This window comes from Simiduia sp. 21SJ11W-1 (assembly GCF_024138675.1).
GTDB lineage: Bacteria > Pseudomonadota > Gammaproteobacteria > Pseudomonadales > Cellvibrionaceae > Simiduia.
Window position 1 is genome coordinate 1261019 of record NZ_CP090959.1, and the last position, 57671, is coordinate 1318689.

Here is a 57671-nt window from a genome sequence, read left to right on the forward strand (position 1 = left end):
GAAAATACTGGCTTTGCTGCAAGCCGATGGCCGCATGTCGAATGTGGAGCTGGCCCGGCAGGTAAATCTAAGCCCCACCCCTTGCCTGGAGCGGGTTCGGCGCCTTGAGCGCGATGGCTATATTCGCAATTATGTGGCGCTGCTGGATGCCGAGCGGCTGAATATGTCGCTGGTGGCCTATATTCAGGTAACGCTGCAAAACACGGCTACCGAACACTTGGAGCGCTTTAATAAAGAGGCAGCCCGGCTGCCCGAGGTGCAGGAGTGCCATATGGTGGCAGGCGGCTTTGACTATATGCTGAAAATCCGGGTGTCTGGCATGAATCACTACCGCAAATTTTTAGGCGAAAAGTTTTCTAATTTACCCGGTGTGCGCGAGACCCACACCTATGTGGTGATTCAGGAAGTTAAGTCAGAAACGGCGATACCTGTCCCCAAATCTTAATTAATTAGCAAAATGTTGCGTGAATTGGTGGTTGGTTAACTTTAAAGAACGGATATTGCCCATCAGCTAGGTTATCGTAGCTGTTCAATTATCGCGGAGACTGCCATGCATTTTGCGTTAACCGAAGAACAACAAATGATTGCCGATACCGCCCGCGCCTTTGCCGAGAGCGAGCTGGCACCGGTGGCTGCAGAGCTTGAGGGCCCCGAGGGGCGCAGGCTACTGCTCGCGCACTTAAAGAAGCTTTCGGAATTGGGCTTTATGGGCCTGAACATTCGTGCCGACTACGGCGGTACCGAGGCGGGAGTTACCGCTTTTAGCCTGGCTATCACCGAACTCGCCCGCGCCTGTGCCTCTACGGCGGTAACTGTATCTGTTTCGAACATGGTGGCTGAGGTGATTCAGGCCGTGGGCACTGATGCGCAAAAGCAGCACTACCTGCCCAAGTTGTGCGGTGGCGAATTTGCAGCCGGCGGCTTTTGTTTAACCGAGGCCTGTGCAGGTTCAGACCCTGCGGGCATGAAAACCCGCGCGGTAAAAGATGGCGACCACTACCTGCTCTCGGGTTCTAAAATTTACATCACCAGTGCTGAGTACGCCGGTGTATTTGTGGTGTGGGCCGTTACCGACCCCGCGGCCAAAAAGGGCAAGGGCATCAGTTGCTTTTTGGTGGATGCAGATACTCCAGGGCTCAGCATTGGCAAGGCTGAAGAAAAAATGGGGCAGAAGGCCTCAGCCACCAATGAAGTGCATTTCGATAATTGCCGGGTGCCGGCCAGCCAAATGCTCGGCGCTGAAAACGATGGTTTTCGCATTGCCGTGGCCGAGCTTGCCGGCGGGCGCATTGGCATTGCCTCGCTCGCCCTCGGGGTGGGCCAGGCGGCAATGGATTACGCGGCCCGCTACATTGCTGAGCGCAACCAGTTCAACCAGCCGCTGATAAATTTTCAGGGCCTGCAATGGATGCTCGCCGATCGCGCCACAGAACTTGAGGCGGCGCGGCTGCTCGTGATGCAGGCGGCGTGGCTCAAGGAAAATCAACAACCTTTCAGCAAGGCGGCCTCTATGGCCAAGTTGTTTGCCAGTGAAAAGGCCAACGATGCCTGCTACACGGCGCTGCAATTGCTGGGCGGTGCCGGTTACATCAAGGAATACCCCATCGAGCGCATGGCACGCGATGTGCGCATTACCACAATTTATGAAGGCACCAGCGAAGTTCAGCGCATTGTGATTGCCCGTGAACTATTAAAAGAGCTGGCCACCGCTTAACAATTAAAGGAGTTGTACCATGGATTTACACGATAAAGTTGCACTGGTTACCGGTGGTGGCTCCGGCCTTGGGCGCGCCACTTGTGAACAGTTGGCGGCCGCGGGCGCCAAGGTGTTTATTTTTGATATGAACGAGCAGGCCGCCGCTGAAACAGTTGCCACCATTGGCGCCGAAAACGCCGCCTACGCGCAGGTTAACGTGGCCGACGAGGCCTCTGTTGAGGCGGGCTTTGAGGCGCTGCAAGCGCGCTTTGGCAGCCTGCAGGTGTGCGTAAACTGCGCAGGCATAGCCACTGCCGGTAAAATTCTAGACCGCGAAAATAACCCGTTGCCACTTGGTGAGTTTGCCAAAACCATCAGCGTGAATTTGGTGGGCAGCTTCAATGTGGCGCGCATGGCGGCGGCGTTGATGGCAAAAAATGCCCCCCATGGCGAGGCAGCTGAGCGTGGATTAATTGTAAACACCGCATCGGTGGCCGCCTTTGAAGGCCAGCTTGGCCAATGCGCTTATTCTGCCAGTAAAGGTGGCATTGTGGGTATGACGCTGCCCATGGCGCGCGACCTTGCCAAGCTCGGGATTCGCGTGAACGCAATCGCCCCGGGCATTATGGGTACGCCCATGCTCTTGGCCATGCCCGATAACGTGCAAGAGGCCTTAGTGGCTAACATACAGTTTCCAAAGCGCATGGGTTTGCCCAAGGAATACGGTGACCTGGTAGTGCATTTGGCAAACAACAGTTACATCAATGGGGAAACTATTCGTCTTGATGGCGCCATTCGCATGCAGCCGCGCTAGCTTCTTAGTAGCGCGGCTTTTAAGCGCCACTGTGCGGGCAGGCCCTGCGGTGATAGGCACCAGTACACCGGCCAAGGTGTATTGGTGCAACCTTTTACAGGGCGCCTTGCGGTGGTGTGCGTTATCGCGCAGGTGTTGCGCAGATTACACTAATTTGTGATGTGAACCGCACCAGCACCTTGCTGGCTCTCCAGCACAATCATGGCCTTGTGCGCAGGAATGGGTTTGCTGAACAGGTAGCCCTGGGCTAAATCGCAATGGTTGGCCTGTAAAAACGCCAGCTGTTCTTGCGTTTCCACACCTTCTGCCACCACCTGAAAGCCCAGTTGGCGGGCCAGAAAAATAATCACCGCCGAGATGTGCATGTCGCTTTCATCGTAGGGAATATCCTTGATGAATTCGCGATCAATCTTCAACGTATCTACCGGTAGGTTTTTCAAATAACTGAGTGACGAATAACCGGTGCCGAAGTCATCTATGGCAATGCTCACGCCCAGGGATTTCACCTTCTCAATGGTGCGCAGTGCGAGTGTGATGTTGTCCATCAGCAGGGTTTCGGTGATTTCAAGTTCCAGCTGTCCCGAGCGTATGCCATAGCGGTTGATGGTTTGCTGTAAAAACGGCAAAAAGTGGGCGCTGGAAAAGTGATCGCTGGCAATATTTACCGAGACTTTTACATCAGGGTAGAGGTTTTGCCAGGTTTTCAGCTGCCGGCAGCTGGCTTCTAGCATCCAGTTGTCGAGCTGGGTCTGTAGCCCCAGGTCTGCCATCATGGGCACAAATTCCGCTGGGTTCAGCACGCCGCGATCCGGGTGATCCCAGCGGCACAGGGCTTCAAAGCCGCGTATTTTGCTGGTCATATCCACTTTGGATTGCAAGTACAGGCGGAACTCTTTTTGTTCGAGCGCCCGGTGAATTTCAGCCTCCAGCGACACTTTACTGCGCGAGATGGATTTAAATTCCGGCGTGAATTCCAGGTAGCTATTGCCGCCTTTTTGTTTGGCGCGGTACATGGCAATTTCGGCGTTGCGCAACAGTTCAACAGCGGCAGTGCTGTGCTCCAGGCGGGTGAGCCCCATGCTCGCGGTAATCATCAGCTTTTGCTGTTTGATGATCATGGGTTGGCGAATCATCTCGTTGATTTTGTTCAGCCGGATTTTTAAATCTGCAGGGTTCAGGCTGGTGATGAGCACGCCAAACACATTGCCAGACAGGCGTGCGCAAAAATCTTTGCCGCCCACCGCCGAGCGAATGCGCTCAGCCACCTTGGCCAGCAGCATGTCGCCACTTTGGTGGCCAAGGGAATCGTTAATGCGCTGAAATTTGTCTACATCAATTACTAAAATTGTGGATCTATCCAGATCAGCGCCGCTTTCCAGTAGCTGTTCAATTTCGTAAATAAACAGATTGCGATTGGGCAGGTTGGTGAGCGGATCGTAGAGCGCCAGGCGCTCCATTTCGCGGTTGCGGTGATCGGCCGAGCGGGCGGCGGCTTCCAGCTGAAAGGTGAGCTCGGTTGTCACTTCACCTAATAGATCCAGTTCATCCACCGTACGTTTGGCCTTGGTGGGCAGCCGTTGGCGCGCCGGTTCGTATTGTTGTTCTGCCAGCAGGTGCAAGGTGCCGGTGTGACGGCGCAGACGGTAAATTTGCTGGCGGCTGATCAGCCAGTTAAGGCACAGCAAGGCGATCAACGCGCACACGGCAATGATGGCTTGCAGTTTTAGTAGTTCAATGCGCTGATTCAGGGGCGCGGCTTCATCGCTGATGATCAGCCAGTTGAGATTGCGGGTGCCGGCAATGGGCAGCAATTTGTAGTGGTAGCGGTTGAGATCCCAATCTATCAGCGGTTGCTTTAATAGGCTGCGCAGCTCGGCAATGTTTTGAATATTGTAAAAGTCGCTGTTGGGGTTGAGAGACCAGCTTTGTTTCCAGTTATCTTGGCCGTCTGCTTGTACCAAAAGTACGTGAATATTGGGGTGCTCGCTAAAGTGGGTGACCAAATTCGCAAGTGGCACTTCACCCACCAGCATGCGCGTGGGGTGGCCGCTTATGCGAAATGGCACGCCCACGTATTGGGCACAGCGGCGGTCACAGGCGAGCAAGGCGTCGGCGGAGTCGCTGCGGTAGAGCGTGTTGATCCACTCGGCGTCCACAATGGCAGGCCAGCGTGTATCGTGCGACAGCAACGCCTGGCCCGTGCGTTCGAAAATTTGCAGGTTGCTGAATTGGCCAGCGGCGTGCAGCAGGCTCCAGTCGTGCATCAAACGGTTGGTAATGGGGCTTTGTGGCTCTGCAGGCAGGTGCTGTGCCCACTCTTGCAGTATGTGCACCCGTGCGCGAAAGCCTTGGTCCAGGGTGCGGTTCAGCTGCTGCGCGAGGTTCAGCTTACTTTGGGTAAGCTCTGCTTCAACCAGTTTGTTTTGCTCTTGCCAATGGAAGTAAAGCAGCACAAACAACGACAGCACCACCAGGGTACCGAGCATAAACTGTGCTTTTATCGCCAGGCTGAACAGCCGGGTTTTGGTCATACATCACCCTTTATAATAATGGGACGAGTATACAGTAAGGGCCTGAATGCAAAAGCGTTGCCCGTTCACAAAGTGTGTATTGGCTCATTCTTTAGTATGATTTTTTCGTTTATTGCGCGGCGTCGGGTGTGTGCCGGTAGCGCCACCACAGCCAGAGGGCGGCGGCAAAAAACAGCGCCGACGCACACCAGATTACCCAGCGACCGCCCAGTAGTGCAAGCAGTGCACCCACCAGCGCCATAATGACATTGGCCAGGCAAAAATTCGTGGTAAGCAGGCCCATCACCCGCCCCTGGCCATAGTGGCCGTAGTTGGCAGACATGAACGCTGGGAAAATGCCGTTTTCCAGCGCAATGGTGGCCCCCATAAGGGTGAATACAAGTAAACAGGCCCAGGTATTTAGCCAGGGTAAAAGCCCCGTTAGCAGCCCAAGCACAATTACACAGCCCAAAATCATCTGGCGCTCACTGGCCAGCTGGCTGAGCCGGGTTACAAAAAACGCGCTGGTAATAATCATGGTGAGCGAGAGGCTCACGGATAGCCAGGCGATCTCTTGTGGCCCGTGGCCAAAGGCTTCCACCAGCCACAGCGGGAAGTATTCGTAGAAGGTATTGAGTGCCAGTGAAAACAACAGGTGAAAAATAATCAGCGGGCGGATGCCCGGGTCTTTCACGAGGCCAATGGAGTTACTTTCACGCACCGCTTGCCAAAAGCCTTGGGCGTTTTGGGTGTGCGCGTCATCTGGCGCTATACCCCAAGCCACTACGGCCAGGCACACAGCCACCGTGGCTGCGGCTGCAATAAAGGCTGCATCAACGCCGAAGGGCATTAAATAGCCGCCCGCAATAGGGCCCACCAGCCAGCCTGCGTAGGTGGCTGCAAATACCAAAGACAGCGCGCGCTTGCGATCAATGGCGGGGTGCAGATCCACAGCAATGGCCCGGGCGATGGAAATGTTGCCCTCGCAAATGCCCGTGAGCAGGCGCATGGCGGCAAACCAAAGGTAGGATTCTTCACGCAGCGCCCACACAGTGCCGCCATAGCTTAACGCTGCAATGAACAGGGTGATGTTCAACACCCGCTTGCGGCCGTATAAATCTGACAGCGCACCAATGGCCGAGCCGCCAATGAGCAGCCCAAGCGGGTAAAGCGCCAACACGATGCCCAGCAAGAGCTTGGGGTGCAGGCCTGCAAATTGGGTGAGGGCGGCGCTGCTGCTCGGGTCAAGAAAATACGGGGCAAGAATGGGGTAGGGCAGGGCAATGCCCACGGTGCCAATAAAAGACACCAGCATAACCGCCAGCAGTGCTGCTCTGGGTGAGGCAAGATGGATCATAGCTCTAAAAACATCAACCTGTGCGCAATAAAAAGCCCGGCGGGTGCCGAGCTTGCAGTGTGCGCGAATTTGGCGGTTTTGGCGATTGTTACAGGCAATTAATTGCGCCGGGGTTATTGCACAACCACTGCGCCATCACGCTTGTAGATCACGCCGTTTTTCATTACAAAATCCATCTGCTGCAGGCGTGAGATGTCGGCCAGCGGGTCGCCTTTTACCGCCACAATATCGGCCCACATACCGGCACTGATGGCGCCTGTTTGCTGTTCTATGCCCAGTAGCCTGGCCGCTGAAACCGTGGCCGATTGAATGGCTTCCATTGGTGGCATGCCGGCTTCCACCATGTAGACGAACTCTTGGGCGTTCTCGCCATGGGGGAATACGCCTGCGTCGGTACCGAAGGCAATGTTCACGCCGTTTTTATAGGCGCGCCCGAAGGTGCCCTGAATCAATGGCCCGATGGCGGCGGCCTTGGGCACCACTACCGGCGGGAAGTAGCCTTCAATGGCGGCTTTTTCAGCCACAAATTTGCCGGCGCTGATGGTGGGCACAAACCAGGTATCGTGCTTTTTCATCAGCTTCATGGTTTCTTTATCCATGTAAGTGCCGTGCTCAATGGAATTGACGCCCGCGCGAATGGCCCGCTGCATGCCCTCTACCCCGTGGGCGTGTACGGCCACTGTCATGCCGTAATCTTTGGCAGTTTGTACGATGGCCTCGATTTCATCTTCAAAAAATTGCGGGTTCTGGCCATTTTTCGCAACACTCAATACACCCCCGGTGGCGGTGATTTTGATGAGGTCTGAGCCGTCTTTGTAGCGCTGGCGCACGCTTTCACGGGCATCGGCAATGCCGTTGACTACGCCCTCTTTCGGCCCTGGCTGGCCCATGGTGGCGTGGTTGTGGCCGTTGGTGGGGTCTGCATGGCCACCGGTGGTAGCAATGGATTTACCTGCCGTGTATACGCGGGGGCCCGCCACCAGGCCTTGGTTGATGGCGTTGCGCAGTGAAATGGTGACTTGGTAATTATCGCCCAGGTTGCGCACAGTGGTGAAACCGGCCAGCAGGGTTTTCTCGGCATAGGCCACCGAGCGGTAGGCGTAGTCGGCGGCGTTGAGCTGGTAGCGCTCGGAGTAGGCCTTGGGGTTCATTTCGTGATCAAGATGCACGTGCATGTCCATCAAGCCCGGCATCACCGTGTGCTGGGATAAATCAATCACCTCATCGCCCTCGGCCGGGGCCTCAAAGCCTGCACTAATGCCGGTGATTTCACCGTCGTTAATGCGAATAGTGTGCTGTTGCAGGGCTTTGCCGCGCAGCGTGTCGATCAGCTGGCCTGCGTGAATAAGGGTATCGGCGGTTGCGGTTGCGGTGAGGGTGCTTAGCAACAGCGCAAAAATCAGTGGGGGCTTTTGCATGGGGAATCCTGTGGGTTCAGTCGTTATTCTTGGGGTAGTACATTTGTGCAGCCTAGTATGGGACGAATGTGTGCCCCGGTGCCTCATAAGTGCATTCTACGGTGTGTTTGGCCAGATGTGAGGGGTGAACGGAAAAAACCATGTTTTATGGCCAGCTGGTCATTATAATAGCCGGCTGAATAAGTGCCGCCCTGGGCCAGCCCGAGGGTCAATGCACCGAATGCAACATCTGAGCACTGCTATTTAAGGCTCAGAGCCACTAAGGCCAGACAGGAAAAATGCCATGATCATAAAACCAAAGGTGCGTGGATTCATTTGTACCAACGCCCACCCACAGGGATGCGCCGCCCACGTGCGCGAGCAGATAGATTTCATCAAGGCCCGCGGCCCCATTGAGAATGGGCCTAAAAATGTACTGGTTATTGGTTGCTCCACAGGTTATGGCCTGGCATCACGCATTACCGCGGCCTTTGGTAGCCAGGCAAAAACCATCGGTGTTGCCTTCGAAAAGCCGCCCACCGAGCGTAAAACCGGTTCGGCAGGTTATTACAACACTGCAGCCTTTCATGCCGAGGCCGAGGCGGCTGGCCTGTTTGCCGCGAGCATAAATGGCGATGCCTTCAGCGATGAAATCAAAGAGAAAACCCTGGCGCTGGTGAAGGCGCACATGGGTAAAGTAGACCTTGTGGTTTACTCGCTGGCCTCGCCGCGCCGCACAGACCCAAAAACCGGCGTGCTCCACTCCTCTGTGTTGAAGCCCATTGGCGAGGGTTACACCGCCAAGAACCTCAATACCGACACCCTTAAGATTTCAGATATCACCGTTGAGCCCGCCTCGGAAGACGAGATCGCCAACACCGTAAAAGTGATGGGCGGTGAAGACTGGGAGCTATGGATCGATGCGCTGCAAAAGGCCGATTTACTGGCCGACAATGCGCGCACCGTGGCCTACACCTACCTGGGTGAAAAGCTCACCTGGCCCATCTATGGCCACGCCACCATTGGTAAAGCCAAAGAAGATCTGGATCGTGCAGCACAAGCTATTAACGAGCGTTTGGCCGGGCAAAATGGCCGCGCCAATGTGTCGGTATTGAAGGCGCTGGTAACGCAATCGTCTTCTGCCATTCCTATCATGCCTTTGTACATTTCGCTGGTGTACAAAGTTATGAAGGAAGAAGGCACCCACGAAGGCTGTATTGAGCAGCTCTACCGCCTGTTTACCGAAGGCTTGTACACCGATCAACCGCGCCTGGACGATCACAACCGCCTGCGCATGGATAACTTGGAACTCAAGCCAGAAACGCAAGCAAAAATTGAAGCCTTGTGGCCCAAGGTTACCGAGGAAAACCTGTTCGATATTACCGATTACAAGGGCTATAACGACGACTTCCTGAAACTCTTCGGTTTTGGTTTGAGTGGTGTGGATTACGAAGCCGATGTAGACCCGGTAGTGCCGGCACCCTTTGTAGACTAAGTTGCATGATTACCCGTGCTACGGGTGCATGTGTGCAGAAGGCGACGTCAAGTCGCCTTTTTTATGGCCGCTACCGGTTAATTTTGAGTGTTGCAAAGTGTGCGCGTACACTGTGCGATGTGGCTAAACTTCGGCCGCCAAGTACTTAAAAGGACATACCTTCACTATGGCATCGCTGCCTCAAACACTTGTTGAGTTCCCGCTCACCCATGAAACGGTGGTTACCATTGCGCCGGGCGTGCGCAGGCTGGTGTGTAACAACCCGGGACTCATGACCGGCCTTGGCACTAATACCTACATAGTGGGCGAGCAGGCCTTGGCGGTGATAGATCCGGGCCCGATGGATGAGCAGCACATAGCGCGCCTGTGTAGGCTTGGCGATATTCGCTGGGTGCTGGTGACCCATACCCATCGCGATCACTCGCCGGCCGCGGCATTATTGGCCGCGCGCACTGGCGCCAAACTGCTCGGTGCGCTGGGCCCGGAAGATGGCCATCAAGACACCAGCATGCGCCCCGATCAGGCGCTGACTGATGGCTACCGGCTCAATACACCGGAATTTACCCTAACGGCCATACACACGCCGGGCCACGTGCAAAATCACTTTTGTTTCTTGCACCAAAAGTCCGGTATTTTGTTTACCGGCGATCACGTCATGCAGGGCACCACGGTGGTGATTATTCCCCCCAGTGGCGACATGCAAGATTATATTGAAAGTGTTGAGCGCATGGCCGCTTTACCCGTGCAATGGCTGGCGCCGGGCCACGGCCATGTAATGGCCGATGTGGCAAACTATTTGGCGGCGCTGGTGGCACACAGATTGACCCGTGAAGAAAAAATCTGGCAAGTGCTGGCGCAAGCGCCTGAACCGCGCACCATGGCGGCGCTCACGGCCCAGGCCTACGACGATGTTGATGAGTCTTTGCACGCCTGGGCCGTCTATTCACTGTGGGCGCACTTGGTCAAGCTGGAAAAGGAAGGGCGTGCACGAATGTGTGCCGCGCCAAAAGATGCACTGGCCGATTGGCTGTGGCAGCCGGTGAAAACTGCGCACTCATTCACCTAAATTCTCAGGAGCAACCCTGTGACAATGCGATATAAAAAACTGGGTTCATCAGATCTGGAAGTGAGCCACATTTGCCTGGGCACTATGACCTATGGCGAGCAAAACACCCAGGAAGACGCCTTCGAGCAAATGGATTATGCATTGAGCCGCGGCATTAATTTTTTCGACACAGCCGAACTCTACCCCGTGCCCCCCAGGCCTGAAACCCAGGGGCAAACAGAAACCATTGTGGGCAATTGGCTGGCGGCCAGTGGCAAGCGCAAAGACATCGTATTGGCCACCAAAGTTACCGGCAGAGGCGATGCCAATTCCGGTGTGGCCCACATTCGCCAAGGCCCGCGCTTAACGGGTGATCATATCCGTGCGGCTGTAGAGCAATCGCTTGAACGGCTGCAAACCGATTACATCGACCTCTATCAAATTCACTGGCCAGAGCGGCGCACCAATTTCTTTGGCCAGTTCAGTTATCGCCACAGTGACGACGACGGCGTGGCCATTGAAGACACACTCTCGGCGCTGCAGGAGTTGGTGGAGTGGGGCATGGTCCGCCATATTGGGTTATCCAATGAAACGCCCTGGGGAGTGATGGAATATTTGCGGCTGGCGCGTGAACACGATATGCCGCGCATCGTCTCTATTCAAAACCCCTACAATTTATTGAACCGCGGTTTTGAGTTGGGGCTTGCGGAAATGGCCGTGCGCGAAAAAGTGGATTTGCTGGCCTATTCGCCCTTGGCCTTTGGCGTGTTGTCGGGCAAATACCTTAACAATGCCAAGCCTGCGGGCGCGCGCCTCACGCTTTTTGAGCGCTTTGTGCGCTACAACAACGCCGAGGCCCGTGCAGCCACCGAGGCCTACGCCGCTCTGGCCCAGCGCCACCAGCTCTCGCTTTCACAAATGGCCTTGGCCTACGTGAACCAGCAGGTGTTTTTGGGCAGCAATATTATTGGCGCAACCACCTTGGCCCAGCTTAAAGAAAATATCGACAGCGCCCAGGTGCAATTAAGCGATGAGCTACTTTCAGAAATCGATGCCATTCACAAGCGCTATACTGTACCTGCCCCGTGATTTGGCGGCGAATTACACTCATTCACACAGGATGTTCAGGTTTATGGCAAAGCGTATAAATGCCGCTTTTTTAGCGGTGGCAAGCCTTGTGGCCTCGCCGTTTGCATTGGCAGATGATCACAACCCGGCCACAGTCAAGGGAGGCTTCTATTTAGGTGTAAAAGGTATTTATACCGATCTGGCGCCCGAGGCCACAGATAACGCAGGCGGTGTGGGCCTGCTGGTGGCCGAGCATTACGCCAATGGTTTTGGCGTAGAGCTTGAAGGTACACGCAGTGAAGCCGATGTGAATTTACTCGACCTCAATGAAGACTACACCCTCGATACCCTGGGCCTTTACGGCGTTTACCGCTCACCCGGTGCATTGTATTTTAAAGTGCGTGGCGGGTTGCTCTGGAAGCAGCTCAGCGTCGGTGGTGACCGCACCGATAAAACCGCCTTTGGCGGCGGAGTGGGTGGCGGCTACGACTTCGGTAAACTATTGATTGAAGCCGAATACACCTATGTAGACAAAGACATCGCACAGGCAAGTATTGCCGTGATTGGAAAATTTTAATGCACAATTCTTACGGTGTGTGTAGGGCAGGGCAATGATTGTTTACGGCGACCGACGCTCCGGCAATTGCTACAAAGTGCAACTGGTGATGAGCCTGTTGCACATTGATCACACCTGGCGTGCGGTAGATGTTTTACAAGGCGGCACGCAGACGCCTGATTTTTTGAGTAAAAACCCGAACGCCAAAATTCCATTATTGGAATTTGAAGACGGCCGCTGCCTTTGGGAATCTAACGCCATTGTGAATTACCTGGCGCAGGGTTCTGATTTATTGCCCAGTGATGCGTTTAGCCTGGCCAAGGTACAGCAGTGGCAATTTTTTGAGCAGTACTCCCACGAGCCCTATATTGCGGTTGCGCGCTTTATCAATAAATATTTGGGTTTGCCAGAGGCCCGGCGCGCGGAGTATGAAGCCAAACAAGCGGGCGGTTACCGCGCCCTTGGCGTAATGGAACAACAATTGAAATTAACGCCATATTTGGTGGGCGATAGCCTGACCACTGCCGACATCGCGCTGTTTGGCTATACGCCTGTGGCCCATGAGGGCGGATTCGATTTAACGGAATACCCCGCAGTGCGTGCATGGATTGAGCGCGTGCAGCAAACACCGCATTTTATAGCCATGGAAAGCTAAGGCGGCTGCCGCCGCCTGAGCCTTTCGCTCACTTTTTTACCTGGATTCGTTTTCGCTTAAGGCGCGATCAAGCGCTGTGGCGCGCGCGCCGGGCATGGCTGCATGCTTGGCAAACAAATTGTAGGCCGTGGGTACAATAAACAGGGTAAACAAGGTGGCGGCCAACACGCCGTAAAACAAGGTAACGCCAATCATGGTGCGGGTTTCTGCACCGGCTCCAAAAGAGATAATTAACGGCACAGCGCCTGCCATGGTGGTGATGCTGGTCATCACAATCGGGCGCAGGCGAATAGCGGCGGCCTCGCGAATGGCTTCATTGATGGTGCGCCCTGCGCTGCGCAGTTGGTTGGCAAACTCTACAATCAAAATGCCGTTTTTCGCCGCCAGCCCAATAAGCATTAGCAGTGCAATCTGGCTGTAGATGTTGAGCGAATTACCCGTAGACCATAGCCCGAATAAACCGCCGGCCATGGCCAGTGGTACAGTGAGCATAATGATCATGGGGTGTACGAAACTTTCAAACTGGGCTGCCAATACCAGAAACACCACAATTAGACCGAGCGCGAAAATAAACGCGACAGACTGGCCGCTGCGTGTGTAGTCGAGCGAGTCGCCTTTGTAATCGATTTGTGCATACTCCGGTAATTCCTCGGCCACAATGCGCGTCAGGTAGTTGAGCGCTTCACCTAGCGATACGCCTTCCACATTGGCCTCAAGGGTAATGGCGCGAATGCGGTTGTAGCGGCTCAATGTGCCCGCATCGGCAAAGGCTTCCAGTGTTACCAGGTTTGCCAGGGGAATCAGTTGTTGGCTACGGCTTGAGCGCACGTAAATGTTTTGTAAATCCGTGGGGCTGCGTTTATCGCTGCGCTCGCCTTCAATGATGACATCGTACTCTTCGCCCTGATCAATAAAGGTGGTAACCCTGCGTGAGCCCAGTAAACTTTCCAGGGTAGTGCCTATGGTGTTTACGGTAACGCCTAGCTCGGCTGCGCGATCATAGTCAATGGCAATTTTGTATTGGGGTTTGGTTTCTTTGTAATCCCAATCAATGTCTGTGAGGCCGGGGTTATCTGCCTGAATGCGCGCGTTAAGCTGATCGCGCCAGTTGGCGAGCTCGGCATAGGTTGCACCACCCAAAACAAATTGCACGGGCTTGCTGGTGCCGCCACGAATGCCTTGGCGCATAACCGGGAAGGCGCGAATGCCGGGCAGGTCAGACAGGCGGTTGCGTACATCTGTCATTATGTCCCAGGCTGAGCGGCGCTCGCTCCAATCGCTTAGCGTGACAATCACAATGCCGCCGGAGAAATCTGTTAAATTGCCAAAGCTTCGCGGTGCCCGCACCAGCAGCCGTTGGGCTTCACCATCATCCAGCAAAAATTGCAGCCGCTGCTCTATCTCGTTCATGTAATCTACTGTGTGTGCGTAGCTTGCACCCTCCGGGCCGCTGACTATCACAAAAAATGCCCCCCGATCCTCTTTAGGCACATACTCGCGGGGAATGCTTTGTTCAAAAAATACCGCACTGGCCAACAGCGCCAAGGTGGCACCGGCCAAAAGCCAGGGCCTGGCAAGGCTTTTATCGAGAAGCTGGCTGTAGCGCGTGCGCAACGCGTTAAACAAATGATCCATTTTCTGAACCGGTGCCGAGGGCGCGCTATTGGCTTTAAGCAGACTGGTGGCGAGCACGGGCGAAAGCGAAAGTGCCACAAAACTTGAAAACACCACCGCCGCCGAAAGGGTAAGGGCAAACTCTGTAAACAACTGGCCCAGGTCGCCCTCCAAAAATGTAATGGGAATAAATACGGCGACTAGCAGCACGGTGGTGGAAATCACCGCAAAGCCCACTTGCCGGGTGCCTTTAAAGCTGGCCACCAGGGGCGATTCTCTTTTGTCTTCAATACGCCTGTGAATATTTTCCAGCACCACTATGGAGTCGTCTACCACAAGGCCAATGGCCAGTACCAGGGCAAGCAGGGTTAACAGGTTAATGGTAAAGCCCAGGGCAAATAACACGATGGCCGTGGCAATGAGTGACACTGGCACGGTGACGGCCGGAATTAACATGGCGCGCAGGCTGCCTAAAAACAGGTAGATCACAAGCACTACCAGGCCAATGGCAATAAACAGCGTTTTGTACACTTCGCTGATGGAGGCCTCAATAAATACCGAGGAGTCGTAGCTGGGTTTAATGGCCATGCCCTGTGGCAGGGTGGGGTTAATGCGGGCCATGGCTTCACGGGCATTGCGTGCAACATCAATGGTATTGGCGGTGCTTTGTTTTGAAATACCCAAGCCCACCATGGGTTCGCCATTGCCGCGAAACAGGGTGCGGCTTTCTACCGTGCCCATTTCAACCCGCGCCACATCTGCCAGACGTACAAGGTAGCCGCTTGTACCCTGGCGCAATACCAGCTGTTTGAAATCGTCTGCAGCTCTAAAACTGCGATCTACGCGCACAGTAAATTGCCGCTCTAGGGATTCAATAGAACCTGCGGGCAGCTCTACGTTTTCAGAGCGCAGCGCCGCTTCTACTTCTGCCACGGTAAGGTTTTGTGCAGCCAGCGCCTGGCGGTTAAGCCAAATGCGCAGGGCATAACTTTGCGCGCCGCCCACGCGAACACGCGCCACACCAGGCAGCACACTGAAGCTGTCTACCAGGTAGCGCTCGGCGTAGTCGGTGAGCTCTGGCAGTGTCATCTCGGTGCTCACAAGGTTCAACCAGATAATGGGTGAATCGTCGGCATCCACTTTTTGAATATCCGGCGCGTCTGCTTCTCTGGGCAGGCTGTCGCGCACGCGCGAGACGCGATCGCGGATGTCGTTGGCTGCGGCGTCTATGTCGCGCTCAACGGAAAACTCTACGGTAACCCGCGATCGGCCATCTTCACTGGCCGATTCAATGTACTTGATGCCCTCTACCCCTGAAATGCGATCTTCAATCACCTTGGTGATGCGCGTTTCCACCACGGCTGCGCTGGCGCCGGGGTAGCGGGTGTCGATTGAAACCACTGGCGGGTCTATGTCGGGGTATTCGCGCAGCGGCAAGCGATCAAAGGCCACCAGGCCAAAGGCCACTAGCAGTAGTGAAAATACCGTGGCCAGTACTGGCCGGCGCACGGAAATATCAGACAACAACATACTCATTGCCCCCCGGTGCGTTGCAGTAAATCGGGCAGCCGTTCACCGAGGGCTTGGGTGGCAAGAATGTTCACAGCGCTGCCCTGGCGCACCTTTACGGTGCCGTGGGTAATCACTAAATCCCCTGCGGCCAGGCCTGCAAGAATCTCCACCTGGCCGGGTATGCGGCTGCCCACCTCTACGGCCACTTTTTCAACGGTTGCAGGGGTGGCTTCGGTATTTACGCGCATCACAAAATGCTGGCGCCCTTCGGGTACCAGTGCCTCTTCGGCAATGATCAGTGCACGGCGGGGTGCCTTTTGCAGTGTGACAGTCATTAACAGCCCGGGCCTCAGGCTATAGTGGGGGTTGTCGATCAGGGCGCGAACCACAATGGATCGGGTAATCGGATCTACCCGGGAATCGATGCTGACCACCTCCCCTTCAAAGCCCTGGTTGCCGAGTGCTTTGGCTTGGGCGGTCACTTTCAGGCCGGGTTTTAGGTAGGGCAAGTAGGTAGAGGGCACAGAAAAGTCGAGCTTCATGACGGTATCGTCATCAAGGGTGGTGATGGGTTGCCCCGCGCTCAGCAAGGTGCCCACGCTTACGGTGCGCAACCCCACCACACCCGCAAAGGGCGCCACAATCTGCATTTCTTGCATGCGCGCGGCCAGCGCATCCAGACGGGCTTGGGCCGCCTGATAGGTTCTGCGCTGTTCATCAAGTTGCGACTGGGGCGCCAGGCCGTCTTGTGCGAGTTTTTTTACCCGTTCGTACTGGCGCCTGGCTTCATTCACCACCAGCGACAATTCCTGTTGCTGGGCCTTTTCTTCCAGATTATTAAGTTCTACCAACAGCTGGCCTTTGCTTACGCGCTCGCCATCGCGAAAGCCTATGGCGGTAATGCGATTGGTGACGCTGGTGGTGAGCACAACCGATTCGTAGGCCCTGAGTGTGCCCAAGGCCTCGATGCGATCGGAAAACGGCTGTTGCTCGACCTTTTGAACGTAAACGCCCGTGGGGTTGGCCATCACCATGGGTGCCAGCGAGCAGGCAATAACTAACAGGGTTTTAAAAATGATCGAGTGCATGCAGGCTCCGGTGGGTAAGTGCGTTGGGCAGGCAGGGTGGTGGCCAGTTGTGTGGATTAAAGCTTAAACCTAGGTTCTCTTTTGCTAAACAGCAAAACCAAAGTGTTTGTACGGCTACATGACATTTTTCTCACAATTGCGTGCGCGGCCCGGAACTTTTGGGCGCAGGCGTTACTCCAATAAACCATGAACGCTTACTGGCATTCATGTCTCTCCCTAAGCCCGTGCGTGCCATAGCGCCCGGCATATTGTGCCGCTCTTTGAGCGGCATTTTTTATGGCTTGGCAAGTTACGGGTAAACCAAGCCTGTGGATCAGGCATTGGGCTTATTGCGCCTTTAAACTGCGCAATTGGCGCAGGCGCATGAAGTCGCGGATCAGCTCGTAGCCAGAGACTGCCCCGATTGCCACAAACACACTGTTCATGGCCTGATTTAGGTGCAGCATCATGTCGGCAGCGCCAGGGTAGTCGCTCACCAGTTGCGGCAGGGCGGAATCTGGCACGCAGAGCAGCAGTGTTACTACGGCAATGCATCCGGTGTTGAGCACCATATTGGCCACAAGGCTCGGCGCGTCCCAGTGCGGGCGCAAGCAGTGATACAGGTGCAGCGCACTGTAGAGCAGTAGCAGGCCGCCAATCACGGGCGTGAGCGCAGCAATGAGTTCAAGGCTGCTTTGTGTGGGGTAATTAAGGCCTATGTCTTCAAGTGCGGGAAACCAGCCAAATACCATGGCGGCAAACATCAGGTTGATGGCCAGTAAAAACGCGCATTCACCCCGCGCGCGCAGGCTCCACGCAGGGCGCAGCGGCGCCAGGCTGTCGGCCTGCCAGGGCTTGGCCTGCAGGTATCTTTGCAAGGGCTGCTCGGCAAAATAAAACACTGCCGTAATGAAGGTAAAAAACCACACAAAGTGCTCGATGCTGTTACTTATCACAAACAGCAGCATGCTCACGGGCCTTACTTCGGTGTGGGAAAGGGCGTGCAAGAGGGCGTAACCGGAAAATACACCCACCAGCACCCAGGCAAGGTTTTGCAGTACCAGTTTGTAAACTTCAAGCAGCGGTTGGCTAATCAATGCCTGACGGCTATGAAATCGGCTGGCGTATAGCATCGGATTGCCAAATTGTTGCACCAAAGATTTGGCGTGTTGTTGGGGGCATTCGGGTCTTGGGCCTGTAGCTCTTCCAGCTGATCGTTGAGCTGGGCGCCCAGTTCTTCGCATAAATCCTCGCGGCTAGCGGCGGGGAAGAAAGGGCGGGCGGCGGCAATGTAGCGGGCAATCCAGCTCATGGTGCAATCTCCTTGTGGGCGTTGCGAATTTGATCTACCGCCCGGGCCAGGCGGCACCATTCGGCATCCAGTTGGGGTAGCAGTTGTTCACCCAAGGGCGATAAACGGTAAAAGCGGCGCTTGCGGCCGGATTCTTCGCGCCAGTCGCTGGTGAGCAGTGCGTCTTTCTCCAGCCTGCGCACCAGCGGGTAGAGGGTGCCTTCTTCTACTTCCAGGCCGTGGCCTGCCAGGTGCTTGCGAAGGGAATAGGCGTAGTGCTCTTGGCGGAACGCCAGCAATACCGCCAGCGACAAGCTACCCCGGCGCAATTCCTGGGTCATTTTGTGTAGCGGCGCATCCGTGTCCATTGGGTGCCTCGATATTTATACTGTGTAATGCACAGTAAATACTATGTGGTGCACAGTATTGTGTCAAGGTGCTGATTGGCCTCAAGCACTGGGCCTGGCAAGGAGAGGGCTGGGCGCGCCAGGAATAGCCCCAAAGGCCAGAAAATGTTGGGTGCCAAAAGGTGAGCGTGCGGAAAGTGAAAAAAGTGGAAATTTAATGGAACTAAGTGGCCGCAGGCACATCCAAGAACCATATGAATGAACGTTGGTGTGTTTTTCATATTGTCTCCTCATTGATTGATGCTTAGCCGCGCCTTTTGGCGCGGCTTTTTTATGGGCGCCATTTGAGTGGCCGGTGGCTTATTTGGGAGGTAAAAAAAGGCGGCCAATGGCCGCCTGAAATAACACGAGGATGAGGAAAAGGTTGGCGCTTAGTGCCCGGGTTTACTAATAGTAAATTCTTGCTTGGTAGCCGCCAGCAATGGCGTTGATACGCATGCCCTGGGTCTTTGCTTTGGGTTGCCCGTAGTAGTTAATGCGACCTTGGTCGGCGGTTTTTGCATCTAAATGACGTTTTACTTTCACCGTCATGCGGGCGCTGCCGGCCACGTGAAGTTGGGCATCGTTTGCACGCAGGCCTGTGGCCGTGCACTCGCCATCGCCATCCATGTGCCACTGCACGTGGGTGGCCTGGCCGCTCAGTTTGCAATTCACCTGGCCTTTGAGCGCCCCTTGCAGCGTGTTGAGGTGTAGCCCGTCTGCGCGCACAAGGCCCGCGCCATTGGCTACCAAGCGCATGCTCTGCCCGTGAATCTCATCAGCCTGCACATCAATTTTGCCGTTCACGGTAATGGCAAGATTGCTTGCGGTAAGCTTGTTGACATCCAGCTTTCCCAAGCCATTAAAGGTAATGGTCAGCGCAGGCTCATCGATATCTGCAATTCTGGCTGCAAAGTAGCCATTTAATGTGAGTGCCTTGGGTTGTTTGAGTGTTAAGCGATAGTGAATGTCTTGCTGAACCTGATTGCCTCCCAGCGCCTGCTGCCACCATTGCTTGGTTTTGTACCAGGTGGAGCGGGTGCGGGTGTCGGTGATTACCAACAGGTCATCTTCCAGTGCAAGTTCGAGGTGTGGCGTGACATCTTCACCGGCAATCACATCGAGCTGGTTGGTATCACCTTGGGCCACGCTGATGTGGCCGTAGGCATCCAGTCGCACGTTTTGTACGGCATCAAGCGCGTAGGTGTGGCGGAAGTTGCCCGCCGCACACACCCACATGCTGAGTGCGGAAATTGTCAAAAGCAGTGCAATTGCAATTTTCACGATCGCGTCCTTTAGATCTCGTAGCGATGGTTGCGCAACCAGATGGTCGCGTAGATTAGGCCTGCGGCCACAATCAGGCCAACCCACAGGCTTGGGCTTGCCAGAAACTCACCCATAGGGCTGATGCCGGTATCGGTAAAGCGCACATAGCCGCTGTAGCCGTTGTCGTCGATGGAAACGCCGGGAATGCGCGCGCTGATCGCGCCTACCAGGAGCTTGCTGCCGAAAATGATTTGCTCAGCCAACATCAGGACTACCGGAGGTAACAGTGCCAGTAAAAACGGTGAGCGCTTGGCCGCCGCTGAGCACACCATCAGCCAGGCAAAAAATGGCAGGCTCCACAGGGCAACGCCGAGCGCGGTAAACCAGTGGCTTACGGCAATGCTGATCAAATTAACGCCGGTGAAAATTTCCCAAGGTGTGGTGCTTGATGAGTAACCCGCTACGTAGAGCATGGTGAGAATCACAAACACGATACCTACAGCCAGCGCACACAGGGTGGCGATGGTAGGCAGTGCCACCAGGCCAACCGCAAGTTTGGTGAATACCTGTTGGGCTTCTGAAACCGGCATGGATTTCCAAAACAGGATGCTGTGGTCTTTGCGGTCTGTGTAGAGGCAAGAGAGCAGGTAGTAATAACTTACCAGCAGCATCAGGCCTGAAAACAACACCATGAACCCTTTGAGTACATCGTTGACGGATTCAATATTGTCGTCGGTAAAATCCAGCTCATCGGTTTTTTCAATCACAGTGACGGTTTCAGGGAAGTGACGGATTTCCCCGGTTGCGGGCGCCTCGGGGGCCGCTGCTGCACCGGGTGCTTCAGGTGCCGCAGGTGCTTTGGGCGCCTCAGGCATGGCCTTTGCGAGCTTGGCATCCAGGCGTGCAATGCGTTCGTCTAAGCGGGCGGCTTCGCGATCGAGCTGACGGCGTACTTCCATGTGTACGGTTTCACCATCGATTTTAATTTCATCGCGGGTGATGGTGATGTCTATGCCTTGGCGATCCAGCTCACGTTGCGCCGCTTGCAGTTCGCGCCGAATTTCTTCGTTAACTTCTTCATCAAAGTGTTCGGCCACTTCATCGCGCGCTTGAAGGATATCTTCACGGGCTTGAACAAGTGCCTCGCGCTCCATGTGCAACCGCTCTTCACTGCTGTGGAACTCATGGTGCCCGCCGCGGGTGATGTGGAAGTCGTTGTCATCTAACTGGTAATTGATCACGCCGCTGGCGTAAAGGCCAAGCGCGCCAACCATCAGCAGGGCAATCAATGCAGCACAAATGACGGGTAGGCGGGTAAAGCTGCCGCGGTATTCCCAAAATTCGCGCTTCACAGGTGTGATATAGCGGTTCATTGTGTGTGCCCCCAAGCAAGATTCGGTTGAATTTTGGCCACAAATAAGTCGGTGATACTCGGTGTGTGCAGGCTACCGAGTGCTTCCAATTGTGTGCGCTCGGCATTTTCATAAATAGCGCTAAAACCACCCAGGCGTGGGCTTACGTGAATGGGGTTTAGTGCTGCGGCCTCGGCTTGTTGTGGCTTGTTGATGTGCACTTCTACAAAACGCTCGGGCACATCTTCCATGGCAACGTTTAACACCAGTTCGCCTGCATTGATAAACACCAGATCTGTCAAGATGGTTTCGATTTCTTCCACCTGGTGGGTGGTAATCAGTATGGTCTTTTCTTCGTCGAAGTAATCGTTCAAAAGCGAGGTGTAAAACTGCTTTCTATATAAGATGTCGAGCCCGAGCGTGGGTTCATCCAACACCAGCAGTTTGCTGTCTATGGCCATAATCAACGACAAGTGCAGCTGTGTGATCATGCCCTTGGATAAACTGCTTACCTTGGCATTCGGCTTGATTTTGGTTTTTTCCAAAAACGCCTGGGCCTTGGCGCGATTAAAGCGTGGGTGAACGGCAGCCACGTACTCAAGGGCTTCGCTGACTTTCAGCCAGCGGGGCAAAATGGCGGTGTCGGCAATGAAACTGACTTGCTCTAGCAGTTCGCGTCGCTGTTGAACGGGGTTCATGCCCAGTACGTTCAGCTCGCCTTCTACTTCGGCCAGGCCAAGAATGCCTTTCAGCGCCGTGGTTTTACCGGCGCCGTTCGGCCCGATGAGCCCCACAATGCGCCCGGGCGCTATGTCGAAGGTGACTTGGTTTAACGCTTGATGATTGCCGTAGCGCTTGGATAGGCCGCGGGCTTGAATGATCGGTTGCATTACGCGGTTTCCTCTGCGTTGTTGATGTGTTCAACCAGCTCGTCCTTGCTGATGCCCAACTGAACGATGCGCTGAATTAACTTTGGCAGCTCAATGCTCAAGAATTTTTCTTTTTCAGCGTTCAAAATTTTCTCCCTTGCCCCTTCGATAACAAACATGCCCAAACCTCGCTTCTTTTCTACCAGACCTTCGTCCACTAACTCCTGATAGGCCTTGGACACGGTCAAATGGTTAATTTGAAATTCTGCGGAAACCGCTCTTACTGAGGGAATGGCATCCCCTTCGGTATAAGCGCCTTCCATAATTAGGCCTACCATTCGGTCGCGTAGCTGACGGTAGATAGGCTGATCATCATTCCACTGCTGTTGCATAATTCTTACCTTGTATGGGTGGCTTGGGTGATCACTTGGGTGTTGCTCCCAAGGATTTCACGCTGCTGGCACCGCTGGTATCTACTTTGATCAGTGGCTGGCCGTAGTAGTGCACATCCGAGGCACCACTGGCATCTACGTGCAGTTTATCGGTAACCCACACCTTGGCATCGGCAGAACCCGAGAGGTTGAGCTCGGCCATGGTGCTTTTCAGGTGTTTTGCGTTGTAGTCACCGGAGCCGCCAATATCAACAGATTGGCTGTTAATAGTGCCTTCGCTGATGGCCGTATCGCCTGAGCCTGCCATAGAAAGTTCCAGACGGTCGGCATTTAAGGTGCCGATGCGAATGTCGCCAGAGCCTGCTGAGGTAATTTCAGCAAGGCCTTTAACTTCCAGGGTTTTAATGCGCATGTCGCCAGAGCCTGCAGTATCTAACTCGGTTTCTTGCACGTTAATGCTGTCTGCCGATATGTCACCCGAGCCCGCCGAAGATATTTCCAGCGCATCAGCTTTAAGTGATTTCAAGCGCACATCACCAGAGCCTGCGGTATCCACCTTCAGGCGCTTGGCGGTGAGGTCGGTGGCAAATTCCACATCCACCGAGCCCATGCTTTTCACTTTGTTGAGTTGCTTGACGGTAAGCTTGTAGTGAATGCCGTTATCAATGCGGAAAAAGCCCCAGGAATTGCCTTCTTTAATACGTAACCGCAAGTTGCTGCCCCGCGCGTCTACCTCTATGCGCTCCATCACCTTTTCACTGGCGATGATTTCCAGGCTTTCGGTATCGCCTTGGGTAATGGTAAGCAAGCCCGGGCCTGCAACTTCCACCTGATCGATATCTTCAATGGCGATGTTTTTCTTGTGCAATTCTTCAGCCTGTAGCGGGGCAGTCATCAGCAATGCCACTGACATACAAAAGCCGGTAATAATTTGCAGGGTTTTCATGTGATCTCCTGGGATTTCTTATGTGTTAGTGGGTGTTAAATGGATTAAATGCCAGCCAAATCAAAGGCTGATTGCGCCGCGCGCTTGGCAATTTCTTGCGCGAGGTTGGCGGCCAGTTCGGTGACTTCAATTTCTATCAGCTGCCCGTTAACCACATCGCGGAATGTCCAGCTGTTGGTATTCTTTGTAACCAGTGCCGGGCGTGTGGCTTCAACGGTTTGGGCTTTTTGGGGTGCCTCTTCAATGGCGGCCAGTGCCCATTCGGTATTGATGCTGGGCACAGGCGCCTGAATGGAGGTTTCTGCCAGGGCTGTGCTGCTTGCGATTAATGTGGCGGCTGCAATGGCGATGCTGCGCAATGTGTTCATGGTGTTGTCCTCAAAAATTTGTCTGCGGTTGGATCGCAGTAACTTCCTTGCTGATCCGGTGTTATACGTAACTATAACACTAGTTTTGTATATCGCAATATCTCTGTGTGAATTTTGTGCAAAATAATTACGAGTGTTTTTAAAAGCCATTTAAAAACAATGGCTTACGATATAATTGAGGATGCAGATTTTCGAGCCAAAATGGCCAGAGAGGTGTTATAGGGGTGCTATAGGGGTGCTATAGGGGTGTTATATGGGTCTTATATGGGTGTAGCGGGGCAGCTAAATCGGGGGGCAGTCGCTGCGGCGGCTGGCCGCTGGCTATTCGGCGCTCATGCTGGTGAGGCGTTCCATGATTTTTACAAACTGCTTGCGCACAATGGCGCGGTTGGCCTCCAGTAGCTCTGTGCGCTGCAGGGCTTCATCTTCCATGGCCTGCAGCACCTGTTGTTGGCCGGCGGTGGCGCTTTCACCCACCAGCATGTGCGATTGATCCACAATGCTTTGGATGATGCCCACGGTTTCCTCTTTTTGGTATTTGTATTGTGCCTCCAAATTTTTGCTGATGGTTTGCAGCATTTCATTAAGTTGTTCGTAGTTGGTCAGGCGCTTGCTCATGCCTTTTTGCACGGCGACTTTTTCAGCAAGGTTGGAGGCGAAGCTGAATACGGTAGCCAATAATTGCGCTTGTGATTCGTCTAGCGGCTTGGGTCGGTCGGAAAACTTGAGTAAAGCCCGTACGTTGCGATAGTGCACTGTAATTTGTTTGCCGGCATCTTTAATGAGTTTGTCAGGTTCGAAGTTCAGGTGTTCAATCAGCAGTTTATCTTCCCGTGAGAGTTTGCCCATGGCGGTGATGTCTACTTTGCTTTTGCCCACCATAATGCGAATAAGCGACTCAAAGCCCAGCTCGCTTATAGCGTGTTGCAATACGGTTATTAAATCTTCCAGCGAGCCAGACTCAATGGCGTTGGTCATAAATTCAGCAAGAAACTCGCTGTGCTGGTTGCCGGCGCTCTGTTCGGGCGCGTCTTCTTCTGTGGCATCAAACTCTTGAGATAGGTTTTCCAGCACTTCTTCGTCGGATTTATCTTTATACTGCTGCTGAAGTTCTTCACGCTGCTCTTGCAGCTCTTTAAGGTGGGTGTAGAGGTTGTCTACTTCATCTTCGAGCACCTTGATGCACATTTCCGATTCCATTAAGGCGCGTTTTAATTTTTCAAGTTCAGAACGTTTGGCGCTGTCTTCCTCTGAGGAACCTGTAAGTTCCGACTCCAGCTTGGCGATGGTGCTCTCCATAGAGAGAATGGATTTGCGTTGATCAAAAATGGTTTTTTGAAGCCCGTCGATATTCTTCTTGCTTTGTGTGCCGATGTTTTGGGTGTCTGCTATCAGGTCATCAAAAATATTGTTGCTGTTGCCGTCTTTGTCTTTGCTGGCGCGTATTACACTGAGCATGGTGGCGCTTTGCTTTTGGTCTACAGGCTTGTGGTTGAAAACGTGGTCTATCTGGTTGAGATTTTTCTGGGCGTTTTTCAGCGCAATTTGGAGGTTGGCAGACTCGTGCTCCATTTTGTAGAGCATGCGTTCGTATTCGGCCACGCGTTTTTCCAAGTCACCGGAGTTCTTTTCCTCCTTGATCATCATGGTGAGGTTTTTGGTGTGCTGCTTTTGCTTTTCCAGCCGCTCGAACAGCTCGGCGCCGCGCCCGGTAGCCTTTTGGGCTGATTGGTGGGTTACATCAACATCCCGTGCAAAACGCAGCACGTAGCCGGGTGTCTTTTTGACTTTGCCGTGAACCTGGCTGTTGGCATCGGCCCAATCTTTATCGCCCAGCTTTTCCAGGCGGTCGCGCAGGAGTTTCAGTTTCTCGCGCAGTTCGGTGTTCTCCACACCTGTGCGCTTGGCTTCTGTAGATAACATACCAATGAGCTTGTTGATTTCTTCTTTGAGAACCAGCCAATACTCTTTGCTGTTTTCAGGGTTTTTGAGTGCCCGGCGCTCGGCGTTCAGGTAGGCGCAGCGCACGCTGGTAATGAGTGGTTGCAGCTCCAGTTCCTGGCCGAGTTCTGTTTCGGAAAGTGAGCGGGTGCGTTTAAGCTGGCCTACAAAATAGGATATTACGCTCATATCAGTGTGGGTGTCGGTACCGCCGCCTGTGGCGCTTGGGTTTAGCCGTTTGGCCAGCCGGTTGAGCCTGCGCTTTAGCCGGTAAACCATATAACCGCACAGTGCGCACACGAACAGGAGCTCGGCGATGATGACGATATAAATCGTGTCTGACATCTGGTGTTCTATGGCCTCTGGCAACGGTGAGGTTGCGACGCCGGGCATGGGTGTGGCTGCCCGCAATTGAGTTGTGTAAATGTGCATTAAGGTTAGTTGGCACTAGGCGAAATCGCCATAAAGGCACTGTTAATACGGCCTTCGGTGCCGCTGGCAGGCATTGCGCTTGATCATGGTGATCAAATTGGAGCGGCCGTGGCTTGTGGCCAGGTTTTTGGGTTTGGGGCTAGTCTTCTACCCACTGCCAGCGCAGGGGCTGGCCGAAATCATCATAGATAAGCTTTTTACGGGGTTGGTTGCGGCGCCTCGGTGGAGCGGGAGGGTGCTTTTGCTGGCGCCGTTGTTCAATGGCGCTGATCACCTCTGTGACGGGCGTACGGTTTTGCTGGTCGCGGTCGAAGCTGATGGGCAGGGGCGGATGAATGGTGGGTTCGCGGCCGCTGATTCCACGGGGCACGGCCAGCACTTCGCCACCATCACTGAGGTAGTTGGCAATCTGGTTGTTTATTTCATCGCGAATCTGGGCTTTGGTTTTAACGGGTTTCATAATGACCGGGCCCTAGCCCTTAAAATGCAACACAACGAACTAGGTTAGTACACAAGGGCTATATGCAGCAACAAGTGCTGCTTTTGGCGGCTTTTTATTGCCGCGCGCAGGCTGGGCGATATATAAATGCCACATAAGAAAGGTTGGGGGGCGAGATGATCAAACTGGCTACAAGTGATGCCGACATTCAGGCGTGTTACAGCGTGATGCGCCAATTGCGCCCTCAGCTTATTGCCGAGCGCTTTGTTTCGTGCATTCGCCAGATGCAGGCAGAGGGCTTCCAATTAGCCATGGCCCAAGCCGAAGGTGCGGTGGTGGCGGTGGCGGGCTTTCGGGTAAGTACCAACTTGCACTTGGGCAAAAACCTCTATGTGGATGACCTGGTCACAGATTCCCGGGTGCGTTCGCAAGGTTATGGCGAGGAGCTGGTGGCCTGGCTTGAGGCCTTCGGCAAGGTGCAGGGCTGCGTGGCGCTGCATTTAGACAGCGGCGCCCAGCGCGATCAGGCCCATAAATTCTACTTCGCCCAGGGTTTTACCATTACAAGCTTCCATTTTGTGAAGTCGCTGGTCGCTTAATCTGCCTGCTGCTGGCGCGTCATATCGGCCCTTTTTGCACATTTGTGATGATTGGGCCTGCTTGTGAGTTGCCGGCAACGGAGGTGGCTGGGATAATGCGCGGCTTTCATCGGCAACATTAGCAGGCACTTTGTGCAGTTCCCATTCCGCTGGCTGAACCTCTCTTCAGCACCCTTTATATTGCTCGCTCTATTCGTGTGCGCCCATTGGGCCTTGGCACCGGTGCTTGGCTTGGGTGTTGATGAGGCGCACTACGCGCTTTACGGCCAGCGCCCAGACTGGAGCTATTACGATCACCCGCCCATGGTGGGCTGGTTGCATTGGTTGGGGCTGTTGCTGGGTGAATCCGAATTTTTTGTGCGCCTGCCTGCATTGGTATTGTGGCCGCTGATCCTGTTGTTGGTGTGGCGCCAGGCGCGGCGCTGGTATGGGGCTTTGGGTGTGGCCAATTTGGCGTTGGCGATGCTCGTGTTCTCGCCCATTGTGGCCGTGCTGGGCTTTGGCCTGGTGCCAGATACACCACTCATTGTGGCGGCGCTGCTGTTGGTTGCGCTGGTAGACAAAATAGACGCCACCGATGGCCGCATACTCTGGCACTGGCTGGCCTTGGGTGTGCTGTTGGGCCTGGCTGGGCTCAGCAAGTATACGGCGGTATTTATTGCCATCGCTTTGCTGGCAGGCCTCGTGATGCGACGCCGCTGGCACTGGCTCAAGGCGCCCGGGCCTTGGTTGGCGGTGGTGATTGCCGCGTTGATGGTGGCGCCGGTGTTTTATTGGAACTGGGCGCATGACTGGTTGTCGTTTACCTACCAGGTAAACCATGGCGCCGAGGGCGATTGGTCGCTGCTTGATTCGCTGCGCTATGTGCTGGTGTTGGTGGTGAGTTATGGGCCGCTACTGGCCTTGGCTGCCCTGTGCGCCCTGGTGCGCGCTGAAGGCATGCCGGCGTCACTTGGCCGCCTGGTGTGCCATTGGCTGGCCGTAGTGCTGCTGCTGGTGGCGGTTTGGTCTGCGGGCAATGGCGAAAATCTGCCTCACTGGACGGTGTTGAGTTGGGTATTATTGGCGCCGGCTGCGGCCAACTGGCTGTACGGGCGTTTGCTGCTTGGCAAGCGCCTTTTTGCGCTGGTGACTGGCGGGTTATCAGTAGCCTTGTGTTTGCTGCTCTGGTGGCTGTTGGTGGCACCGCCCTTGGCTATTTGGCCGCAATCGGCCGCTGCCGTGCGCGATTTGCACGGCTGGCCGGAAGGCGCCGAGCGCGCCCGGGCATTGCAAGCCGAGTGGGCGGCAGAGGAGGGCCAACAGGCCCAGCTGTGGGTAGCCAACTGGACCCAGGGCAGCCGCCTGGCCTGGTATGCCAATGCGCCTGTGCAGGTGGTTTCGTCGCGCCCCAGCCAGTTTTTGCTCTGGTGGGGCGAGCCACAGGCGCCGGGTTTGCTGGTGCGTGCCGAGCGCAAGCGCCCCAAGCGGCTCGCGGCCAAGGCCCCCGCGGGCGTGACCTGTAAGTTGGTAGACGAGCTCGACTATCAGCGCGAGGGTGTCACGCTCAACCATTTCTTGTATTACCGCTGTGTGCCGGCTGCTGAAACCGGCGCCCGGGCTGTAAAGGAAACCCGTTGATGATCAGCCAACCGAGCCCGGCCAATGCCTTTGGCCTGTTACACGATGCCACGGCGCCCGGGCGCAAGCCGCAACTGGAAAACACGCTGATTGCCACGGCACTGGTGTTGCTGGCGTTCGGTGCCGCCTTGCACAGCTTGCCTGAGTGGAATCAGGCTTTCTTTTTATCAGTTAACCATGCTGCAGCCAGGCAATCGCCGGATTTTTGGGCCTTTGCCACGGTGTTTGGCGACGGCTCAATAGCCGCGTGCCTTGCCATCGGTATTTTTATTCGCAATCCCAGGGCCTTGGCATACATCTTTTTGGCCGCCATTGTGGCTGGCATTTTAATTCAGGTGCCCAAGCATGTGTTTGATGCAGCCCGCCCGCCCGGCGTGTTGAGCCTGGATGTGTTTTCGGTGGTGGGCAAGGCCCACAAATCCAACAGCTTTCCCTCGGGCCACAGCGGCTCGGCGCTACTGGCGGCCACCCTGCTGGGTTTGGCCAGCCGCCGTTTGTGGGTCACGGTTTTGTTACTGGCCGTGGGAGGGCTTGCGGCCTACTCGCGCATGGCTGTGGGTGTGCATTGGCCGGCTGACGTGTTGGCCGGTTCTGCCATTGGAATTTTGGTGGCGGTGCTGATTTTCAGGTGCTTTGCCGATAAGCCCGTAGATATTCCCACTTGGGGTAAGTGGGTGCTTACCTTTTTCCTGGGTGCGGTGAGCGTGAACGGCTTTATGCACGACACCGGTTATGAAACCTTTACGGGCGTTACCGGTTTGCGCTGGGTGTCTTCGGGCTTGGTAGCCGGCGTGGTGTTTTACTGGTTGGCGGTACTCTTGTGGCCGCTGGCCGAGTGGCTTACCCAAAAGCTGTTTCGCGAATCGGCGCGCCAGTCGCTCACCCGGGTGTTCAAATTTGGCATGGTAGGTGGCAGCGGCTTTGTGGTGGATATGAGCCTGTATGCCCTGTTTCATTCAGTACTGGGCATGAACCTGTTGGTGGCGCGCTCTATTGCCTACTGGCTCACCTCCACCTGGAACTGGTACCTGAACCGGATTTTTACCTTCAAAGACGCAGACAACGGCCGCAAGCGCGTGCAGTGGGCCAAGTATATTCTCATGTGCCTGATCAGCTTTGTGCCGAGCATGGGTACCTTCTATGGTTTAACCCATACCATGGATTTCTTCATGGAGCACAGCCAGCTGGCGCTGATTGCCGGTGTGTTGGTCGGCGCCCTGTTTAACTATGTAGTGGCGGGGTTTTTAATTTTTAAGGTGTATGGCCAGCAAGATGACGAAGTGCCTGCACCCCACGAGCCAAAGAGTGAATAAACATGAAAGTAGATACCATGCGCAAAATCGACCGCTGGGCAGGCATGCCACTGTGCTTGCTGTTGTCGGTGTTGTTTTGGTTGTGGGAGTTGGTGTTTAAGCCGGCCAAAAAACCGGCCAAAAAAGTGCTGTTTTTAGAGCTCTCGGAAATGGGCAGCGCCATCATTGCAGACCCGGCGCTGCGCTATGTAAAAGCGCAACCCGATGCCGAGGTGCACTTTGCCATTTTCAAGAAAAATGTCGCCAGCCTGCATTTGCTGAACACCATTGATGAAGCAAATCTCTACACCTTTCGCGAAGACAACCTGTTCACCCTGGTGTGGGATACCCTGCGCTTTATGGTGTGGTGCCGCAAAAAGGGCATAGATACCGTAATAGACATGGAAATGTTTTCGCGCGTATCGGCGCTGCTTTCGCGGGTGACAGGTGCGGTAAACCGCATTGGGTTTGTGGCCTATCACAGCGAAGGGTTGTACCGCGGTAACTTCCTGACGCGCCCGGTGGTGTACAGCGCACACCAGCACATCGCCAAGAATTTCATGGCGCTGTCTCACACTGCCATGATGACCGAAGAGCAGCTGCCATTTTGCAAAAGCCTGATTACCGATGACGACATCCAGCTGGCCCAGGCACCGCGCGATGAAGCCGCCATCGAACAGGTGCAGGCCACGCTCAAAAGCCTGTATGCCGATTACACGCCTGGCCAGCGCGTGGTACTGATTAACCCCAACGCCAGTGATCTGTTGCCCCAGCGCCGCTGGCCGGCCATGCACTTTCAGGCCGTCATTGAGGATTTGTTGGCACGCTATAGTGATATTTTAGTGGTGATTACCGGCGCGCCCGGTGAGTACGCTGGTGCCCAGGCGCTGTGCGAGGCAGTGGGCAACCCCCGCTGTGTGAACTCGGCCGGCAAGTTTGCCTTCAAGCAATTGGTGCCTTTGTATTTTGTGGCAGACATGATGCTCACCAACGATTCAGGCCCGGGCCACTTTTCAGCGGTAACCCCGCTGCGTACCTTTGTGATTTTTGGCCCCGAAACCCCGGCGCTTTATAGCTCCCTTGGCAACTCGACGGCACTTTACCTGGGCCTTGCCTGCTCGCCGTGCGTGAGTGCGGCCAACCACCGCAAAACCGATTGTGTGGATAACCGCTGCGTGAAAGACCTGCTGCCGGCACAGGCGCTGGCCGCCATTCACCCGCACCTCGATCGCATTGAGGCCCAGCCGACCTGATGCGCCCCCGCGGCAGCCCTTGCCGCGGGTCATTAGCTGCTTTGGGCTCAAAGGCGCCGTGGCGGTGGGCAGGCTTTGTGCCGGCCGCAAGGTGCCTTTGTTGGTCTAGAGGGCCAGATCTGCTAGTATGCGCGCCCTTTTCCCGCAGTGCTAAGCTGTATCAAAACTTCTGGAACAACCATGTTTAATCTGATTAACGGCGCAGAGTCGAACGTTAAAAACGACATCCTCTCGGGAACCACCGTGGCCCTGGCACTGGTGCCTGAAGCGGTGGCCTTTGCCTTTGTGGCAGGTGTGGAGCCCATGGTGGGGCTATACGCGGCCTTTATGATGGGGCTGTTAACCTCTATTTTTGGCGGCCGGCCCGGTATGATCTCTGGCGCCACGGGTGCCACCGCTGTGGTGATGATTGCCCTGGTTGCCCAGCACGGCGTGCAGTATTTGTTTGCCATGGTGGTGTTGGCTGGCGTGCTGCAAATGCTTGCGGGTATTTTCAAGCTGGGTAAATTTATTCGCATGGTGCCGTACCCTGTGATGCTGGGTTTTGTGAACGGCCTTGCGATTGTGATTTTTCTGGCGCAAATGGGCCAGTTCAAATACGAAATTTCAGATGGCAACATGACCTGGCTTGAGGGCGAAATGCTCTACACCATGGGCATTTTGATTGCCGCAACCATGGCCATCATGCACTTTTTGCCGAAAATCACCCAGGCGGTGCCGGCAGGCCTTGTGGCGATTGTGGCCATTACCCTGGCAGTGCTTGGGCTGGATCTGGAGGCGCGCACGGTAATCGACTTTGTGCGCGACATGCTACCGGCAGAAGAAGCCGCCAGCGCCACTTTGAAAGGTGAGCTGCCAAGTTTTGCTATTCCCGATGTGCCTTTTACCTGGGAAACGCTCAGCATCATCTTCCCGTACGCGTTAATTATTGCCGCTGTGGGTTTGATTGAATCTTTACTTACGCTTTCATTGATTGACGAAATTACCGATACCCGCGGCAACAGCAACCGCGAGTGTATGGGCCAGGGTGTGGCCAATACCGTGAACGGATTTTTTGGCGGTATGGGCGGCTGCGCCATGATTGGCCAGAGCATGATTAACATCAATTCCGGTGGCCGTGGGCGTTTGTCGGGTATTACCGCGGCACTTGTGTTGCTGGCATTTATTTTATTTGGCGCCACCTATATTGAAATGATCCCGCTCGCGGCGCTGGTGGGCATTATGTTTATGGTGGTGCTGGGCACTTTTGAGTGGTCTTCGTTTCGTATCATCGGGAAAATCCCCCGCTCGGATGCCATGATATTGATTCTGGTATCTTCCGTGACAGTGTTCTTTGACCTTGCCATTGCGGTGATTGTGGGTGTGATCGTCTCGGCGCTGGTGTTTGCCTGGCAGCACGCCAAGCGCATTCACGTGCACACCTACGAAGACGAAAACGGCTACAAAGTGTATGAACTGCGCGGCCCGATCTTCTTTGGCTCGGTGGCCAACTTCAAAGAGCTGTTCGACCCGGCCGGTGATCCCGAGCATGTGGTAATTGAGTTCCAGCGCTCGCGGGTGGCTGATCACTCAGCCCTTGAAGCCATCGACTCCTTGGCTGAAAAATATCGCGCATTGGGTAAAACCCTGCACTTGCGCCACCTGAGTAAAGATTGCCGTACCTTGCTGCGCAAAGCCGGTGATTTGGTGGAAGTAAACGTGCTGGAAGATCCAAACTACAAAGTGGCGGTAGATCCAACCTAAGCGGCCACTTGCTCGCTTGCTGCTTTGCAAACCACAGGGGTGTGATTTGCAAAGCAGCGGTGTGTGTTTCAATCGTTTTTAAACAGCCATGCACACTCCTAAAGCATTTGTGTGGCGTGGGCTGTGCCAATAGTTTCTGCTGTTCACTGTTCTCTGTTCACTGTTCACTGTTCTCTGTTCACTGTTCACTGTTCACTGTTCTCTGTTCTCTGTTCTCTGTTCTCTGTTCTCTGTTCTCTGTTCTCTGTTCTCTGTTCTCTGTTCTCTGTGCTCTGTGCTCAGTTTTATGGAGCTGGCCTCTCGCTGCATGCCTCGCCCTGTGGTATAGGCTCAAATGCGTAAACTTTTCGGTGCTCCCGATTCTGCCTGGCCGCGCTGAAAGACTCTGCGATCCAGTAGCCCCCACCTTCGAAAATGATCGTTAAACTATGGGCCGCGTGCCGGCTTTTTTTTACCCGCCAGTTAGGCCAGTATGCACATATGCAAAACGAGGGGTGATTATGCGAATTTTACTTAGTGCAGTTTTTCTATTTTGGGCGCTAGGCCTGCAGGCCGGTGGGTTAAGCCCGCAAGAACAAACGCTGGTAGATGCCGTGGCCGAGCGAGAGCCCGCCGCGCGCACTTTGCTTGAGCGCATAGTGAACATTAACAGCGGCACCGGTAATCACGCGGGCGTGAAGGCGGTGGCCGATGAGCTTGCCCCTGCCTTTGAGGCGCTGGGTTTCTCGGTGGCCTGGGTAGATGGTAAGGCGTTTCAGCGCGCGGGCCACCTGCTGGCACGCTTCGGTGATCGCGGGCCCAAATTGCTGTTAATCGGCCACCTCGACACCGTTTTTGCCCCCGATAGCCAGTTTCAGCGCTACCAGGTCATAGACGAGCGCTATGTGAAAGGCCCCGGCATTACCGACATGAAAGGCGGCAATATAGTGATGCTGATGGCGCTGCAAGGGTTGAAAGATGCAGGCCTGCTGGATCAGCTGCAAATACAGGTTGTGCTCACAGGCGACGAAGAAGATCGTGGTGAACCCTTGTTGTTTGCCATAGAACCTCTGCGCAAAGCGGGGCGCTGGGCCGATATTGCGCTTGGCTTTGAAGATGGCGACGGCGACCCAACAACCGCCGTGGTGGCGCGGCGCAGCTCTGCCAATTGGCGGTTGGAAATCGCGGGTAAGCCTGCGCACTCCTCGCAAATTTTTCGCGAAGACATAGGCCACGGCGCCGTGTATGAAATGGCGCGCGTACTCGAGGGCTTCAGGGCAGCCTTGAAAGACGAGCAGCTGTTAACCTTTAACCCGGGCGTGGTAGTGGCCGGTACTGATGTTGCACTCTGCGACGACAGCCGCGGCACCGCCTTTGGCAAGCTCAATGTGATTGCCAGAAAGGCGGTGGTAGAGGGTGATTTACGTGCCCTCACGCCCGAGCAGCAGGCCCGCGCCTGGGGCATTATGGAAGGCGTGGCCAAGCAATCGCTGCCCCATACCCGCACGCGTTTTACCCATACCGATCGCTACCCCGCCATGGCGCCCACCGATGGCAACCACGCGCTGTTGGCTGTGTACAGCCAGGCAAGCCAGGATTTGGGCTATGGCCCGGTACGTGCGGTAGACCCACGCAGGGCAGGGGCTGCCGATATCTCCTTTGTGGCGGGCAGTGTTGCCCAGGCGCTGGATGGCCTGGGGTTGATGGGTACTGGTGGCCATACAGATGAAGAGGTGGCCGATATGCACACCCTCAAAAGCCAGGCGAGCAGAGCGGCGCTCTTGATGCACAGGCTGGCACAGCCCTGAGCTGTGCATACGCAACAAAACTGCTTTAAAAGTGCGTTTGCATTGATTAGAATGGGTCAGGTTCGTAACTCAGTGGGGTATCCCTATGTCAGCGTTGCAAATGAATCAGCCCGAGGCCGCTGCGGTGTTGTGTAAGGCCTTGCAGAATACCCAGCAAGCCTTTGGCCTTACCAATGAAGAGCTGGGGCGTATTATCGGCAAAGATCGCTCCACCATTGGCCGTATGTTCGACAAGGGCCAGCTCTCCCCCGGCTCGAAAGAGGGCGAGCTTGCGCTCTTGCTGGTGCGGGTGTATCGCAGTTTGTTTGCACTGCTGGGCGGCAGCCAAAGCCAAATGCAGCACTGGCTGAACACCGCCAATAGCCACTTGCAGGCCACGCCACGGAGCATGATGAGCAGCGTGCAGGGCCTTGTGAATTTGGTGACCTACCTGGATGCCATGCGTGGGCGCGTGTAATGGCGCTTTGGGCATCGCTTGATGGGCAACAGGCCATAGGTCCGCTAACGCTTGAACTGGTGCGGGTGGTGGAATCCCAAGAGGAAATTGCCACGCTATCGCTGGTAGACAGCATGGCAGAGCAGGATATTTTGGAGTCGCTGCTTGAAGACAGCAAGCCCGGCCAATTGCCAGGTAACCTGCATTATTTGTTGGCCAGCCCCTTTCGCTACCCGCCGCTGCAATGGGGCAGCCGGTTTGGCCGCACCCATGAACCCTCGCTGTTTTACGGCTCGCTCAATATTGAAACGGCGCTCACCGAATGCGCTTTTTATCGCTTTGTATTTTTAAGCGGTGTGACAGCACCCTTCCCGAAAGCTGTGGTTTCGCAGCACACCAGTTTCAGGGTGCGCGGCCATGGTGAGCGGGGTGTGAACTTAACGCTGCCGCCCTTTGCCGAGCACACAGACGCGTTGCGATCGCCCGAAGATTACCGGGCGGCCCAGGCACTGGGCAGTGACATGCGCGAGGCGGGTGTACAGGTGGTTATTTACCTCTCTGCCCGCGACCGCCGTGCCAGTGCGCTCAATGGCGCGGTGTTTGACCCTCAAGTATTTGCCAAAAGCCAACCCCAGCGCTTTCAAGCCTGGACCTGCCATGCCACAACCGAGGCCGTGCGCTTTATTGCCGCACCTGGCGCCACCCCAGGGCGCGAGATATTTGCCTTTACCCGTGAAGATTTTCTGGTAGACGGGCGCCTGCCCATGCCGCCTGCTTAGGCACATTCGGGTGCGGGCATAACCCAAGCCTGCAATTTGCAATGCCCTTGGGTGACGCAGCTAAATAAAGTGCCTTAGGCTGATTTTAATTAGCGTAGATATTGGGTTTGCTTACTGACTTGCGACTTGCGACTTGCGACTTGCGACTTGCGACTTGCGACTTGCGACTTGCGACTTGCGACTTGCGACTTGCGACTTGCGACTTGCGACTTGCGCGGGGCGGGGGTAAATCCGTGGGCGTAAAGGCGGGAGGGTTGCGTGTGCAGGGTGTGCACACGCAGGCGTAACCTAAAATAGCCAAGTGGTTACATTGTCGATTTCGCGATTTTCGCCAACGGCTTTCAAGCCTTTTACGCAGCGAATAATAAACCACACAAGTGACACAAACATCAGCAACACACCCAGGCCCAATAGCGGAATGGTGACAAAGCTGACGGTAAAGTACAGCAGGCTCATCCAAAAGGTGCGAATCTGGAAGCGGTAGTGATTGTTGGCAATGCCTGTATCGCCATCTTTATTTACATAGGCCATGATCAGCCCGATGATCGAGGTAACACCCAGTAATATGGATGCCAAATACAATACGTAAACCAGTTTTACGCTATCTAATGATTTTGTTGAAGTAGCCACATCGTTCATAGCAAATCCCTGTCTAAATTTATTATTTGCCCGGCCAGTGTGTGGCGGCTTGACGCATTCGTCAAGATGCGCGCGGCCGTTGCTGGTTAATAAATCAGGGTGGAGATCTCAAGTACCTTTGGGTCCCAATTAAGGTCTAGTGCGCGGGAGGGTTTCATACTGATTACAACGCCTGGCAGACCTTCGTCGTCGTGTAATATCAGTGCAACCCCAAGGTGCGCCAGAGCCAGGTCATTGCTGACGGTGAGGGCGTGATGCGTTTTGGCGTATTGAAGGGTTTTATCCAGATTTTGCTCGCCGTTTATGTATATTACATGTACGGCTTTCTCTGGTGGGGCTTCATTGTGGTATACCGCCCCAAGCTGTGCCTGCCCGATTTTTATGCCTGTTTTTTGTTTTAGGGCGCGGGCCAATGGCTCGTCGTTGATCACCAGTATGTTTATGTTTTCGCGTAGGCTTAGGCTCTGCTCATAGCTTAAAAGCTTCAGTAGCAGCATGCTGTTTAAGGCTGCAGGCAGGGGCTTGGGCGTTGCCTGTGAGGCAAGCGACGGCAGCAGGCAAAATGCCAGGGCCATGGCGCGCACTAACGCCTGCATATTACAGATCCACCTTGATGTTAAGGCTGTAAACCGGCCGATTTACCTGTGGCAGCAGGGAGTTTTGAAAGCCGTCGTTATCTTGGTTGAACTGATTGCCACTGGATGCCGACTCCACCCCGGGCTGTAAATAGTTTGCGCCGGTGAGGTTATTCACATTGAGCCCCACCGACCAGTTGGCGCGGCTGTAGCTTAGGCTTGCATCAAATTGGCTATAGGCTTTTGCTTTTATGTCTTGCTCGCGCAGCGGGTTTTCGGAAAACAATTCCCGTGCAGAGCGCCACTGCCCGCGTAGATTTACATTGATGTGAGCGGTGATGGGTAAATTCACAATGGCGTTTATTTTATGGGGCGCAATGTCGCCCTGTGCGCTCCAGTCGCGCTGCCAGTCTTGCGTGCTTTGCCGGTATTGATACTCAGCCTCTGCACGGGTAATGCTGTAATACAATTTCGCCGTAATGGCGGCATGTTGGTATATGGGGTTATCCCAACGGGCATCGGCTCGGTATTCAAGGCCGGTTATACGCCGCTGGCCCACATTTTCACCGCCTGCTATGGCGTTTTCATATTGGGCTAAAAATACCGAGGCTTCGTGCAAAATGGTGTCACCTTGGTAAATCGCAATGGCCTCCAGGTTACGCGCTTTTTCCGGCTTTAAATCCTCATTGGCGGCGCGGCCGTTAAAGCCACCAAACAGGTCTTTGGGAGAGGGTTCCTGAAAGGCTTCGCCGTAAATAAGCTTGAAGGTGGTGTCTGCCCGGTAATGGTAGATGGCTGCAAGGCGCGGGCTGAACTCGGCCCCGTATTCGCTGTTGTTATCCCACCGAAGGCCCGCACTGATTCGCCATTGGCCCAGTTGGTAAAGCGCCTGGCCAAACACGCCGGTATCGTCGGTGGTGATGCGATTAAACGCGGGAATATCCCGTGCGCTTAGCGTAGGCGGCAGTGGTGAAGGGTTGGTTGAGCTGATGCTATCGGCTGGCAGCACGCCACTGCCATCTGACGATTGGCCGTTGCTGGAATTTGCCGCTTGCGCAGGGCAAACCCCGGCACCGTCGAAGTAGTTGCACACCATATAGACCTTGGCGAGGTCTTTGCGCTCGTATTTGAGGCCGGCGCTGAAGCTTAGGCGCTGGCTTGCAACATAATTCACCGATTGCTCGAGCCGCCAGGCGCGGTTGAAATTGTTCCACTCTGAAATACTTACCAGATCTTCGAAAGATTCCACCCAACTGCCGCCAACGCGGTTGTCGCGGTACACGAGATCTGTGCGGCCGCTCAAATTTTCGCTCCAATTGCTCGCGTAGCGGCCGAATAACTGGCGAGACTCATGAATCCAGCCGCCGTTGGGTTGGGTGTCTGCAAAAGAGTAGTAGGGCCCGTAGCCCTCATCGGTATGCCAGTAGCTTGCCCCCACAGCCCAAGGCCCGCTTGCTATTTCGGCATACAGCCCCTGGTTTTCGCTGGGGTCTTGATAGCGGCCCAAGGCTTTGCCGCGTACGCGCTCGCTTGCACTTACACTGCCGTCAACATTGATGTCGCCCACAGGGCTCGGGTTGCCAGTGGCGGGGTCTTGGCCTTGGCCAATGCCCGCGCCCCAGATGTCGGGGTTGGCCAGCAGTGCCTCGTCTGTGTAGCCCCATTCGCTGTAGTGCTCGATGGGGGCTTCATCGCTGCTAAACAGCCGGGCGCCCAGGCTGAAATTCACAGTGTTGTGATTGCCAACCCAGGTGAGATCCAGCGCCCGGCTCTGGTAGCTACCCGCCTGCAGGCTGGCGGTGAGGCGGTTGGTGTCAGGTGCGAGCGCTTCGCCCTTGCGGGTAATGATATTGATCACCCCTAAAAAGGCATTGGGGCCGTACACAGCGCCCGACGGGCCATAGAGCACTTCCACCCGTTCAATGAGATTCATGGGGTATTGGCGCGAAAACTGCGCGGCGTGATTCCACAGGTGGTTGTCTACCCGGCCGTTCACAAGTAGCAGGGTGCGCTGGGTCCAGGGGGTGCGGTAGCCGCGCTGGTAGCTCACTACCTGCAAGGTGCCGTTGGTCACCACTGTGTCGAAGCCTGGTAAATCGGCCACCAGAGCTTCCAGGCTTTGGTAGCCGCGCCGCGCGATTTCCTGTGCGCTCACCACCACCAGGCTCCCCGGGGCATCGCGTACGGTTTCGCTTAGCTGTGAGGCCGTTTGGCTTTGATTGTGCAGTGCAGCGCGTTGTTTTAGCAGCTCTTCGAGCGACATGCCCGCAAGGGTGCCCTCGGTTGCCTCATTGGCATTCACGCACAGTGCCGGCAGCCAAAGGCATACCAGAAGATAAGCCAAAGCAATGCGTGTTAGCGCCATCTATTCACCCTCATCAATGGGCTGGCAGCCATGGTTTGTTTGCAGGCTAGGGTAAAGCAAATCATAGGCGGTAATTTGTTCTGCTATCTACTAACCTGTGAGTGTAGTTGCTGAATCCGGCAATCGTGTGGAGACCGCCGTGTAATTTGGGCGGCCCAGGCCCATTTTAACGCGGAACTCTATGGCAAACGGCAGCACAAGCAAGGCTAAAGCGCAGGTTTCGGTGAATAACATCAGCCGTATGAGTACGGGGCTTTTTGCCTCGGCTGTGATTCTTGTCGCGCCGCTTTTGGTGCTTTTATACCTGTATTTCAGTGAGATTAACCGCGAGCTTGCAACACTTAAAAAGCAAACCGGCAGTATTGAGGCTTTACAGCAGCTGGTTGCGCTGCAAATCCACCTCACTGATGAATACTACAACCGCTATTACCCCAGCCCAGAAACCGTGCAAATTTTGGCCAACAAGAGTGCAGCAGAGGCGGGTTTGGGGGCAGAGCCCGATGTGGCCCTTTGGCTTCTGCAGCTGCAAGCCATGGATGCAGTGCTGGCCCGGCACTATAGCGATTCGGATCTTGGTTGGCAGGCGCTACGCGCACAACTGGAGCCTTTGTGGGCGAGCCGGTCTTGGCAGTCTCAGCTTAACCAATTGCGTACATTACAAACACCGGTACATGAATTTACCCAGCGCTTGATGGTTGCTGCCAATTTAATCTGGAGCAAAGAGCCCGCGGTACGCGAGCAGGCGCGTTTGCTGTTTATCGATTTAACCCATGCCAAGCAGGCGCTGTTTGTCACAACCGAGGCGCTGGCCCAGTTTGCGCTAGCCAAAACTACGGCCGAGCGCGAGAGCGAATTTCAACAGCTGCAAATCACCTTGATCCAGCTGGCCAATGAAAATGTGAATGTTGAATTTGAGCTCCCCGAGGGCATCAGCCAGCAGCAATTAAGCTATGTTGACCTTGTGGATCTGGCACAAAAGGCGCTTAAAAAGAAGCGCCGTCTGGACTTTGTAGGCATTTTGCCAGGTGATGTGGCCGACATGGGGCTGGCGCTGGATGTAGAGAAAATGCGGGGCCTCACCTGGGATAAAATCAGCGAGCTCAACCGCGCCCAATTGCAGCTGGCTGACATCTTGGATGAGCACCTCAATGGTGCCCTTGAGCGCGAGCGCCAATGGCGGATAGTAGTGTTGTTTTGGGTTGCGCTGTTGGTAGTGGCCGCCTGCCTGCTGGGTGGTTACATCATTCACAATATTCGCGCCACCCAGCTGTTTTTGGATCACGAAAACCAACAGCTCGAGGCGCGGGTAAAAGCGCGTACGCAGGAAATTATTGCTGCCAAAAATGAAGCCGAACAACTGAACCGTATTTTGGGTAAGCAAACCCAAATATCAACGGAGCTTGCCCGCAAGGCTGAAATGGCAAGCTCGGCCAAGAGCCTGTTTTTGGCAGCCATGAGTCATGAAATCAGAACCCCGTTAAATGCCGTACTGGGTGGCGCCAATATTCTTGGTAAAACCCAGCTGGACGAACGGCAAAAGGGCATTCTTAGCTTAATTACCCAATCGGGAAAAACCCTGCTGGAGTTGATTAACGAAATTCTCGACTTTTCAAAAATTGAAGCCAATCAACTTGAGCTGGAGTCGGCACTGTTCGATTTGGAACAGCAGCTGCTGGAGATCGTGCAGATGTTTGCACTGAAGGCAAAAGAAAAAGACATTCCATTAAATGTGTTTTTTGATTGCCGCTGTGAAGGTGAATGGCTGGGTGATGCGCTGCGCATTAAGCAGATAGTGATTAATTTATTAAGTAACGCCATCAAGTTTACGGCCAAGGGTTCTATAAGCCTGCGGGTGGGGTTAAATGATGAAAAACAAATACTGATCAGCGTAGAAGATACAGGTATTGGTATTCGCGCGGAGCAGTTAAACAACCTGTTTGAAGCCTTTGTGCAAAGCGACAGTTCAACCACCCGTAAATACGGGGGTACAGGCCTTGGCTTGTCTATCAGTAAGCGCCTGGCTGAAATGCACGGTGGCAATATTTCAGTGGTGAGTACCTTGGGCAAAGGCTCTACATTTATCGTGGCCTTGCCGTTGAAGCATAAAGTGGCGCCGCCTGCCTTTGAGGTTGCCAACCACCTGGGCATTTGCCTGCTGAGCCACTCAAAAGACTTAGAGCGCCAGCTGCGCCAGTGGTATGGCCGCCTGCAGGTGGTAGACAGCGCGAAGAACCTGCGCGACTACCTGGACACCTTGAGCGCTACGCAAAAAGAAAGCTTGGTGGTTGTGGCTGAAAGTGATGCGTTATTGAAAGATCACGACCGTTTGCAAAAAGGCATTTCCCACTGGCGCCAAATGAATATTGAGGTGCCTTGGGTGCTCCTTACAAGCCAGGCGGCATTCGATTGCGACGACACCCATCGCGTTCATATGGAACTCAAAAAAATGGGTTCCAATGTGCAACTGCCACTGTTGAGTAAAGGCAGTAAATTGCGCCAGGCCATAGTGTACGCTGCAGAGCGCTCTGATGGCCCGGCACTCGATTGGATGAATGTGGAAAAAGAGCCACAAGGGCGGCGCTTTAAAGGCCGGGTACTGCTGGCCGAAGACGTAGAGTTCAACCGTGTGATCGCCTGCGAAATTCTGGAAGCCTGCGGGCTTGAAATAGACTGCGTTAACGATGGCGCACAGGCAGTGCGCTATATGCAGAGCTATTACAACGAACCGCAAGCGGATAGAAAAACCATTAAGCTGATTTTGATGGATCTGCATATGCCCGAACTAAACGGGCTGGATGCCACGCGAAAAATCCGCGATCTTGAGCGTGAGGCCTGCCTGCCGGCCATGCCCATTGTGGCCATGACTGCCGATGTATTGGTGGATACCCGCGATCAAATAGAGCAGGTGGGCATGAGTGGTTATTTACCCAAGCCGTTCGAAGAACAAGAGTTACTTGACCTGCTTGCACAGTATTTTCCGCCCGATGAAAGCAATAAGGAAAGCTCACACCCTGTGGCCCAGGCACTGCTTGAGCGCACCGGCCAACAGCTGAACTTAACGCCCAATGGTGGCAGCTCTCAGGCTGCGGCTCCAGCACCTAAAAGCAGTGCACCGGAAATGGCGAAACCGGATGTGGCGCCCGCAAAAGATCCGCTATTTGATGCCGATGCCCTGTTGCGCCGTATGAGGGGGCGCCACGATCGGATGGCAGAATTGGTAAAATCTTTTCTGGCATCACTGCCAGATACGCTTAACAATATAGAGGCACTGCTAGCCACAGACGCCTATTCGGAACTTATTTTTTGTGCCCATACGTTAAAGGGTTCTGCAGCAAATTTGGGGGCAGTTGATTTGCAGCAGCGCATTGCGCGGGTAGAAGATGCTGCGCGTAAACTCGATAGCAATCCCGCCGATATCGAGGCCAAAGCGGTGTTAGAAACTGCCCGAACCAGCCTGCGCGCAGCGGTAGACAGTGCCAGCAAGGCTATGAACAACTACCTTAATACCCCTAAGGAAACCGAGCAGTAATTGTTGCGAAGCTGTTCAGCTCCCCTTAGGGGGCCAGAGGGCTTTACGCGCAGCTTTTGCCTGCTTGTGATTGTTTTGTTTGTTGATAAGCCAGTGATGACAGCTGCTAAGGATCGCCGCTGGCTTGTAAAAATGCCATCAAGAAGCCCGTCAAGAACTCGTGGCAAATAATTCTACCGCCTCTATTGCCCGCGCCCAGCGCGTTAACAGCTGATTGCGCGTGGCTTGCGCCATGGCAGGTTGGCAGCAGCCAGCTGGCTGCCAGTAGCGCTCAATATCCTCCAGGCTTTTAAGCCAACCGATTTGCAGTGCGGTGAGAAAGGCTACACCCAGCACCGTCATTTCCTCTTGCGCCGGGCGGGATACCTCGGTGTTGAGTACATCGGCCAAGCATTGGTTAAAGGGTAAGTTGCGGGTCATGCCGCCGTCGATTTTAAGGTTGGCTATGTCTATGCCATCGGCCTGCATTGCGCGCACCAAATCCTGTGTTTGCAAGGCGATAGATTGAAGTGCCGCAACTACCAGTGCCGCTTTGCCGGTATCGCGGGTAAGGCCAAAGATCGCCCCCCGTGCGGCCGGCTGCCAGTGGGGCGCGCCCAGGCCCGTGAAGGCGGGCACCAGGGTAATCGGGCTGGGTTTGCCCTGGTATTCACGCATAAACGCATCACACTCATTGGCCGATTCGATGAGCGCCAGGCCATCCCTCAGCCATTGCACGGCAGCACCCGCTATAAACACCGAACCCTCAACGGCGTAAGTGCTTTTGCCGTCAAGGCGGTAGCCTAAGGTTGTGAGCAAGCGGTGCTGCGAGTGCGGGGCTGTGTTGCCTGCGTTAACCATCAAAAAGGCGCCGGTTCCAAAGGTGCACTTGGCCTGGCCCTGTTGTATGCAGCCTTGGCCAAGCAGTGCCGCCTGTTGATCACCCGCCATGGCAAAAACGGGTACGGGGCTGCCCAACACGGCGGGGGCTGTGCTCCCGAACTCGGCCACATTGTCGGCAATGGTAGGCAGCAAGCTCTCCGGAATATTGAAGTGCGAAAGCAGGTGTTGATCCCAGTTTCCTGTGTGCAGGTTGTATAGCTGCGTGCGCGAGGCGTTGGTGGCGTCTGTTTTGTGAGATGCACCGCCGGTGAGTTGCCACAATAGCCAGCAATCGATGGTGCCAAAGGCAAGCTTCCCGGCGTTTGCTGCAGCCCTTGCCCCTTCGGTGTTATCGAGTAGCCACTGAATTTTAGTGGCTGAAAAATACGGGTCTAGCATCAGCCCGGTTTTTTCCTGAATCTCGGCTTCTGCTCCCGCGCGGCGCAAGGCATCGCACAGGGGCTCTGTGCGCCTGTCTTGCCAGACAATGGCCGGTGCAATGGGTTTGCCGGTATCGCGGTGCCAAATGAGCGTGGTTTCGCGCTGGTTTGTTATGCCAATGCCCGCCAGTTGTGAAGCCGCAAGCTTGGCTTTACTGAGCGCTTGCCTGCAACTGTTGAGCACTGTTTGCCAAATTTCCTCTGCATCGTGCTCTACCCAGCCATCTTGGGGGAAATGCTGCTGAAAGCTTTCCTGGGCTGCGGCCACCACTTCAAACTTACGATTGAATATAAGTGCCCGGGAACTGGTTGTGCCTTGATCGATGGCGAGAATGAAATCTTTAGACATGTTGTGTCCTGCAGTTGGTGATTTAGGTACAACTGAAACCATTTTCTTGCAGTGTAATTCAAGCGCGGCGGCTGTGGCCAGCATTGAACAATGCCCCCCAAATTGGGGTATGATCAGCGCACAGGATTAAAAGACCTAACAACAGGTAGAACAATGACAAGCGTTTTAGAACAGCTCACCCGTATGACCGACGTAGTGGCAGATACCGGTGATATTGAAGCCATTAGCCGCTTCAAACCTATGGATGCCACCACCAATCCCAGTTTGATTTTGGCCGCCGCGCAAATGCCCGCCTATAAAACTCTGGTAGATGAAGTACTCGCCGGCGCCAAGGGGGATATGAGCGCTGCAGTTGATACGCTGGGTGTGAAAATCGGGCAGCAAATTTTAAAGGAAATTCCGGGCCGTATTTCAACGGAAGTGGATGCGCGTTTATCGTTTGATAAAAACGCCATGATCGAAAAGGCTAACAGCCTCATTAACGCCTATGAAAGCGCGGGCGTTAGTCGTGAGCGGGTGTTGATTAAGCTGGCTTCAACCTGGGAAGGCATTGAAGCAGCCAAGGAACTTGAGTGTGCGGGTATCAACTGCAATCTCACACTGCTTTTTTCATTTGCCCAGGCGGTGGCCTGCGCCGATGCCGGTGTGTACTTAATCAGCCCGTTTGTGGGCCGCATTTACGACTGGTACAAGGCGCAGGGGCAGGTGCCGGCAAGCCCTGAAGAAGACGAAGGCGTGCGTTCCGTGCAGCGCATTTATCAGTACTACAAAGCCCATAATTACAGAACCGTGGTGATGGGCGCGAGCTTTCGCAATGTTGAACAGATCAAAGCGCTGGCCGGTTGTGATCGGCTCACCATCAGCCCGGCTCTGCTGCAATCACTTGCCGATGAGCAGGCGCCATTGGTGCGTCAGCTGAGTCCCGCGGGGCTTGAGGGCGAAGCCAAGCTGAACTTAAACGAGGCGGCGTTCCGTTGGCAGCACAATGAAGATGCCATGGCCACTGAAAAGCTGGCCGAAGGCATTCGCAAGTTTGCAGTAGATCAAGAAAAGCTGGAAGCGCTGCTCGCTGATTGGTAATTTTTTGTGAGCTAAAAGCCGGCACCGCCTTAGCTGGGCGTGCCGGCTTTTTTATGGGCCAAGGTTTTGCGCGTTTTTTAAAACGGAACAATTGTTCAGTATAAGTTGAACAATTGTTCGTAAAAAATGCTTTAAAAACAAAGGTTTACACTGCTTGTTTGATGGCGATAAAATCCGCCGCCCAGAATGTTGTGCGGCTATATTTGCCGCTAATGGATGAGTGATGCCACCGTTTCAAACGCCTTTTTATCTCATTGATGAACAAAAGCTCACAAAAAACATGGATAAAATGGCCTACGTGGCCACTCATTCCGGGGCCAAGTGCCTGCTTGCACTCAAGTGCTTTGCCACCTGGCCCGTGTTTGAGTTAATGAGCAAGGCCATGGCAGGCACCACTTCCTCCAGCCTGTATGAAGTCAAACTTGGGCGCGAAAAATTTGCCGGTGAAACCCATGCCTACAGCGTGGCCTGGGCCGATCACGAAATAGACGAAGTGCTCGCGCACTCGGATAAAATAATCTTTAACTCCCTGTCGCAACTGGCGCGCTTTCAGCAACAATCTGAGGGGCATGTGCGTGGGCTCAGGGTTAACCCTCAGGTAAGCAGCTCAGATTTTCTCTTGGCAGATCCGGCCCGCCCGCACAGCCGCTTGGGTGAGAGCGACCCTGAAAAAATTGCCCGGGTGATTGATAAAATTTCAGGATTTATGTTCCACAACAATTGTGAAAACAATAATTTCGCGTTGTTTTCCAGCATGCTGGATCATATAGAAACCACCTACGGCGCGCTGCTTGCCAAGGTAGATTGGGTAAGCCTGGGTGGCGGCATTCATTTTACCGGTGAGGATTACCCGCTGGCAGATTTTTGTGCGCGCCTAAAGCGCTTTGCCGAGCGCTTTAACGTGCAGGTGTACCTTGAACCCGGTGAAGCGGCCATTACCCAAACTGCCACCCTTGAGGTCAGCGTGCTCGACATAGTTCACAATCACAAAGACATCGCCATTGTGGATAGCTCCATTGAGGCGCACATGCTGGATTTGCTGATCTACCGCCAGAGTGCACGCCTTGCAGAGGCCGGCGATTATCGTTACCAGATTTGTGGCAAGTCGTGTTTGGCGGGAGACATCTTTGGCGAATTTAATTTTGAGAGCCCGTTACAAGTGGGCGACCGGCTTAGCATTCAGGATGTAGCCGGTTACACCATGGTCAAAAAGAATTGGTTTAACGGCTTAACCATGCCCGCCATTGTGGTGGCGCGCGCTGATGGCAGCTACCAGCAGGTGCAGCGCTACAGCTTTGCCGATTACCTGGCAAGCTTTGGCAACATGGCCTGAAATAAATTTCAAATTCATTAAATCATTAGCGAAGCAACCGGTTTCGAGGGGATCAGTATGCCTAAAAAACACGTTTTGATTATTGGCGCCGGTGGCGTTGCCAAAGTGGTGGCCCACAAATGTGCCCAGCACAATCACATTTTGGGTGATATTCACATCGCCTCGCGCAACATCGAAAAGTGCGAAGCCATTATTGAAAGCATTGATAGAAAGCAAAGCCTCAAGGTTGCAGGTACGCTGCGCGCGCACAGTGTTGATGCTATGGATGTACAGGCATTGGTGGCCCTTATTCAAGCCACAGGTGTATCTATGGTGTTAAATCTGGGCTCAAGCTTTGTAAACCAAAGTGTGCTTAAGGCCTGTATTGAGGCGGGTGTTGCCTACCTGGATACCGCCATTCACGAAGACCCGGAAAAAGTATGCGAAACCCCGCCCTGGTATGCCAATTATGAATGGAAACTCAAAGGTGCATGCGCAGCAAAAGGCATAACTGCAATTTTGGGCGCAGGCTTTGACCCGGGTGTAGTAAACGCCTACGCGGCGCTCGCCTGCCAAGAGTATTTTGACGAGGTTGAGTCTATCGATATTCTGGATGTGAATGCGGGCAGCCATGGCAAATATTTTGCCACCAACTTCGACCCCGAGATTAATTTTCGGGAATTTACCGGCCGTGTATGGACCTGGCAAAACCGCGAGTGGACCGCCAATGAAATGTTTGAGGTAAAGCTCACCCGCGAGTTTCCTCAAGTGGGCAGCCAAACCCTTTACTTAACCGGACACGATGAAATTCATTCTCTCAGCCAGAATTTGAATGTACCCAATGTGCGCTTCTGGATGGGCTTTGGCGAGCACTACATCAATGTTTTCAACGTGCTGAAAAACCTCGGGCTGCTTTCAGAACAAGCGGTGACCACCGCCGAAGGGCAAAGTGTAGTGCCCCTTAAAGTTGTAAAAGCGGTGCTGCCAGATCCTGCATCACTGGCGCCTGCCTACCAGGGTAAAACCTGTATTGGCGACTGGATTAGAGGTACGCAAAACGGTGCGCCAAAAGAGCTGTTTATCTACAACATTTGCGATCACGAAGATAACTACCGCGAGGTGGAAAGCCAGGCTATCTCCTACACCGCGGGTGTGCCCGCTGTGGCTGCTGCCCTGCTTATTGCCGAGGGCAGCTGGGATGTGGGCAAAATGGTGAACGTGGAAGAGCTGCCACCCAAACCCTTTCTGGAAAAGCTCGCAAGCCTTGGGCTGACCACGTTTATTCAGGATGCATCGGGCGAGCGCCAGCTTTTTTAAGTGCCAGCTCTTTTAAGCAGTGCTGCCCTACAAGCTACTGATTGGCCAGCCAAATAGTTTGGTAGGGCGCAAGTGTGATCAGCTCCGCTTCGGCATCAAAGGCCTCGCCTGCAATCAAATCCTGCCATGGGTCGTTTGACACCAGGTTTACCGATGAGGTTGCCAACTGCTGGGGCTGATTACTGAGATTGCTGATGCAAAATATATTTTGCTGCCGGTCCAGGCTTTGGCGCCAAAACGCGAACAGGGCATCGCCAAGGTGCAAGGTAAACTGCGTGGCATTGGGGTGAAATGCCGGCTGCTTGGCGCGCAGTTTGATGAGCCGGGTGAGCGCGGCAAAGCTTTGTGCATGTTGGCTTTGCGCGTCTGCCAGTGCGGCCGTGAGTTTGTTTGCCTGCCATTGGTGGCGGTTTATGGCGCGGTTGTGGCCACTGTGTTCCATGCGCTGGTAATCATTGCTCGTGGCTAAAAGGCTATGAATATAAAACGCAGGCACACCCTCCAGCCCCAACATAATAGTGTGCGCGCAAATAAAGCGCGCCAGGTTAAAGGTGTCTGGCCCGTTCACTGTACCTTGCAGCGCATCGTAGAGTGCAATGTTGGCTTCATAGGGGTGGCGCTCGCCATCGGCACCGGTGCGCCAGGAAATGCGCCCGCCAAAGCGGATCAGCGTGTCGGTGAGGGTAATAAGTTCATCCTGAGACAGCAACCCCTCTACCGGGCGCAGGCCAATGCCATCGTGACTGGCAATAAAATTGAAATAGGTTGTGCCGTTACGCGCCGGTGGCATGGTCATCATCCAGCGCTTTAAATGTTTGCTGTCGCCTGTGAGCAGGGCATGTACCAGCAACGGAGGCAGAGAGAAGTTGTAAATCCAGTGGGCTTCGTTGTTGTTGCCAAAATAGGTGAGGTTTTCCTGATTGGGGATGTTGGTTTCAGTGATGATGATGGCATCGGGCGCGGCCTGTTCTATCAGTGCCCGCAAAAGCCTCACCACCTCGTGGGTTTCCGGTAAATTGATGCAGGGGGTGCCCGGTGTTTTCCATAAAAAGGCGATGGCGTCCAGGCGGAAAATCTTCACCCCGTTGTCCAGGTATTGGCGAATAATTCGCACAAATTGCAACAGAACTTCCGGATTTCTGAAATCCAGATCTACCTGATCAAAACTGAAGGTGCACCACACATGTTGCTCGCCCGCGGCTGTTTGTACCGCCTGCAACAAGGGGTTAGTGCGCGGGCGCACCACAGCGCGGGTATCCTGCGTTGGTGGCGCTGTGTAAAAGTAATCTTTGCCCGGATCTTTCTGGTTTATGAAGTTGTCAAACCAGAGGCTGCGGGCAGAGCAGTGATTAATTACAAGATCCGCCATCAGCCGGTAGTCGTTGGCGATGTTGCGCAGGTGCGACCAATCCCCCAATGCCGGGTTCACACTGGAGTAATCCATTACCGAAAAGCCGTCGTCTGAGCTGTAAGGGCAAAACGGCAGTATGTGTACGCTGTTAACCACACCTTTTAAATGCGTATCCAAAAATTGTTTCAGGGTGTGCAATGGCGCTTCATTTTCAGACAGCAATGTATCGCCGTAGGTGATGACAATGGCGTCTGCCGCATCCCAGCGATTGGTGTATGGGTCTATATCGCGCGCGCCCTGGGTGAGCGCCATGGCACCTACCAGTTGTTCAGCCAGTTGGTTGGTATCAAGATCGGGGCGCACTTGATGGTAAATTCTGTGCAAGTGATCAACCAAACGCTGGTGTAGGTGCTGCTGGGCATCCATTGCGCTATTCCTCAGGAAAATTTTTCGTTATCGGATTCAACCGCGGCTTTTAAGCGCTCCAGTACATCGGGCATGGCACTGATGACCCGGTTCCAGCTGGGGATGAAAGGTGCCTCCATTGGGCTTTCCAAAAAGGATTCGCCGGCTTTCATAATGTTTTTGGCAAACAGCTCTACGGCTTTTTCTTCATTGTGAATATCGAGGCTCAGGCCATTCATAATGGCATCGGCCTGGAACGATTCAATCAAATCCAGCGCATTGCGGTAGTAGGTGGCCTTGATTGAGCGGAAGGTTTCCGTATTAAAGGTAATGCCCTGGGTGGCCAGCTTTCGAAACAACGCCTTGGAAATATCGATAGACATTTTAGACAGGCCACCGGCATCGCTATTGGCCGAAAGGTCCTGGTGTTTGTGGTCGTACACATCGGCAATGTCTACCTGGCACAGGCGATTGGTTGAATTGTTGCGGTACATTTCACTGAGTACGCCAATTTCCAAGCCCCAGTCACTGGGTATGCGGATATCGTTTAGCACATCGGTGCGAAAGGAAAATTCACCTGCCAGAGAATAGCGGAAGGTGTCCATGTATTGCAGGTAGTTCAGCTCGCCAAAAATTTTTTTCAGCGAGTGCAGCAACGGCGTTACCAGTAAGCGCGATACCCGGCCATTGAGCTTGCCGTCTGCCACGCGCGCGTAGTAGCCCTTGCAAAAGAGGTAGTTAAAGCGGGGGTTGGCCACCGGATAAATCAGGCGCGCCAGTAAATCGCGGGTGTAGGTCACTATGTCGCAATCGTGCAGTGCTATGGATTGTGCTTTTTGGCTGGCCAGGCTGTAGCCGATGCAATACCACACATTGCGGCCCTTGCCTGGCTGCGTGGGCGCAAGGCCCATGCGCAATAGCTCTGCATCCAGCGCGCGCAACTCCGGGCCATCGTTCCAGAGCACGCGGTGATGTTGTGGCAACTTTGAGAAAAAGCTGAGCGCCTTTCGGTATTGTTCTTCATTGGCGCGATCCAGACCAATGACAATTTCAGACAAATAGGGCACCTCGGTGAGTTCTTCCACAATGTGCGGCAGTGCGTCGCCTTCAAGCTCTGAGTAGAGTGAGGGCAGAATCAAACCCATTGGCCGTTGTTCGGAAAACGCCAACAGTTCGGCATCCATTTCTTCGGTGGGGCGGCGGGTTAAATTGTGCAGCGTGGTAATGATGCCATTTTGATGAAAGTCGGCCATGGTCGGCTCCTGCAATAAAAGCGTGTGTAATTCACTCTATTGCAAATAGGTTGCCAACCTTCTATTGCGCGCTGCACTCGCTGTGTGCGCGCGCAACCCGTGCCAAAAGTTGTGCAATGCCCGGTGCCCAACCGGCGGGCCCTGGCGCCTCAGAGATGATCATGCTCGGGTGGTTTGGTACCTCGGGCGGCGGATTCACCGGCGAGCGCACCACCAGCGCGTGGTCGGCCGCTTGCAGCATGGGTGCATCATTTGCGCCGTCGCCTGCGGCAAGGGTGCAGGTGGGCAATTTATTTTTATATTCATACACGCCTGCTAACCAGCGCAGTGCTTTGCCTTTATCGCTGTTGCCCACAATGTGCAAAAATCGCCCACCTTCCACCACTTTTGCACCCATCTGGTGCATGTGTTCGGCAAAGGTGCGCTTGCTTTGATTGTCGCCCAACCAAAGCAGTGGCTCTGAAAACTCCCGCTGGTTGGCCAGTGCCGCAGCTTCCGCCGAGAGGCCCGTGGTTTGTGCAATGCCCTTGCTGCCCATTTGTTGAAAGCTTGCATACAAGCCGTGAAACGCTTTGGCTTGCGCGAGCAGCATCTGCCAATAACTGCGCGGGTGGCTTAAACCAAAGCGCCAATAGCCGTGCTGTAAACTGGCATTGCCCAGCCGATGAATAGCGCGCTCTGGCAAGAAGTGCAGCGGCAAATACACGCCTGCACCATTTTCTGTGATGAACGGCGCGTGATTACCTAATTTTTCCCGCAACGGCAGAAGCTCTGCAAAGGTTTTACTGGTGTTGCAAATAAGCGGTATGCCCTGTTCGCGCAGTTCATTGAGCTGGGCCTTAGCCGGCTCAAAACTGTAGTTGTGGTGATCCAGCAAAGTGCCATCAAGATCGGTAAAAACCAGTGTCTGCATGGGTTAGATCCTGTGGATTGCTTGCGTGATGGTGCGCGTCTCATCGAGGTTATACAGGTGCTGCACGCGCTCAGGCAGGGTGCGCAGCATATGCTCGGTGAGCCGCTGGTAGTGGGCAATAAATCGCGCGAGCTGGGCATCATTCATGATGCCTGCATGGGTATCAGTGCCATTGGAATCACTGGCTTGCCACTGGGCTTTAAGCGCTTGTTCTTGTTGCTTGCGCCAGTTAGACACACAGGCGAAGCTGGGCGCGCGCAACATTACCCATTCATCGATAAGCTGAAACCATTGCGGGTAGTGTTCGCTTAAGGCTGTGTTTACATAGTGGCGCCATAGGCCTCGGGCATCTTCTTGCGCTTCGAGTGCATTCACAGGTTCGGCCAGCTCGCTTGCCGTTTGCGGTGTGCAACCCATGCACCAGCCCTCCACAATAATTACTGCAAGAGGCGTTGTTTGTGTGCGCCAGAGGTGCTCGGGCGCGCGGTCGTCCAGGTGTTTTTCAAACAGTGGAATGCGTGCGTGCTTGCCGGCAAGCAGGTGCTGTAAGGTTCTGCATGCAAGCTCAACATCGTGGGTGCCGGGCACGCCACGGGTGGCCAGCAGCGGGTGCACGGTGCGCGCGAGTTGCGCGCGTGCCTGTTTGGTTAGGTAGAAATCGTCTTGCGACATGCACAAGCTGGCGACGCCCGCGGCATTTAGCTGTTCGGATAAATAGCGCGCCAAGGTAGATTTACCCGAGCCCTGGCAGCCATTGATGCCGACTACCCTTGGGCGTGTGTTGCCCTTGGCACTTGCCACCAAGTGGTTGATCAGCGGGCCGAAGTGCTCGGGCGCGCTGGCTAAAAATTCCGCGGGCAAGGGTGTGGCTTGCTGCATTGTGATTTTTGCTCCTGCGTTTTCTCGCTTAACCGTATCACCGTTGGTAGGCCTTGGCCCGAACGCAACTGTTTTAACGCGCAATGTAACAAAGCACAACATTGGCAAGTGCCATTTTATAGCGCCGGGTGGTGCGCACATGTCGGGCATTGCACAGTCAGGCTTTACCAGATGCCTTAGCTTATGCAGGTGCTGTGCCAGTGCTTAGTGCAACTGGCCTTGTATTTAAGGAGTGTGAGCAAGGCACAGTGTGCACAGCAAGCTGTGTAGCGCAGTGGGTGTGAGGTGCGGTGTTTAGGCAATTTGCAGTTGAGGCGGGTGCTCCAAGCCGCCGATTAGCTGCGGCTTGAAGGCGAGGTTACTTTTCTTCGAAGCGGTTTTCCGCCACGTTTTTCACGCAGGTGTCTGGGTCGAACACGCGCCCGTTCATGGCAATGTATACGCCCTCGGGCAGGGTTTGGGCCGCCATTACCGCAGCGCCCAAATTGAATACCGCATCGGAATCGCGAAACTCCGCCGGGTACATGGCGCCCATCAACACAATGGTTTTGCCTTTAATGCCCTTTAGCGCCTGGCCTGTGAGGGTAAGGGTATCTGTGCCGTGGGTAATCACGATGTTGTGGCCGGCTTGTTGCTCTGCAGTTTCACGAATGAGTGCGCGGTCTTGCTCGGTGATGTCGAGGCTGTCTTTGCGAAACAACGGGATGATGGGGGTATCGAGTGTTACGCCCGCGCGCTCTAGAATCTTGGGCGCCTGGGGCTGGCCGATGTGGTAGTCGTTTTTGGCATCGTAATAAATTTTATCGATGGTGCCGCCGGTGGTGATGATTGTAACGCTCATAGTAACCTCTCAAACGGTGAGCGCCGGGCTTGGTGCCCCACAAATGGCTTGCCCGGTTGGCTCGTTAGTGCCCATGTGACGAACAGTATGGCAAATACCTGAGCCCGGGTTGTGGGCAGGCGCGCCTGAGCCGTTACAATGGCGGCCCGCATTTTTAAATTAACCCAAATAGCCTCATCACATGCAGCAAAACTTACTTATTGTGGGCTATGTGTGGCCCGAACCCCGCTCGTCGGCTGCCGGTACCCGCATAGTGCAACTGATCCAGTGGGCGCAGGCCGCGGGTTATGTCGTCACCTTTGCCTCTGCGGCCGAGCCGGGCGAGGGCGCGGCCGATTTGCCAGCCCTGGGTGTGGCCTGTGAGCCCATAGCCCTTAATTGCTCGAGCTTTGATCGTTGGGTGGCAGCGCTTGGGCCAGCGGTGGTGATTTTCGACAGATTTGTGTGCGAAGAGCAGTTCGGCTGGCGCGTGGCTGCGGCTTGCCCAACTGCTGTAAGGCTGCTGGATTCTGAAGATCTGCACTGCCTGCGCGATGCCCGCGCGCGCGCGCACAAGGCAGGCCAACCGGTGCTTGTGCCCACCGATGCCGATCTTTTCAGCGAAATGGCCCAGCGCGAGCTTGCCAGTATTTACCGCTGCGATCTCACCCTTGTGATTTCCGATGCCGAAATAACGCTCTTGACCGAACGGCTACAGGTGCCGGTATTTCTGCTGCACCACTGCCCGTTTATGTTTGCGCCTGCCCAAAAAGGCGAGGGCAAGCCATTTGATGCGCGGCGCCATTTTGTCTTCATTGGCAATTACCGGCACGCCCCCAATTGGGATGCCGTGCGCTACCTGCGCGAGATCTGGCCGGCCATTCGCGCATCGCTGCCAGACGCCGAGCTGCATCTGTATGGCGCCTACCCGCCTAAAAAGGCCATGCAGCTCGATAACCCGGCGCTGGGTTTTCGGGTGTTGGGTTGGGCGCCCGATGCGCTGGCGGTGTTGGGGGCGGCAAGGGTGTGCTTGGCGCCCCTGCGCTTTGGGGCGGGCATCAAGGGCAAGCTGGCCGAGGCCATGGCCTGTGAAACCCCCAGTGTAACAACGCCAATAGGTGCCGAAGGCATGACGGCCCTGGGTCGCCTTGCCTGGCCGGGTGCAGTGGCCAGTGACTCCGAGGGCTTGGTGGCCGCGGCCGTGGCGCTGTACCAGAATGAAGCGCACTGGCAGGCTGCCAGTGCGCGCTGTGTGGCGCACTTTAACGCCTTGTTCGACTTTGAAACCCAGGCCCAAGCGCTCAGTGCGCAGGTTCTGCCACTGTTGGCACCTGAGCGACTCACTGCGCACCGGCGCAGAAATATTACCGGTGCAATGCTCGCGCAAAACGCCCGGCGCGCCAGTGAGTTTATGTCGCGCTGGATAGAGGTGAAAACCCAGTTGGCAACCTATACCGATGCCGACAGCTAACGCCGCCTAAGCCTGTGTATTGTCAGGCGCTTTTGCGAATATTGTCGTCGTATTTTTTGCTGAGTACATCGTAAAACTGCTCGCGCAATTTGTAGATGTCTTGCTTTAGGTCGGCAATTTCCTGGTTGCTGATGTCGCGCCGGCCCACGTAAACCTGCTTTCGAAACAGGGCAATTTGCGCACCGTATAAGCGCAGGTTTTTCTCCAGCCCCTTTTCGCCAATTAGCAACAGGTTGGCCTCGGCATCGGCCATGCGCCGGAACTCCTGCACCAGTTCATTGTTGATGTTATCAAGCTCGGCCCGGCGCGCCTGTGGCCAGCGAGCGCCAAAACGCACAGATTCAATCACCAGTGCCGAATATTTGGCGAAAATATGGCTGACGTTGCCCATCTGGCGCGACACTTCTTCATATACCTTGAGCTTGCGCTTGGCGGCCACCGCATCGGGTGATGTGGGTGTGTTGGCTGTGCGGTTGCGGGTAAACCAAAGCCCCACGCCCAGTAGCAGCGCGCCCATCGCAATTTTTGCCAGCGTATCGAGCAGCGCCCAGAATGTTGCGTAATCCATGTTGGAAACCCTCGCCATTGGGTGGGCCGCCAAAAAATTGACACCCGACCCATGTTTACCTTACTCAAGGTGACTAGAGCAAAAGCCGGGCCACATGGGGGCTAGAGGGGTTTAGCGGGGGTAGGGCGCTTAGGCGCGGGGGTTAAAGCTTGCCGGCCGGTTGCGCAGGGGCTCGAGAATGGGCTCAAGGCCATTGACCTTGATTTCGTGAATCAGCCCCAACAGCTCGCCAAGTTTGCCCTTGGGAAAGCCCTGGCCGTGAAACCACACGAGGTAGGGCTCGGGTAAATCGGCTAGCATTTGGCCCTGGTACTTGCCGAAGGGCATAGGGGTTGTCACCAGCAAGCGCAGGTATTCGGGCGGAAAGGGTTGCACCTTAGCCTCCTGCCAGTTTTACGGTAAAGCCACGCTTTTCCAGCTCGGCCTTGAGCTTCTCGCGCATGTCGCCCTGGATTTCTATGTCCCAGTCTTTTACTGAGCCGCCCACGCCGCACACCTGCTTGAGTGCCTTGGCCAAGGTTTTCAGTTCATCTTTGCCAAGGCCCAGGCCTGTTACCACGCTCACAGATTTGCCGCCGCGGCCCTTGGAGCTGCGGGTAATGCGCACTATGCCGTCGCCGGCCGGTGGCGTGAGGCTTGGGGCTTTTTCATCTACCCGGCCGGTTTCAGTGGAATATACCAGACGGCTGTTTTTACTCATGGGAAGCGGTGACCTTTTGCAATTTTTGAAAGTAAACGCCCGTTAATACCAGTGCCACGCCCAGAGAAAACAGCAGGGCAGGGTTGATAGACAGCCAGCCGCCGTAGGCGAAAACCGGCGCCAGAAAAACAGACACAAACAAGCCGCTGCTGATCATTTTTTCGGCGCGCTCGGGCAGGGTGATGGATTGATTGCAATGGGGGCAGGGGAAGGCCTGGCGCTTGAGGTACACCTGCAACAGGTTTTTCTCTTTGAGCTCGGCCTTGGTAACGGGCGTTTCGCACCAGGGGCATTTCAAGCGGGATAAAATCAGTGACATAGGCATTCTCGATTATTTGAGCGGCCACCTGAGGTGGCGAGCGGCCTGCAGGCATTGCAAATTGTGTGGGCTATTGTAATCCTTGGCAGCACGCGAGCAACCACGATCCTCAATCATGCACACAATTCAGGGCAAATAATGAGCCACACACCCGAGCCACACACACCTGCAAGCCTTCGCACCCGCATTGCAGAGGTGATTTTCGGCTTTGATACCCCGGCCGGGCGCACCTTCGATCTGGTGTTGATTGCGCTAATTCTGGTGAGCGTGCTGGTGATGATGCTGGAGTCTGTGAGTGGGTTGGGTGAATCCTGGCAGTTTGCGCTCACTGTTGCCGAGTGGGTGTTTACGCTGATTTTCACCCTGGAATACGGTGTGCGTATTTATGTGTCTGATAACCGCTGGGCCTACATAAAAAGCTTTTACGGGCTAGTGGATTTGCTGTCTATTCTGCCGAGTTATTTGGGCCTGTTTATTGGTGACATCAATTACCTGCTCACCATTCGCCTGCTGCGGGTGTTGCGAATATTCCGCATTTTAAAACTGGC

51 protein-coding genes (2 of these 51 running past the window's edge) are annotated in these 57671 nt (G+C 54.7%); 22 read left to right on the forward strand and 29 right to left on the reverse strand.

Features of this window, described 5'->3' with window-relative positions; translation table 11 throughout:
• From L1F30_RS05635 to L1F30_RS05645, 3 genes are all read left to right on the forward strand, one after another.
• Positions 1–445 carry the 3' portion of an Lrp/AsnC ligand binding domain-containing protein gene (locus L1F30_RS05635; RefSeq protein WP_253360471.1) on the forward strand. The gene continues 44 nt to the left of window position 1, outside the view, so the window shows 445 of its 489 coding nt (coding positions 45–489); the start codon falls outside the window, past its left edge; the stop codon is at positions 443–445.
• A 105-nt stretch (positions 446–550) separates the two neighbouring features.
• Complete coding sequence (locus tag L1F30_RS05640) at positions 551–1714, forward strand: acyl-CoA dehydrogenase family protein (protein WP_253360480.1); 1164 nt, start codon at positions 551–553, stop codon at positions 1712–1714.
• Positions 1715–1733: 19 nt separating this feature from the next.
• A complete protein-coding gene (locus tag L1F30_RS05645; RefSeq protein ID WP_253360482.1) occupies positions 1734–2510 on the forward strand; it encodes an SDR family NAD(P)-dependent oxidoreductase in 777 nt (258 codons plus the stop codon).
• A gap of 149 nt (positions 2511–2659) precedes the next feature.
• On the opposite strand, the gene L1F30_RS05650 is transcribed toward L1F30_RS05645, so the two are convergent.
• From L1F30_RS05650 to L1F30_RS05660, 3 genes are all read right to left on the reverse strand, one after another.
• Positions 2660–5041 (reverse strand): bifunctional diguanylate cyclase/phosphodiesterase, encoded by a 2382-nt coding sequence (locus tag L1F30_RS05650; protein WP_253360484.1) that lies wholly within the window; start codon positions 5039–5041, stop codon positions 2660–2662.
• A gap of 109 nt (positions 5042–5150) precedes the next feature.
• Positions 5151–6377, reverse strand: coding sequence for an MFS transporter (locus tag L1F30_RS05655; RefSeq protein ID WP_253360486.1), 1227 nt, complete (start codon positions 6375–6377; stop codon positions 5151–5153).
• Positions 6378–6490: 113 nt separating this feature from the next.
• Complete coding sequence (locus L1F30_RS05660; RefSeq protein ID WP_253360488.1) at positions 6491–7795, reverse strand: amidohydrolase family protein; 1305 nt, start codon at positions 7793–7795, stop codon at positions 6491–6493.
• 283 nt (positions 7796–8078) lie between these two features.
• Here L1F30_RS05660 and fabV point away from each other — a divergent pair, with 283 nt between their 5' ends.
• From fabV to L1F30_RS05685, 5 genes are all read left to right on the forward strand, one after another.
• Entirely contained in the window at positions 8079–9269 is a 1191-nt protein-coding gene (fabV, locus tag L1F30_RS05665) for an enoyl-ACP reductase FabV (RefSeq protein ID WP_253360490.1), read from the forward strand.
• 166 nt (positions 9270–9435) lie between these two features.
• Entirely contained in the window at positions 9436–10335 is a 900-nt protein-coding gene (locus L1F30_RS05670) for an MBL fold metallo-hydrolase (protein WP_253360492.1), read from the forward strand.
• Between the two features lie 24 nt (positions 10336–10359).
• Positions 10360–11403: an NADP(H)-dependent aldo-keto reductase gene (locus L1F30_RS05675; RefSeq protein ID WP_253360509.1), complete on the forward strand. Its 1044-nt coding sequence runs from the start codon at positions 10360–10362 to the stop codon at positions 11401–11403.
• A 43-nt stretch (positions 11404–11446) separates the two neighbouring features.
• Positions 11447–11959 (forward strand): outer membrane beta-barrel protein, encoded by a 513-nt coding sequence (locus L1F30_RS05680; RefSeq protein ID WP_253360511.1) that lies wholly within the window; start codon positions 11447–11449, stop codon positions 11957–11959.
• A 34-nt stretch (positions 11960–11993) separates the two neighbouring features.
• Positions 11994–12593 (forward strand): glutathione S-transferase family protein, encoded by a 600-nt coding sequence (locus tag L1F30_RS05685; protein WP_253360513.1) that lies wholly within the window; start codon positions 11994–11996, stop codon positions 12591–12593.
• A gap of 36 nt (positions 12594–12629) precedes the next feature.
• Here the strand turns inward: L1F30_RS05685 and L1F30_RS05690 are convergent, their stop codons facing one another.
• The 13 genes from L1F30_RS05690 to L1F30_RS05750 form a co-directional block, all read right to left on the reverse strand.
• Positions 12630–15737 (reverse strand): efflux RND transporter permease subunit, encoded by a 3108-nt coding sequence (locus L1F30_RS05690; RefSeq protein WP_253360515.1) that lies wholly within the window; start codon positions 15735–15737, stop codon positions 12630–12632.
• Positions 15738–15739: 2 nt separating this feature from the next.
• Complete coding sequence (locus tag L1F30_RS05695; RefSeq protein WP_253360517.1) at positions 15740–16807, reverse strand: efflux RND transporter periplasmic adaptor subunit; 1068 nt, start codon at positions 16805–16807, stop codon at positions 15740–15742.
• A gap of 326 nt (positions 16808–17133) precedes the next feature.
• Positions 17134–17883 (reverse strand): hypothetical protein, encoded by a 750-nt coding sequence (locus tag L1F30_RS05700; protein ID WP_253360519.1) that lies wholly within the window; start codon positions 17881–17883, stop codon positions 17134–17136.
• Positions 17880–18098: a hypothetical protein gene (locus L1F30_RS05705; RefSeq protein ID WP_253360521.1), complete on the reverse strand. Its 219-nt coding sequence runs from the start codon at positions 18096–18098 to the stop codon at positions 17880–17882. The genes L1F30_RS05700 and L1F30_RS05705 overlap by 4 nt, the downstream gene beginning before the upstream one ends.
• Positions 18095–18445 carry a PadR family transcriptional regulator gene (locus tag L1F30_RS05710; RefSeq protein WP_253360523.1) on the reverse strand — a complete coding sequence of 117 codons (351 nt, stop codon included), beginning with the start codon at positions 18443–18445 and terminating at the stop codon, positions 18095–18097. Before L1F30_RS05710 ends, L1F30_RS05705 begins: the two co-directional genes overlap by 4 nt.
• Before the next feature lie 426 nt (positions 18446–18871).
• Complete coding sequence (locus tag L1F30_RS05715; RefSeq protein ID WP_253360524.1) at positions 18872–19747, reverse strand: GIN domain-containing protein; 876 nt, start codon at positions 19745–19747, stop codon at positions 18872–18874.
• Between the two features lie 11 nt (positions 19748–19758).
• Positions 19759–21102, reverse strand: a complete 1344-nt coding sequence (locus L1F30_RS05720) for a hypothetical protein (RefSeq protein ID WP_253360526.1) — start codon at positions 21100–21102, stop codon at positions 19759–19761.
• Positions 21099–21971 (reverse strand): ABC transporter ATP-binding protein, encoded by an 873-nt coding sequence (locus L1F30_RS05725; RefSeq protein WP_253360528.1) that lies wholly within the window; start codon positions 21969–21971, stop codon positions 21099–21101. Before L1F30_RS05725 ends, L1F30_RS05720 begins: the two co-directional genes overlap by 4 nt.
• Entirely contained in the window at positions 21971–22342 is a 372-nt protein-coding gene (locus L1F30_RS05730) for a GntR family transcriptional regulator (RefSeq protein ID WP_253360535.1), read from the reverse strand. The genes L1F30_RS05725 and L1F30_RS05730 overlap by 1 nt, the downstream gene beginning before the upstream one ends.
• A 31-nt stretch (positions 22343–22373) precedes the next feature.
• The gene (locus L1F30_RS05735; protein ID WP_253360537.1) at positions 22374–23288 is read right to left on the reverse strand and encodes a head GIN domain-containing protein; all 915 of its coding nucleotides are present in this window, start codon (positions 23286–23288) and stop codon (positions 22374–22376) included.
• A 44-nt stretch (positions 23289–23332) separates the two neighbouring features.
• The gene (locus tag L1F30_RS05740; RefSeq protein ID WP_253360539.1) at positions 23333–23656 is read right to left on the reverse strand and encodes a hypothetical protein; all 324 of its coding nucleotides are present in this window, start codon (positions 23654–23656) and stop codon (positions 23333–23335) included.
• 321 nt (positions 23657–23977) lie between these two features.
• Positions 23978–25942, reverse strand: a complete 1965-nt coding sequence (locus L1F30_RS05745; protein WP_253360541.1) for a hypothetical protein — start codon at positions 25940–25942, stop codon at positions 23978–23980.
• Between the two features lie 226 nt (positions 25943–26168).
• Complete coding sequence (locus L1F30_RS05750) at positions 26169–26489, reverse strand: hypothetical protein (protein ID WP_253360548.1); 321 nt, start codon at positions 26487–26489, stop codon at positions 26169–26171.
• 155 nt (positions 26490–26644) lie between these two features.
• Here L1F30_RS05750 and L1F30_RS05755 point away from each other — a divergent pair, with 155 nt between their 5' ends.
• The 8 genes from L1F30_RS05755 (at position 26645) to L1F30_RS05790 (ending at position 35977) form a co-directional block, all read left to right on the forward strand.
• On the forward strand, positions 26645–27067 hold the full coding sequence (locus L1F30_RS05755) for a GNAT family N-acetyltransferase (protein WP_253360550.1): 423 nt from the start codon (positions 26645–26647) through the stop codon (positions 27065–27067).
• A gap of 132 nt (positions 27068–27199) precedes the next feature.
• Positions 27200–28687, forward strand: coding sequence for a glycosyltransferase family 39 protein (locus tag L1F30_RS05760; protein WP_253360552.1), 1488 nt, complete (start codon positions 27200–27202; stop codon positions 28685–28687).
• Positions 28687–30000 carry a phosphatase PAP2 family protein gene (locus tag L1F30_RS05765; RefSeq protein WP_253360560.1) on the forward strand — a complete coding sequence of 438 codons (1314 nt, stop codon included), beginning with the start codon at positions 28687–28689 and terminating at the stop codon, positions 29998–30000. The genes L1F30_RS05760 and L1F30_RS05765 overlap by 1 nt, the downstream gene beginning before the upstream one ends.
• 2 nt (positions 30001–30002) lie before the next feature.
• On the forward strand, positions 30003–31232 hold the full coding sequence (locus L1F30_RS05770) for a glycosyltransferase family 9 protein (RefSeq protein WP_253360562.1): 1230 nt from the start codon (positions 30003–30005) through the stop codon (positions 31230–31232).
• A gap of 180 nt (positions 31233–31412) precedes the next feature.
• On the forward strand, positions 31413–32975 hold the full coding sequence (locus tag L1F30_RS05775; RefSeq protein WP_253360568.1) for a SulP family inorganic anion transporter: 1563 nt from the start codon (positions 31413–31415) through the stop codon (positions 32973–32975).
• A gap of 500 nt (positions 32976–33475) precedes the next feature.
• Positions 33476–34762 (forward strand): M20/M25/M40 family metallo-hydrolase, encoded by a 1287-nt coding sequence (locus L1F30_RS05780; RefSeq protein WP_253360570.1) that lies wholly within the window; start codon positions 33476–33478, stop codon positions 34760–34762.
• An 85-nt stretch (positions 34763–34847) separates the two neighbouring features.
• Positions 34848–35219, forward strand: coding sequence for an MbcA/ParS/Xre antitoxin family protein (locus L1F30_RS05785; protein ID WP_253360572.1), 372 nt, complete (start codon positions 34848–34850; stop codon positions 35217–35219).
• Entirely contained in the window at positions 35219–35977 is a 759-nt protein-coding gene (locus L1F30_RS05790; protein ID WP_253360574.1) for an RES family NAD+ phosphorylase, read from the forward strand. Before L1F30_RS05785 ends, L1F30_RS05790 begins: the two co-directional genes overlap by 1 nt.
• 288 nt (positions 35978–36265) lie before the next feature.
• Here the strand turns inward: L1F30_RS05790 and L1F30_RS05795 are convergent, their stop codons facing one another.
• The 3 genes from L1F30_RS05795 to L1F30_RS05805 form a co-directional block, all read right to left on the reverse strand.
• The gene (locus L1F30_RS05795; RefSeq protein WP_253360576.1) at positions 36266–36616 is read right to left on the reverse strand and encodes a hypothetical protein; all 351 of its coding nucleotides are present in this window, start codon (positions 36614–36616) and stop codon (positions 36266–36268) included.
• 86 nt (positions 36617–36702) lie between these two features.
• Positions 36703–37212, reverse strand: a complete 510-nt coding sequence (locus L1F30_RS05800) for a YfiR/HmsC family protein (RefSeq protein ID WP_253360578.1) — start codon at positions 37210–37212, stop codon at positions 36703–36705.
• 1 nt (position 37213) lies between these two features.
• Positions 37214–39556 carry a TonB-dependent siderophore receptor gene (locus L1F30_RS05805; protein WP_253360580.1) on the reverse strand — a complete coding sequence of 781 codons (2343 nt, stop codon included), beginning with the start codon at positions 39554–39556 and terminating at the stop codon, positions 37214–37216.
• A gap of 181 nt (positions 39557–39737) precedes the next feature.
• Between L1F30_RS05805 and L1F30_RS05810 the strand changes: the two genes are divergently transcribed.
• Positions 39738–43085 carry an ATP-binding protein gene (locus L1F30_RS05810; RefSeq protein WP_253360582.1) on the forward strand — a complete coding sequence of 1116 codons (3348 nt, stop codon included), beginning with the start codon at positions 39738–39740 and terminating at the stop codon, positions 43083–43085.
• 150 nt (positions 43086–43235) lie between these two features.
• Here L1F30_RS05810 and glpK read toward each other — a convergent pair whose 3' ends face one another.
• Positions 43236–44735, reverse strand: coding sequence for a glycerol kinase GlpK (glpK, locus tag L1F30_RS05815; RefSeq protein WP_253360584.1), 1500 nt, complete (start codon positions 44733–44735; stop codon positions 43236–43238).
• A gap of 153 nt (positions 44736–44888) precedes the next feature.
• On the opposite strand from glpK, the gene tal reads away from it, so the two are divergent.
• The 3 genes from tal (at position 44889) to L1F30_RS05830 (ending at position 48444) form a co-directional block, all read left to right on the forward strand.
• On the forward strand, positions 44889–45815 hold the full coding sequence (gene tal / locus L1F30_RS05820) for a transaldolase (RefSeq protein ID WP_253360586.1): 927 nt from the start codon (positions 44889–44891) through the stop codon (positions 45813–45815).
• Positions 45816–46038: 223 nt separating this feature from the next.
• Positions 46039–47148, forward strand: a complete 1110-nt coding sequence (locus L1F30_RS05825) for a carboxynorspermidine decarboxylase (protein ID WP_253360588.1) — start codon at positions 46039–46041, stop codon at positions 47146–47148.
• Between the two features lie 57 nt (positions 47149–47205).
• The gene (locus L1F30_RS05830) at positions 47206–48444 is read left to right on the forward strand and encodes a saccharopine dehydrogenase family protein (RefSeq protein ID WP_253360590.1); all 1239 of its coding nucleotides are present in this window, start codon (positions 47206–47208) and stop codon (positions 48442–48444) included.
• A gap of 34 nt (positions 48445–48478) precedes the next feature.
• Here L1F30_RS05830 and L1F30_RS05835 read toward each other — a convergent pair whose 3' ends face one another.
• From L1F30_RS05835 to L1F30_RS05855, 5 genes are all read right to left on the reverse strand, one after another.
• Entirely contained in the window at positions 48479–50221 is a 1743-nt protein-coding gene (locus L1F30_RS05835) for an alpha-amylase family glycosyl hydrolase (protein WP_253360592.1), read from the reverse strand.
• An 11-nt stretch (positions 50222–50232) separates the two neighbouring features.
• Positions 50233–51453, reverse strand: coding sequence for a glycosyl transferase (locus L1F30_RS05840; protein WP_253360594.1), 1221 nt, complete (start codon positions 51451–51453; stop codon positions 50233–50235).
• Between the two features lie 61 nt (positions 51454–51514).
• Complete coding sequence (locus L1F30_RS05845; RefSeq protein WP_253360596.1) at positions 51515–52366, reverse strand: mannosyl-3-phosphoglycerate phosphatase; 852 nt, start codon at positions 52364–52366, stop codon at positions 51515–51517.
• A 3-nt stretch (positions 52367–52369) separates the two neighbouring features.
• Positions 52370–53245 carry a hypothetical protein gene (locus tag L1F30_RS05850; RefSeq protein WP_253360598.1) on the reverse strand — a complete coding sequence of 292 codons (876 nt, stop codon included), beginning with the start codon at positions 53243–53245 and terminating at the stop codon, positions 52370–52372.
• 358 nt (positions 53246–53603) lie between these two features.
• Entirely contained in the window at positions 53604–54086 is a 483-nt protein-coding gene (locus tag L1F30_RS05855) for an asparaginase domain-containing protein (protein ID WP_253360600.1), read from the reverse strand.
• A 181-nt stretch (positions 54087–54267) separates the two neighbouring features.
• Here L1F30_RS05855 and L1F30_RS05860 point away from each other — a divergent pair, with 181 nt between their 5' ends.
• Positions 54268–55536, forward strand: coding sequence for a glycosyltransferase (locus L1F30_RS05860; protein ID WP_253360602.1), 1269 nt, complete (start codon positions 54268–54270; stop codon positions 55534–55536).
• Between the two features lie 22 nt (positions 55537–55558).
• Here L1F30_RS05860 and L1F30_RS05865 read toward each other — a convergent pair whose 3' ends face one another.
• The 4 genes from L1F30_RS05865 to L1F30_RS05880 form a co-directional block, all read right to left on the reverse strand.
• Positions 55559–56104 (reverse strand): energy transducer TonB, encoded by a 546-nt coding sequence (locus tag L1F30_RS05865; protein ID WP_253360604.1) that lies wholly within the window; start codon positions 56102–56104, stop codon positions 55559–55561.
• 129 nt (positions 56105–56233) lie between these two features.
• Entirely contained in the window at positions 56234–56479 is a 246-nt protein-coding gene (locus L1F30_RS05870) for a DUF3820 family protein (protein ID WP_371922650.1), read from the reverse strand.
• Position 56480: 1 nt separating this feature from the next.
• The gene (gene yciH / locus L1F30_RS05875; RefSeq protein WP_253360606.1) at positions 56481–56804 is read right to left on the reverse strand and encodes a stress response translation initiation inhibitor YciH; all 324 of its coding nucleotides are present in this window, start codon (positions 56802–56804) and stop codon (positions 56481–56483) included.
• Positions 56797–57123 carry a hypothetical protein gene (locus L1F30_RS05880; protein WP_253360608.1) on the reverse strand — a complete coding sequence of 109 codons (327 nt, stop codon included), beginning with the start codon at positions 57121–57123 and terminating at the stop codon, positions 56797–56799. Before L1F30_RS05880 ends, yciH begins: the two co-directional genes overlap by 8 nt.
• A 138-nt stretch (positions 57124–57261) precedes the next feature.
• Between L1F30_RS05880 and L1F30_RS05885 the strand changes: the two genes are divergently transcribed.
• A protein-coding gene (locus L1F30_RS05885) for an ion transporter (RefSeq protein WP_253360610.1) crosses the window boundary here: on the forward strand, positions 57262–57671 show its beginning. Its footprint extends 430 nt past the window's final position; 410 of the gene's 840 nt are visible here — the first part of the coding sequence; its start codon is at positions 57262–57264; its stop codon lies off the right edge, out of view.

Excerpts from the sequence above, each read along its gene's own strand:
- L1F30_RS05640 (WP_253360480.1), top strand. The coding sequence starts at position 551 with ATGCATTTTGCGTTAACCGAAGAACAACAAATGATTGCCGATACCGCC.
- L1F30_RS05645 (WP_253360482.1), top strand. The coding sequence starts at position 1,734 with ATGGATTTACACGATAAAGTTGCACTGGTTACCGGTGGTGGCTCCGGC.
- L1F30_RS05650 (WP_253360484.1), bottom strand. The coding sequence starts at position 5,041 with ATGACCAAAACCCGGCTGTTCAGCCTGGCGATAAAAGCACAGTTTATG.
- L1F30_RS05655 (WP_253360486.1), bottom strand. The coding sequence starts at position 6,377 with ATGATCCATCTTGCCTCACCCAGAGCAGCACTGCTGGCGGTTATGCTG.
- L1F30_RS05660 (WP_253360488.1), bottom strand. The coding sequence starts at position 7,795 with ATGCAAAAGCCCCCACTGATTTTTGCGCTGTTGCTAAGCACCCTCACC.
- fabV (WP_253360490.1), top strand. The coding sequence starts at position 8,079 with ATGATCATAAAACCAAAGGTGCGTGGATTCATTTGTACCAACGCCCAC.
- L1F30_RS05670 (WP_253360492.1), top strand. The coding sequence starts at position 9,436 with ATGGCATCGCTGCCTCAAACACTTGTTGAGTTCCCGCTCACCCATGAA.
- L1F30_RS05675 (WP_253360509.1), top strand. The coding sequence starts at position 10,360 with ATGCGATATAAAAAACTGGGTTCATCAGATCTGGAAGTGAGCCACATT.
- L1F30_RS05680 (WP_253360511.1), top strand. The coding sequence starts at position 11,447 with ATGGCAAAGCGTATAAATGCCGCTTTTTTAGCGGTGGCAAGCCTTGTG.
- L1F30_RS05685 (WP_253360513.1), top strand. The coding sequence starts at position 11,994 with ATGATTGTTTACGGCGACCGACGCTCCGGCAATTGCTACAAAGTGCAA.
- L1F30_RS05690 (WP_253360515.1), bottom strand. The coding sequence starts at position 15,737 with ATGTTGTTGTCTGATATTTCCGTGCGCCGGCCAGTACTGGCCACGGTA.
- L1F30_RS05695 (WP_253360517.1), bottom strand. The coding sequence starts at position 16,807 with ATGCACTCGATCATTTTTAAAACCCTGTTAGTTATTGCCTGCTCGCTG.
- L1F30_RS05705 (WP_253360521.1), bottom strand. The coding sequence starts at position 18,098 with ATGAGCTGGATTGCCCGCTACATTGCCGCCGCCCGCCCTTTCTTCCCC.
- L1F30_RS05710 (WP_253360523.1), bottom strand. The coding sequence starts at position 18,445 with ATGGACACGGATGCGCCGCTACACAAAATGACCCAGGAATTGCGCCGG.
- L1F30_RS05720 (WP_253360526.1), bottom strand. The coding sequence starts at position 21,102 with ATGAACCGCTATATCACACCTGTGAAGCGCGAATTTTGGGAATACCGC.
- L1F30_RS05725 (WP_253360528.1), bottom strand. The coding sequence starts at position 21,971 with ATGCAACCGATCATTCAAGCCCGCGGCCTATCCAAGCGCTACGGCAAT.
- L1F30_RS05730 (WP_253360535.1), bottom strand. The coding sequence starts at position 22,342 with ATGCAACAGCAGTGGAATGATGATCAGCCTATCTACCGTCAGCTACGC.
- L1F30_RS05735 (WP_253360537.1), bottom strand. The coding sequence starts at position 23,288 with ATGAAAACCCTGCAAATTATTACCGGCTTTTGTATGTCAGTGGCATTG.
- L1F30_RS05740 (WP_253360539.1), bottom strand. The coding sequence starts at position 23,656 with ATGAACACATTGCGCAGCATCGCCATTGCAGCCGCCACATTAATCGCA.
- L1F30_RS05745 (WP_253360541.1), bottom strand. The coding sequence starts at position 25,942 with ATGTCAGACACGATTTATATCGTCATCATCGCCGAGCTCCTGTTCGTG.
- L1F30_RS05750 (WP_253360548.1), bottom strand. The coding sequence starts at position 26,489 with ATGAAACCCGTTAAAACCAAAGCCCAGATTCGCGATGAAATAAACAAC.
- L1F30_RS05755 (WP_253360550.1), top strand. The coding sequence starts at position 26,645 with ATGATCAAACTGGCTACAAGTGATGCCGACATTCAGGCGTGTTACAGC.
- L1F30_RS05765 (WP_253360560.1), top strand. The coding sequence starts at position 28,687 with ATGATCAGCCAACCGAGCCCGGCCAATGCCTTTGGCCTGTTACACGAT.
- L1F30_RS05770 (WP_253360562.1), top strand. The coding sequence starts at position 30,003 with ATGAAAGTAGATACCATGCGCAAAATCGACCGCTGGGCAGGCATGCCA.
- L1F30_RS05775 (WP_253360568.1), top strand. The coding sequence starts at position 31,413 with ATGTTTAATCTGATTAACGGCGCAGAGTCGAACGTTAAAAACGACATC.
- L1F30_RS05780 (WP_253360570.1), top strand. The coding sequence starts at position 33,476 with ATGCGAATTTTACTTAGTGCAGTTTTTCTATTTTGGGCGCTAGGCCTG.
- L1F30_RS05785 (WP_253360572.1), top strand. The coding sequence starts at position 34,848 with ATGTCAGCGTTGCAAATGAATCAGCCCGAGGCCGCTGCGGTGTTGTGT.
- L1F30_RS05790 (WP_253360574.1), top strand. The coding sequence starts at position 35,219 with ATGGCGCTTTGGGCATCGCTTGATGGGCAACAGGCCATAGGTCCGCTA.
- L1F30_RS05795 (WP_253360576.1), bottom strand. The coding sequence starts at position 36,616 with ATGAACGATGTGGCTACTTCAACAAAATCATTAGATAGCGTAAAACTG.
- L1F30_RS05800 (WP_253360578.1), bottom strand. The coding sequence starts at position 37,212 with ATGCAGGCGTTAGTGCGCGCCATGGCCCTGGCATTTTGCCTGCTGCCG.
- L1F30_RS05805 (WP_253360580.1), bottom strand. The coding sequence starts at position 39,556 with ATGGCGCTAACACGCATTGCTTTGGCTTATCTTCTGGTATGCCTTTGG.
- L1F30_RS05810 (WP_253360582.1), top strand. The coding sequence starts at position 39,738 with ATGGCAAACGGCAGCACAAGCAAGGCTAAAGCGCAGGTTTCGGTGAAT.
- glpK (WP_253360584.1), bottom strand. The coding sequence starts at position 44,735 with ATGTCTAAAGATTTCATTCTCGCCATCGATCAAGGCACAACCAGTTCC.
- tal (WP_253360586.1), top strand. The coding sequence starts at position 44,889 with ATGACAAGCGTTTTAGAACAGCTCACCCGTATGACCGACGTAGTGGCA.
- L1F30_RS05825 (WP_253360588.1), top strand. The coding sequence starts at position 46,039 with ATGCCACCGTTTCAAACGCCTTTTTATCTCATTGATGAACAAAAGCTC.
- L1F30_RS05830 (WP_253360590.1), top strand. The coding sequence starts at position 47,206 with ATGCCTAAAAAACACGTTTTGATTATTGGCGCCGGTGGCGTTGCCAAA.
- L1F30_RS05835 (WP_253360592.1), bottom strand. The coding sequence starts at position 50,221 with ATGGATGCCCAGCAGCACCTACACCAGCGTTTGGTTGATCACTTGCAC.
- L1F30_RS05840 (WP_253360594.1), bottom strand. The coding sequence starts at position 51,453 with ATGGCCGACTTTCATCAAAATGGCATCATTACCACGCTGCACAATTTA.
- L1F30_RS05845 (WP_253360596.1), bottom strand. The coding sequence starts at position 52,366 with ATGCAGACACTGGTTTTTACCGATCTTGATGGCACTTTGCTGGATCAC.
- L1F30_RS05850 (WP_253360598.1), bottom strand. The coding sequence starts at position 53,245 with ATGCAGCAAGCCACACCCTTGCCCGCGGAATTTTTAGCCAGCGCGCCC.
- L1F30_RS05855 (WP_253360600.1), bottom strand. The coding sequence starts at position 54,086 with ATGAGCGTTACAATCATCACCACCGGCGGCACCATCGATAAAATTTAT.
- L1F30_RS05860 (WP_253360602.1), top strand. The coding sequence starts at position 54,268 with ATGCAGCAAAACTTACTTATTGTGGGCTATGTGTGGCCCGAACCCCGC.
- L1F30_RS05865 (WP_253360604.1), bottom strand. The coding sequence starts at position 56,104 with ATGGATTACGCAACATTCTGGGCGCTGCTCGATACGCTGGCAAAAATT.
- yciH (WP_253360606.1), bottom strand. The coding sequence starts at position 56,804 with ATGAGTAAAAACAGCCGTCTGGTATATTCCACTGAAACCGGCCGGGTA.
- L1F30_RS05880 (WP_253360608.1), bottom strand. The coding sequence starts at position 57,123 with ATGTCACTGATTTTATCCCGCTTGAAATGCCCCTGGTGCGAAACGCCC.